Below are 55,998 nucleotides of genomic sequence, written 5' to 3' on the forward strand. Positions count from 1 at the left end.
CCGTGACCGAGCCGGGCGTGACGGAGACGGCGAGCGAATCGGTCGCCCCGACGGTCTGCGCGAACGAGGTCGTCCCGGTGCGTGCCTGCGTGCCGTCGTCGACGGACGCGGTGATCCGTGCGGCGTCCACCACGGCCGTGGTGGCGGTCATCGTCGCCGAGTACGTGCCGTCACCGTTGTCGGTGACCGCGCCGAACGTGTTGCCGGCGGAGCTGCTGAAGCGGACGGCCTCGCCGTCGGCGGTCGACGCGACGACGTTCGTCAGGTGGGCCGTGGCCACGAGCGTGCTCGTGCCGTCCGCGGTGAGGCTCGGGACGCTCGTGCTGACGGTGACACCGTTCAGGGCCGGTCGCAGGTACGTGATCCGGATGTAGGGCGCGGCGCCGAGCGCACCGGTCACCGTGCTCGTGTTCGACGCAGCAGCCGTGACGAAGTTCGAGCCACCGGCACCGCCGCCGAACGCATCGCCGCCGCCACCGCCGTAGAGCCCGCCACCGCCACCGCCACCGACGTTGTTGCCCTCGTCGCGGAGGCCGCCGTTGCCGCCGGTCCCGAGCGTGCCCGCGGTCCCCCCGTTGGCGCCGTAGCAGGAGCCCGCGCCACCACCGGCGGACGCGGTGCCCGGCTGGGCGCTCGATCCGCACTGCGAACTGGCGGCGGCCGATCCCGCGGCACCACCCACGGTGCCGGCCCACTGACTGCCACCGCCACCGCCCGCGGCGACCAGGACTCGCGAACCGAGGTCGCCCGCGGTCGTCCGGATGTCGGACGCACCGCCGCCGCCTGCACCCCTGGTGCCGTACGTGGGACTGACGGCGCCGTTCCCGCCGCCGTTCGCGCCACCGTTCCCGCTCCCCCCGTTGCCGCCGACGACCGCGGTGTAGGTCGTGCCGCTGGTGACGGGGAGGTCCGCCGTCACCAGTCCGCCGGCACCGCCCGCGATCTGGCCGTACATCGACGCGCCGCTGCCGCCGAGGGCCTCGACGTGCAGGGCGCTGACACCGGCCGGGACCGTGAAGCTGTTGGAGCCCGACGTGTAGGTGACCGTGGCGGTCGTCGCGGACGCGGGAGCCGCGAGGGCGACCGCCGCTGCGCCGACCACGAGGGTGCTGACTGCGGCCGTCGCGACGGCGCGGCGGAGGAACGGGAGACGGGGCACGGGTGAGCCTCTCGGACGACGCGGGCGAGCACGGGAGGAAGTCACGGGCCAGGCATCGAGTTGCCGGAATCGTACGGTTCCCTCAGGACGTTCCGGAGAAGAACCTCAGCGTTCACCCCCGAACTGGGTCACGGGCCGGCGTCCCGCACGACGACGCGAGCGCTTCTCGGACATCACCGGCGAGGGGCCGGTCCGCTCGGGTCTGGATCGTCGTGGTACCCACTCGCGGGGCTCGGAGCGGTGCTCGCGCTGACAGGGCTGTCGTTCCTCGTCCTCAGGATCGCAACCAGCGCGGAGTCCCGGCCGGTCAGATCCGTCCGGCGCGACTACTCTCAGGCCGACGCAGCGCTGCTGCGGGACGCAGGTGCCACTCGCTGGTCGTCCGATGAGGATTGGGATGCTGCCCTGAACTGGATCATCGCGAACTCCGGTCTCGTCTGGGGCCTCACCGTCACCCATGCGGGTCTCGCCGCGGTGCCCGTCGTTCTCGGCTTCGCCGTCGCTGTGCCGTCGGGATGGGCGGCGAACCGTTGGCAGCCCGTTCGATCGGTCATCGTCGGCGGCGGCAGTCTGCTCTACACGATCCCGTCCCTGCCGCTCTTCGTGATCCTGCCCTACCTGCTCGGTACCCGCATCACGGACCCCGTCAACATCGTCGTCGGGCTGTCCGTCTACGCGGTCGCGATCATGGTGCGGCTGGCAGCGGATGCGTTCGCCGCTGTTCCGGCGGACGTCATCGACTCGGCCACCTCCGTCGGGTTCTCTCCGTGGGCACGGTTCTGGGCGGTCGAGCTCCCGTTGGCTGGTCCCGTTCTCCTGGCAGGGATGCGGGTGGTCTCGGCGAGCACAGTCGCCCTCGTCTCGGTGGGTGCCCTCGTCGGTTCCGCCAACATCGGCTTCCTGTTCACGGACGGTCGACAGCGTCAGTTCCTCGAAGAGATCCTCGTCGGCGTGGCGGCGAGCCTCGTCATCGCACTGGTCTTCGACACCGTCTTGGTGGTGATCGGGCGGGTGCTGATGCCCTGGTCGCGTCGGATCGATCGGCGATCGCGGCGGCCGCAGCGGCGAGCCGTGCTCGCGACGATCGAACGGCAGGCCTGACCGTGCAGTTCTTCCTCAGCGCGGTCGCCTGGCTCCTCGACCCGGCGAACTACCGTCCCGGTCTCCAGACCCCGCTCCCGATCCAGGACCGGATCGGCGAGCACCTCCTGTACACGTTCATCTCGGTCGCCATCGCGGCCCTGATCGCGTTGCCACTGGGCTTGTACATCGGTCACACCGGGCGCGGGCGCGGCTTCGTCATCGCCTTCAGTGGCTCCATGCGCGCGCTGCCGACGCTGGGCCTGCTCGGCACCCTCTTCGTCGTCATCGGGATGACCGTGCCGTTCACGCAGACTGCGTTCATCGCGTCGATCATCGCGTTCGTCGTCCTGGCGATCCCCTCGATCCTCGCCGGCGCGTACTCGGGGGTGGAGTCCGTGGATCCGCAGACGGTGGACGCCGCTCGCTCGGTGGGGATGACCGAACTGCAGATCCTCCTCAAGGTCGAGGTCCCGCTGTCGCTGCCGCTCATCATCGGCGGGATCCGCGCGTCGGTCCTGCAGGTCATCGCGACGGTCGTGATCGCGTCGTACATCTCGCTCGGCGGCCTCGGCGCGATCATCTCGACCGGCATCAGCCTGAACGACAACGATCTGATCCTCGGTGGGGCGTTGCTCGTGACGGTCCTCGCGCTCGTGATCGACGGGCTCTTCGCCCTCGCGCAGCGCCTCACCCGCCGCGGTCCGGCAGTCCGGACCCGTCGCAGCCGCACACACGTCCGCGCGCTGCCACTCCGGCGCCGCGCGGTGACCGCACTCTCCGTCGACGAAAGGGACCACTGATGTCCACAGCAGGCACGAGAACACGCATCCTCGCGGGTGCGATCGCGATCGGCGCGATCGTGGCGCTCTCCGGTTGTTCCACCTCTGACCCCACGAAAGCGGCCCCCGGCGGAGACGGTGGGTCGGGCAGCACCCCGATCGTGGTCGGCTCGTTCAACTTCCCGGAGAGCGAGATCCTCGGCAACATGTACGCGCTGGTCCTCGAGGACGCCGGCTTCGACGTGACGACCAAGTTCAACCTCGGCCCCCGGCAGACCACGATCCCCGCGCTCAAGGACGGTTCGATCAACCTCATGCCGGAGTACAACGGCAACCTGCTGTTCTTCTACGACACCAAGGCCACCGCGAAGACGACCGCGGATGTCGACGCCGCGCTGAAGACCGAGATCCCGAAGGACTTCCAGGTGCTCGACCCGTCGCCGGCCCAGGACAAGGACGCCTACGTCGTGACCCAGGCCGAGGCGGAGGAGAACGGCCTCACCTCGATCGGTGACCTCTCCGAGATCGAGCCCTTCACGCTCGGAGCCAACCCGCAGTTCGGCACCCTCCCCTACGGCATCCCCGGACTCAAGGCGACGTACGGCGTGGACAAGGTCACGTTCAAGTCCATCGAGGACTACGGCGGACCCGACACGGTCAAGGCCCTCGTCGACGACACCGTGCAGGTGGCCGACATCTACACGACGTCGCCCGACCTCGTGACGAAGAAGCTGCTCGTGCTGAAGGACCCCGAGAACCTGATCGCGTCGCAGAACGTGCTGCCGTTCCTGAACAAGGACATCTCCAGCACGAAGCTCGATTCGGTGTTGAACAAGCTCTCGGCGAAGCTCACGACCGACGACCTCATCGCGCTGCGCAACCGTGTCGAGGGCAGCGAGAAGGCCCAGGCCCAGGCCGCCGCGAAGGACTGGCTGACCAAGGAGGGGCTGCTCGAGTAGCCCAGGAACGACGCCGGTGCGGCCGCCTGCGCTCCCGTAGCGCCGGCCGAGCCTCGACGGAGGAGTCCCCCGAACCACGACGGTTGCGGCAGGTGACTGCCACCGTCGCGGCCCTGGAACACGGAGCTGCTGCCGGGGAGTGCGGGTGTGAGCGTGCTGGCGGCCCGGGCCCGGGCTCGGCGCAGGCCGAACCGGCGGGCGTCCGTCGCGCTCTGGGAGTTCGAACCCTTCTGTGCCCTCCGGAACCTCGAGCAGTCGTGCAGCGAACGCAGGAAGCGTCACCGTACTCGTCCGGAGCACCGTGGTGGACACGGCGCGGCTCTGGCCACCGACTGCGTCATCCCCTGGGGCCGCTCACCGGTCCGAGAGGGCCGTCACGAGCGCCTCGGCAAGCCGCTCCTGCCCTTGCTGGCTGGGGTGGAGGTGGTCGCCGACGTCGTACACGGCCTGCATCCGCGACGGCTCCGTGTCGGAGCGGAGGGCTGCGTCGTAGTCGACGTACGTCGGCGCGGACGAGCGGATCCAGGCGTTGACCTCCTGGCGGACCGCTTCGCGCGCCGCGTCGTACGCCTCACCGGGCAGGAACGGGGTGATCGTGGCGATCATGGTGCGGAGACCGGCCTTGGTCGCTCGCCGGACGACCTCCCGGTAGCCGGCGACGAGGTCTTCCGCGGTCGGCAGTTCATCGAGCGGCGCCGTCGAGCCCGGGTGGCCGAGGTCGTTGGTTCCGAGTGCCAGGACCACGTCGGTCACGCCGGAGGTGCCGAGGACGTCGTCGTCGAACCGCGCCAGGCCCGCTCGTCCGAAGACCGTCATCGGGAAGGGGGCCCCGTGCCGGAGCCGGTTGCCGGCGATCCCCCGGTTCACGATGCCGGTCGTGGTCGCCCGGTCCGAGGACAGCCGTGCGGCGGCGAGCTGCGGCCAGCCCATCGCCGTGATCGAGTCGCCGAGGCACACGACCACGCGGGACGTCGGGGAGCCGGCGACGTCGACCGCGCTGAGGAAGGGCCCGGACGCCGGCAGGGTCATGCCCTGCAGGCCCCGCTGCTGTTCCTCGTCCAGGATCGAGGCCGGCGTGGCGTCCGGGAAGTCCGCCGCGCCGACGTGGTCCCCCGGCGACGACACGGTCCAGGCGAAGCCGTTCGCACTCGTGACGAGCGTCGGCCCGGCCATGTGGAGGTCGACGTGGACTGTCTCGCCCGCGTCGGTCGCCACGTCGACGGGGTCCGACCAGCGGGTCTGGCCCGGTGCGAGCGTGACGGAGCGCTCGCCGTCCCAACGAGCGTCACCGGATCCGGCGCGGGTCGCGACGCCGCTGTGGTCGATGGTCACGGAGTCGGTGCCGAAGCGGTTGCTGAGCTCGATCCGGAGGGCCTCGCCGCCGCTGCTCGCGGGTGCGTCGATCCGGACGGTCACGTCCTCGAGGGTGCGCTGTGCGACGACGTAGTCGCTGATCGCCTGTACCCAGGTGGCCTGCCAGGTGGCAGTGGTGCTCATGCGGTGTCCTTTCAGTGGGCCGGAGCTCACGGCGCGAGGCCGATCCGGTGCAGGTAGGCGGTGGTCATGGTCAGGGCGGCCTGGTTGCCGAGCGTGCCCGAGGCCGCTTGGTTGAAGGTGTGGTTGGCGAACGGGACGGGTTCGGTCGTGACGGGAGCGCCCGCTCGCTGCGCTGCGGCGACCCACGACTCGACGCCGGCCGTGGGGATCAGGCCGTCGTGCTGCGGCTCGATGACGAGTGTCGGGGGCGACTGCTCCGAGACGTACGTCGACGACGAGATCGCTCGCATCCGGTCCGGGTGCTCAGCGGGGGGACCGCCCAGGTAGTCGTCCGTGAAGGTCCGCGGTTCGAAGCCCGGGGCTGGGTAGCCCTCGTCGTAGGCGTTCTGCGGGTCCACCACCGGGTACTGGGCGACGACCGCCTCTGGGACGGGCACGGTGCCGCCGCAACTGCTCGTGGCCCGGCCGGTGGCGGCGCCGGCGGCCACGTTGACGGCGAGGTTCCCGCCGGCCGAATCACCCGAGACGACGAGGCGGTCGGGGTCGCCGCCGAACGACGCGGCGTGCTCCCGCGTCCACACGAGTGCACATCCGACGTCCTTCGGTGCCTCGTCCCAGGTGGCATGCGTCGCGGTCGCGAGCCGGTAGTCGACGCTCACGACGAGGTAGCCCCGGTCGGCGTACCAGCGCATGTCGTGACCGAACTGCGTGTCCGTGCCGGTGATCCAGCCGCCGCCGTGGACGGACACGATGACGGGTGCGTCGCCGCCGGAGGACGACGGCCGGTAGACGCTGGCGTGGAGGTCCTGCCCGTCGACGTGCTCGTAGACGGGCCTGCTGTCGCTCGCGGCGTCCATCGCCCCAGGCGACAGGGCCTGCAGGAGGTCCACGCTGCCGCCGGCGTTCGACACGGCGTGCACGACCGAGCCCGTGACGACGCCCGACCAGATGGTGCCGGCGAGCGCGATCACGGCGACGACGCCGCCCACCCGGCGGTGCCCGGCGAGGACGGCGGCCACCGCGAGCGCGAGGCCGAGGACGCCGAGGACGACCAAGTCGGGTGCGATCATCGTCCAGAGGTACGACGAGAAGAACGTGAACGAGTTGCGCTGGGCCGGGAAGAGGGTGCCGATGCCGAGGACGACGGTCACGAGACTCGGAACCCCGAGGGCCACGGCCAGCGTGACCAGGATTCGTCCGGGCCATCGGCGGCCGCTCGTGCGGGAGGTGCTCATGCGCTCAGGAACGCGGCGATCCGCCGGCCCCACGAACGGATGTCGTCGAGCGTCTCCGAGACGTGCAGCTCGGCCCCGGGGATCACCAGTGCCAGTTCCTCGGCCGTGGAGATCGGGTGCGCGCCGTCGCCCGGCCACCCGAGGATCAGCGTCGGCTGGGTGATCCGGGCGATGGCGTCACGGGGTGGCAAGTCGGTGTCAGCGGCCCCCCGGAGGACCGTGGGCAGCAGGTCGAACGACACGTCGGGCGGTGGCGGGAACCCCTCGAGCCCCGCGAAGACCACGGGTGGTGCAGCCTGCGCGAACCACTGACGCACCACGGCGGGGTCGCCACGCTCGACGATGTCGGCCAGCTGCCGGTACCCGTCCCCCTGCGCCGCACGGGTCTCCCAGGCGGTCGGCGACGAGGTGAGCACGAGGCGGTCGAACCGCGCCGGCTGCGACGTGACCGCGTGCAACAGGCTGCCCGTGCCCATCGATGCCCCGATCGCCGCGACCGGCGCCGCGGGTGACAGCACGTCGGCCAGCGCGAGCATGTCGTCCCCGAGCGCGTCCCACCCGTAGTCCGCGGGGTCGCGCGTCCCCCGTGTCTCACCGTGGCCGCGCGCGTCGTACGACACCAGGCGCAGCCCGGCGCGGGCGACCGGCGAGAAGTCGGCGACTCCGAGGTCTCGCCCGCTCCGCCGGCTGCCTGTGAGCCCGTGCGCGTCGAGCACGACGGGGCCGTCGCCCTCGTCGGTCAGGGCGAAGCGGATGCCTCGCGCTTCGATCGAGTTGATCGGTGTCATGTCGTCTCCTACCTCACGGACCGGATCTTGAAGATGCTGAACGCGCCGATCGTGACGATGACGAGCGAGGTGACGAACACGGGCGTGTAACCGGCGACGCCGACGATGGCGGCGGTGGCGAGCGGGGCGATGATCTGGGGCACGTTGTTCGCCGTGTTGAGCAGCCCGAGGTCCTTGCCGTGGGACTCCCCCGACGGCAGTACCTCGGTCATCAACGCCGCGTCGACCGAGAGGAACGACCCGAGCCCCAATCCCGCGATCGCACTGAAGACGACCATCGACTCGCCGCTGCGCCAGACGAGGGGGAACACGATGGCCACGGCGAACAGCAGCGACGCGACGAAGATCGGAGCCTTGCGTCGACCGAGCCGGTCGGAGACCGGCCCGGCGAACACCGTCCCCGCGACGATCGTGACAAGGCTGACGAGACCGCCGATCGCGATGAAGCCTGCTGCGTCCTCGGTCGACAGTCCGATGTAGTCGGTGAGCAGGTACAACCCGAAGTTCTGCACCATGTACAGCCCGAGCAGCAGTGCGAACCGGCCGACGAACGCCCAGTAGAAGTCGGGGGCGTTCGCGGGGAACTTGAAGGCCGCCAGGAGGCCGTGCGTGTCCAACCGATCCCGGGGGACGTCGACGTTCGACTCCTCCGGCGCGAGCAGGACGAAGAGCACGCCGCCGACGGCCATCAGCACCGCGGCACCGATGAGCAGCGGTCGCGGATCCGTCAGGAACCGGGAGGCGATGACGTTCGCGATCGCGCCGGAGAACACCTGCGCGCCACCGTAGACGGCCGACAGCGTGCCACGTCTCGAGCGCGGGACCCGGTCGGGGAACACCGCCAGGACCGCACCGGGCAGCGCGCTGAACAGGATCCCGTAGCCGATGAACGCGGCGAAGAGGGTGCCGATGCTGCCCGCGAGACCGATCAGGACGAGTCCGATCACCCCCGTGCCGGCGCCGAACGCGATCCAGGGGATCCTGCGACCGAACCGCGTGCGGGTCCGGTCGGAGATCGCGCCGAAGACGAAGAGCGAGACCGTCGTCGTGGCTCCGGCGATGGCCGTGGCAAGGCCGAACAGGAACACCTTGTGGTCGGCGTCGAGGATCTGGATCTTCGCGGCGAGCAGGGTGCCGGACGCCAGGGTGTTGCCGAAGATCCAGGCGATCCCGATGACCAGGAAAGCGAATCCGAGCCGACGGGTACTGATCGGCCGGCGAGGGGCTGCGAACGCGCCGGTGGGTTCTCGGAGCACACCAGGGTGCGCGTAGGGCTCGGGGAGCTCGTTGGACATCGTCGGCCAGCTTTCTCGGGTGCAGCCGTCAGGCCTGGGTCGGGCGGCCGTCAGGCCTGGGGAGCGCGAGTGCGCCGGATCGGACCGCGGCCGTGACGCCGCCGTCGACCAGCAGGTCGGTACCGGTGACGAACGTCGCGTTCGGCCCGAGGAGGAACTCCGCCGCGGCAGCGATGTCCGAGGCCGTGCCGATCCGGCCCGTGCCCGACGTCGCGATCATCGCCCGCATGACCTCCCCGTGCTGACCGCCGAGCTCTGCCTGTCCCATCGGGGTGGAGATGACGCCGGGGCTGATCGTGTTTATCCGCGCGCCGCGCCGACCCCAAGCGGCGCTGGCCGCGTACATGCGCACCTGGTTTGCCCGCTTGGCCACGCTGTACGCGGCACCGGGGTCGGGCAGCGCCGCCAGGAACGGCAGGTCGAGGAGCTGATCGGTCGGGGTGTCGGCGAGCGCCCGCTGCACGTCGGCCGGCAGGGCGTCGGCCGCCTGCTGGCCGGCGTTGCTGGCGATGACGACGCCGGCGCCCCCGGACGCGATGACCGTGCCGAACTCGTCGATGGTGTGGGAGACGCCGACCAGGTCGACGGCGAGCACGGCCTCGATCGGCGCCTGGACCGGCGAGAGCCCGGCGGTGTGGGCGATCTGGACGACGGCGCCGAGCGCCGCCGCCTGTTCGGCGAGGGACCGGACCGACTCGCGTGAGGCGACGTCGACGGGGCGGGTCTCGACCGCGAAGCCGTCGCCCCGGAGGGCCGACGCGGTCCGCTCGAGCAGCGCCGCGTCGAAGTCGGCGAGCAGGACGGTCTTGCCGGTGCCGATGCGACGGGCGATCGCTTCGCCCATCCCGCCGACTCCGATGACGACGAGGACGTCGGACATGGTGCTCCCTGCGGTCGTGGTCGTGGTCGTGGTCGTGGTGGACACGGGCGTCAGCTCGCGGTCCGCGTCAGCGAGCCGGCGTAGGGCAGGGCCACGAGCTGTGCGAGGTCCGAGTCGGCGGTCAGCCCACGGACGGTGATCGTCGTCGCCTCGCCGTCCCGCAGGTCGAAGTAGTTGTCCGAGAAGCGGACCCCGACGGCGGGCGAGTCGAGGTGGACGAAGAAGTTGTACCCCGCCGAGCGGATCTCGACCGTCGCGGTCGTGTCGTCGACGCGGGTGACCGTCGACTCGACGCCCCTGCTCTCGAACGCGATGTCCTTGACCTCTTCCGGCAGGAGTCGGTTGGCGGGGAACGTCTCGTCGTCGGAGTCGACCCAGAGGATCTCGTCGACCGCTGCCGCACCCTCCCAGAAGGCCCGCGAGTCACCCTGCCCGAGTTCGACCTCGACCGTCTCGGACGACCGTGTGCGGCCGTCGAACCCGACGCGTGCGATCCGAGCCGTCGTGCGGACAGCGGCGATGCCGCTGTTCGACACCCACAGCTCGGCGCCGGCCGCCGTCTCGCGGAAGCTCGCCAGGACGGGCGCGAACGCGCGGCGGGCGGCGTGGTAGCCGGCCTTCGGGACCAGGTCGTAGTCGATGACCGACCAGCTGAACCCGGGCCATGCGTCGTTGAGCTGCCAGATGAGCGCACCGGAGCAGTGCGGCTGGCGGCGCCGGTAGTGCTCGATGCCGAACTTCAGCCCCTCGGCCTGCGACACCATCGTGAACTGGGCGTACTCGTCGAGGGTCGTCGGCAGCCCGGTGACGATCTCGAGGATCGGGTCGTGCTTGTCCTTCGGGTTGTCCTTGTTGTGGGCGTCGAACGCCGCACTGTGCACCGCGAGGTCTTCGTCGCGCACCCAGCGTCGCAGGGTACCGAGCTCCGGCGAAGCGTGGATGCCGAACTCGCTGATGAACTTGCCGGTGTCGTCGGCGTACCGGCGGTAGAGACGGGAGTGCCCGATCGACTCGAACTGCTCCGGCGTCGACGTCATCGACATGCCGTGCCAGACTTCCCACGCGTGCCGGTCGCCGTCGCGGAAGCCGTTCGCGGCCATGAACCCGTCGTCCGGGTCCTCGCCGAACGGGCTGCCCGGCCAGTACGGCGTGAACCCGTCCTCGGCGTCGACCGCCGCGGGCAGGATGCGGTTGAAGAAGTCCCACCCCCAGTCCCCGGGCTCGAGGCCCTGGAACACCCCGCCGTGGATCATCTGCACCTCGTTGTTCCCACACCACAGCGCCAGGCTCGCCCGGTTCCGGAGTCGGCGCACCTGGTACGCGGCCTCGAGCTCGACCTCACGCTGCAGGTGCTCGTCGCGGCTCGGGTAGTCGGTGCACGCGAACATGAAGTCCTGCCAGACCAGGATCCCGAGCTCGTCGGTGATCTCGTAGAACGCGTCGTTCTCGTAGACACCCCCACCCCAGATCCGGACCGTGTTCATGTTGCCGTCGCGAGCGAGGGTCAGGAGGTCCCGGTACTTCTGGTCGGTCACCGAGCCGACGAGCATGCTGGCCGGCACCCAGGCCGCGCCGCGGGAGAACACCGGCACCCCGTTCAGCACGAACCGGAACAGGCGCCCTCCCTCCGGGTCCTCCTGACGGTCGAGCTCGATGGTGCGCAGGCCGATCCGGTCGGTGACCCGGGAGAGCACGGTCCGGTCCTGCACGACCTCGACCGTGACGTCGTACCGGTCCGGCGCGCCGAGGTCGTGGGTCCACCACAGTTCCGGGTCGACGACGGTGACGGTCGTCGACGCGGTGTCCCCGGCGGACCCGGCGGACCCGGACCCGGAGAACGGGAACTCGTGCTCGGCCGTCGCGCCCGACGGGGAGACCAGCTTCACTCGGGCGCGCAGTCCCGGCTTCCCGTGGTTCAGCTGCACGCGGAGGACGACGTCGGCGAACCCGCGCGGTCCGTCGGCCCCGGGCCGCAGTCCGCTGACCGCGACGTGGTGCCCGACGATCGCGACCGGGGGCTCCCGGACGAGCTCCACCGGCCGCCAGATGCCGATCGAGGCGACGCGGGGCCCGAAGTCCCAACCCCAGGAGAACGTCGCCTTGCGGAGGGTCGTCGCCAGGGACAGCGTCGCCGACAACGGGCCGGACTCGATCTCGAACGGCATCCCGCCGTCGCCGTCGCCCGCGGCCGCCCCCTCGGGCACGTAGAGCTTCGCGAGTGCCTCGTTCATCGCGCGCACACTCGGTGGGATCGACCGTCCGGCCAGCGGTGGCGTGAACCGGAGCAGGACCTCGTTGCCCGCCTGGAGCAGGTCGGTGACGTCGAACTCGGCCGGGCGGAACTGGTTCTCGTGGTGTCCGAGTTCCTCGCCGTTGAGCCAGATCGTGACCACGGTGTCGAGCCCGTGGAAGACCAGTCGGAGTCGTTCGCCGGGTTCGGCGTCCACGCCCGGGAACGTGGCGCGGTACCACCAGTCGCGCTCCTCGATCCACCGCACCGAGGCCTCGTTCGTGTCGGTGTACGGGTCCTGGATGACGCCGGCTGCGAGGAGCGACTCGTGAACCCCACCCGGGACGACGGCCGGGTACCAGGTCGGTGCCGTGGCGAGGAAGGACGTCGGGTCGAGGTCCCGGTCCGCCTGGGCGACCGAGAACGAGTTGAGCTGGATGGCGGTAGGGGCGGTGGAGACCATGACCTGACTTCCCTGTCGAGCGGTTGGTGACGAATGACACTGTATTGGTAGTCCACTTCCAAAAACAAGACCAGTGTCGTTTGGTAGATTGTCAGGATGGGACTGCGAGAGCTGAAGGCGGAGCGCACCCGTCGGGAGATCCTGGACGCGGCGCTCGCCCTGTACGAGACGAACGGCTACGACGCCACGACGATGGAGCAGATCGCCGAGGCCGCCTTCGTCAGCCCGTCGACGCTGTACCGGTACTTCCCGACCAAGGAACGAACGCTGCTCGGGCACCCGGCACTCGCCAGGGCCGGCCTCGGGAGCATGCTGCTCGCACGCCCGGCCGACGAGGACCTCGCCGAGGCGCTCGGGCACACGCTGCACGACTTCCTGACCGACCTCGACACCGACCGCGAGACCCTGTTGCGCGTCCGAGCCCAGATGGACCGGGTCCCCCTCATCCGGGCCCTGGTCTGGGACAGCTGGTACCGCGGCCATGCCGAGCTCGAGGCCGCGGTCGCGGAGCGCATCGGCGCCGAGCCCGACGACCTCCTGGTGCGGGTGTCTGCCGGGATCACGCTCATGGTCGCGCAGATGGCCCTCGACGAGTCCCGTTCCGGCTCGGGCCACCCGTCCGCCACCGAGTACGCCGACCGGGTCATGCAGCTCCTCGGCCGCGGCACGGCGCCGCTCGTCACCCTGCCGACGGTCTGACCGGCCGCCCGGCCGATCGTCATCCTTTGGGGGATCCGGCACCGGGCGGCGGATTCCTAGTGTCGGACACGAGCCGCACAGGGCGGCTCTCGACACGGAGGAACCCCCATGACACACACCACCGCCGCCCGTCCCGCACCGCGGCTGGCAGCCTTGCCGGTCCGCCCGACTCGCGCGCGGCGCTTCTTCAGCTTCCCAGCGACCTGGGCGGCGATCGGCATCGCCGCGATCGTGCTCGTCGACTCGGTCTTCATCGACATCGGGTCCGCGCTCGGTACCACGGGCACCATCGTCGGCGCACTCCTCGGCGGGGTCGTCGCCGTGCTGGTGCACCGGTTCGTGATGCACCGCCTCGCTCGGCGCGCGACTCCCGAGCTGGCCGCCCGGGGCGCGCTCCGTCAAGGTGTGCAGGGCATCGCCCTCGGCGCCGGGTTCATCCTCGCCTCGATCGGCATCGTCACCCTGCTCGGCGGCTTCTCCCTCAGCTGGCACCCCGTCGACGCCGTCGGGACCGTCGCCCTGGCCATCGGCGTCAACCTCGGCACGGCCGCGGTTGAGGAGATCGTGTTCCGCGGCATCGCCTTCCAGGCCATCGAGCGGCTGTTCGGCTCCAGCCGCGGCACCTGGATCGCCCTTGCCGTCACGGCACTCTTCTTCGGTGGCGCGCACATGCTCAATCCCGGTGCCACGCTCTGGAGCGGCCTGGCGATGTCGATCGAAGCCGGCGTCCTCACCGGTGCTGCCTTCATGTGGCGCCGCAACCTCTGGTTCGTGATGGGTATCCACTTCGCATGGAACGCTCTCGAGGGTCTCTTCGGCATCGCCGTCTCCGGCCACCGCGACCCGAGCCTCCTGCTCACCGTCACGACCGGCCCGAGCGCGATCAGCGGCGGTGCGTTCGGGGTCGAGGCGTCCGTCGTGCCGGTCCTCATCAGCATCGCGATCTCGGTGCCGATGATCGTCGCCGCGCGTCGCCGACAGAGCGTCACCCGATGACCGACCCATCGAGCCGCGCCGCGGATCGCGCTAGCGTTCGGACCATGTGGTCTCGTCCGCCGGCTCGCGATCCGCGGCAGCGGCGCGTCCGGGTGCCGTGGGACGGCCTGCCCGTGTGGGTCCGCGACGCCGCGGGCGGGATCCTGCTCCTCGTCCTGTCGCTGCTCCCACTCGGCGTCGCCGGGGTCGAGCTCGGCGAACTCCACCACGACGTCGCCGACTGGGTCCCGCCTGTCCTGATCGCCGGGCAGTCCCTCGCCCTCGCCGCCCGTCGCGTCGCACCCGGGACCACCCTCGCCGTGGTCGGGGTGTCCTTCGCCGCAGCGCAGCTCGCCGGTGTCGGTACCGGGGTGGCCGGGCTCGGCTTGTTCGTCGCGATCTACTCGTTCGCCGCGCACCAACAGCGGCAACGGCGGACGATCGCCGCCGCCGTGGCGGTCGGGTACGTGCTGCTCGCGTTCGCCCTGCACGCCGAGGGGTCGCCCGAACGCCTCATCGACTGGGCGACCTTCTTCCTGGTGCTCACCACCCCGTGGTTCGTCGGGCTGCTCGTCCGGCGGCGGGTCGCCGAGCAGGCCGCGCGCGAGCGGAAGGCTGCAGACGACGCCGTCCGCGAAGCCCGCAACCTGCTGGCGCGCGACCTGCACGACATCGTCACCCACCACGTGACGGCGATGGTCGTGCAGGCCGACTCCACGGCCTACCTCGACGAGTCCGAGACCGCCGAACGCGTCGGCACCCTCGAGACGATCGGGGCGACCGGCCGTCGCGCCCTCCAGGAGCTCCGGTCGTTGCTCGGCGCGCTCGAGCAGACCACCGGAACGTCCAGCAGCGGGCCGGTACCCCGGGAGGCCGTCGCCCACACCGTCGCGGACCTCGTCGCCGAGGCCCAGCAGCGCGGCTACCCCGTCGTGCTCGCCGAGCCGACACCCCGGCCCGTCCTCTCCGACGAGGTCACCGTCACCCTGTACCGCATCGCCCAGGAAGCGCTGACGAATGCCATGAAGCACTCCCCCGGAGCCCACGTCGAGATGATCCTGTCCGAGGCCGACGGCCGTGTCGAGCTGCGCGTCGTGAACGAGGTGCACGGCCAGGGACCCGGTGTCCCCGGCCGTGGTCGCCGGGGCATGGCGGACCGCGCAGCGCTCCTCGGTGGACGGCTCGACACCGGCGTGGTCGACGGTCACTTCGAGGTCGTCGCCTCGTTCGCCTCGGACGCCCGCGCCACACCGGAGCCCCGCCGGTGAACGCGGCCGTCGGAGCACCCCCGACGCGACCCGAAGCGGGCGGCCGCCTGCGCGTCGCGCTCGTCGACGACCAGACGATGGTGCGCGACGGCTTCGCCCGGGTGGTCCGCGCACAGCCCGACATGGACCTCGTCGGCCTCGGCTCGAACGGCCGCGATGCCGTCGACATCGCCCGCGACGAGACGCCCGACGTGATGGTCGTCGACATCCGGATGCCCGTGCTCGACGGCATCTCGGCCACCCGGGACATCCTCGCCGCCCGTCGTGACGACGGTGCGGCATCGCCGCGGATCCTCGTCGTCACGACCTTCAACCTGGACGAGTACGTCTTCGACGCCCTCCGTGCAGGAGCGAGCGGCTTCCTGCTCAAGGACGCCTCGCCACCGCAACTGCTCGACGCCATCCGCACGATCGCCCGCGGTGAGGCGCTCGTCGACCCCGCCGTGACACGCACCCTGATCGGCAGCTTCGCCGGTCGGATCCGGCCGCCGGTCATCCCGGCCGGAGAATCCACGCAGCTCACGCCCCGCGAGCTCGAGGTGCTCCGCCTCCTCGCTCGGGGCATGTCGAACGTCGAGATCGCCGAGGCGATGTTCGTCACCCGTGAGACCGCGAAGACCTACGTGTCACGGATCCTGCTCAAGCTCGGGGTCCGCGACCGCGTCCAGGCCGTCGTCTACGCGTACCGCACGGGCATCGCCGACGACTGACGGTGCGCTCGACGGGACTGTCCACCTTTGGGGGACCCGGCGGATCGCGCCGTTTCCTACGGTCGTCATGGCAGCAGATGCTGCTCCACGACGAAGGAGACAGACCATGGCAACGACCACCGCCGGGAAGCCGAGCGTGATGCGCCGGATCCTGACCTTCCCCCTCACCTGGATGATCATCGGCACGGTGTTCGTGTTCCTCACGAACGCGATCCTCGTCGGCGTCGGCTCGGAGATGGACTCCACCGGCGTCATCGTCACCGCGCTGGTCGGGGCCGCCGCCGGGCTCGTGTTCTACAAGCTCACGATGTGGCTCGTCGCCCGCCGCCGGACCCCCGAGCTGACGGTGCGCGGTATCGGCCTGGAGACCGCCTTCGGTCTCGCGATCGGCGTCCTCTTCGTCGCCGTGTCGTACCTGATCGTGGTCGCCACCGGCGCCTACAGCGTCACGTGGGCACCCCGTGACGTCACCACGACGGTCGCGCTGGCCCTCGCCGTGAACGCCGGTGCCGCCATCGTCGAGGAGCTCACGTTCCGCGGCCTGCTGTTCCAGGGCGTCGAGGCGCTCTGCGGTCCCCGCGTGGGCCGGTGGGTCGCCCTCGCCGTCACCGCGGCCTTCTTCGGCGGAGCACACCTCCTGAACCCGGGCGCCACCCTGTGGTCGTCCCTCGCCATCGCGATCGAAGCCGGTGTGCTCCTCGGCGCCGCGTTCTTGTGGCGCCGCAACATGTGGTTCGTCATCGGCATCCACTTCGCCTGGAACGTCATCGAGGGCCTGCTCGGCATCCCGGTCTCCGGGCACCGCGACCCGGGTCTGTTCGTCACCACCGTGCACGGTGACGGCCTGCTCTCAGGCGGATCGTTCGGTCTCGAGGCGTCCTTCGTGCCCGTGCTGGTCAGCCTCGCCGTCGCGATCCCGATGCTCGTCGCGGCCCGCCGTCGGCGCGTCACGCCGGCCCGGTCCGCAGCGGTGCGTGTCCGCCTGGGCTCCGCCGGCCGGTGATCGGTCACCATCCGACCGACTGGAGGCTCGCGCCAGACGCCGACGACTCGGATCGCCACTCGGTCGGCTCCGCCTCCAGGATTCGAACCCGGACCTAACGGCACCAAAGGCCGTCGTGCTGCCATTACACCAAGGCGGAACGCACCCGGAGGTGCTCGTCCATCCTCCCATGACCGACGAGGCTGGCCGTGCGCTCCGGGTTCGGCCAAGATGGAGGGATGCCGCAGGAGGACGAGGTCGATCGCATCGTCGCGGCGTGGGGTCGTGAGCGTGCCGACCTCGACTTCGGCCCGCTCGAGGTCCTGTCCCGCGTGGACCGGCTCGCCCGGCACCTGGACCGCGCGCGGCGTGCAGCGTTCGACGCGGGCGACATGGAGCCGTGGGAGTTCGACGTCCTGTCGGCCCTGCGGCGGGCGGGCGAGCCGTACGAGCTGAGCCCGAAGACCCTGTTGCAGCAGACCCTGGTGTCGAGCGGCACGATGACGAACCGTGTGGACCGGCTGGCAGCCCGGGGACTGGTGGGTCGGCGGACGGACCCGAAGGACGGCCGCGGGATCCTGGTGTCGCTGACGGGCAAGGGCCGCGTCGCGGTCGACGCGGCGATCGCCGACCTGCTGAGGGCCGAGCGGGACATCTTGTCGGGCGTCTCCGACGACGAGCAGGACCAGCTGGCCGGGTTGCTCCGGCGGCTCATCCTCGGCCTCGGCGACTGACCGGCCCTCGGCGACCGAGCGGACCGACGAGCCCGCTTCACCCACGAGACCGAAGTCGACGACGACGCTTCGGTCGCCTGGTCGATGTGCGTCGGCCCGGGCACACGCCACGATGAACCCGTGCCCAGGATCCGTGCCCTCATCCGTCGTCGCCGACACACCCTCGTCCTCGCGATCGTGGTCGTGTTGCTGGGCGTCGGGATCACGGCGACGACCGCGGCCGTCGGTGCGCAGCGTCAGGCGCAGGTGGCGGACGAACTGTGCACGGCGGACAGTCTGGCTGCTCACTGGCACGCCGGTTCGCTGTTCCTGGACGCGCGATCGGCCCGGACGGGGAAGACGATCCTGACGCACCGCGGCGACGAACCGACGCAGACGGGCAGCACGATGAAGGTCGTGACGGCCGCAGCCGCGGTCTCCGCCCTCGGACCCGATCACCGGTTCACCACCTCGGTGGTCGACGGCGGCGAACCCGGGACCGTGGTGCTGGTCGGCGGCGGGGACCCGACGTTGAGCCGCCTGCCGTCCGGTCAGGACAGCGTCTACCCGCACGCACCGCACCTGGACGACCTCGCGGAGCAGGTCCTCGCGGCGCGCGGCGGACAGCCCGTGACCGCGGTGCAGGTCGACACGCATCTGTTCGACGGGCCCGCCTGGCACCCGAGCTGGCCGGAGAGCGCCCGTACGAGCGGCAGCGTCTCGAACATCACGGCGCTCATGGTCGACGGCGACCGCGACGACCCGACGGAGTCGTACTCGATGCGGAGCGACGGAGCGGTGGCCCGCGCGGCGACGGCGTTCGCGGCGCTCCACGGGCCGGACGTCCGGGTGGACACGACCTCGGTGGCGGTGGCATCCGGCGCGAAGGTGCTCGGATCGGTGCGGTCCGCGACGGTGTCGGAGCTCGTCGGGATGCTGCTCACCGACTCCGATGACACCCTCGCCGAGGTGCTCGCCCGCCACGTCGCCATCGCCGAGGGAGCCGGTCGGTCCTTCGACGCGGTGCAGGCAGGCAGCACGAAGGCGCTGGTCCGCTACGGCGTGCCGACCGCGGCCGTGCGACTCGTCGACGGCTCCGGTCTCAGCCCGGACAACCGGGTGCCCGCCTCCGCGCTCACCACACTGATGCGCACCGTCGCGGCGAAGCAGGACGGCCTCGCCCCCGTCGATGCCGGACTCGCCGTGGCCGGGCGCACGGGCACGCTCGGTGAGCACGGCCGCTTCACCGGTGCAGCAGCGGACGCCCGCGGGCACGTCCGGGGCAAGACCGGAACGCTCGACGACATGTACGGCTTGACGGGGGTCACCGACGAGGTCGCCGGGGACCGCGTCGTGTTCACGGTCTTCGCCGAGGGAACGAGTGATCCGGACGCACGGCAGGAGATCGACGCCCTGGCAGCGGCGTTGTGGCGCTGCGGCGGACACGCCTCCGCCGCTCGGGGGTAGCCTCCGGCGCATGCACGCGATCACCCTGGCCGTCGCCGACGTCGGACGATCGGCGGACTTCTACCGCGCGCTGCTCGGCATCGAGGGCAGCGGCGTCATCGGCACCGAGTACCCACCGACCGAGACGGCAGCGGGCGGCACGACGGCGATGTTCACCCTCGACGACGGACTCATCGTCAGCGTGTACGGGCGCGACGACATGGCGAAGGACTCCGGCGTGGAACTCGCAGACGGTCCGGCAGCGACGATCGGGCACTTCGTCGACAGTCAGGCGGACGCGGAAGCGTTCCTCGACCGGGCCCGGATCGCCGGTGCCACGATGCTCGCGGCGCCGTACACACGGCCGTGGGGCATGTGGTCCGGCTTCTTCCAGGACCCCGACGGGCACCTGTGGGAGGTCGTCGCGAACCCCGGCGGCGGGGCCCCAGAGGACGCGAAGCCCGCCGAGCAGACCCGCTAGACCCCGAGCAACTCCGCGACCTCGAGCCAGCGCTCCTCGAGCTGCTCGATCTCGGCCTCGTGCGCCGCGAGCTTCGCCTGCAACTCGCCGAGACCGGCGTAGTCCGACTGGTCGTGCGTCGCGAAGTCGTCGAGCAGCTTCTTCCGGTCCGCGCCGACCTTCGCGATCTTGCGGTCGAGCGCCGACATCTCCTTCTCGGCGGTCCGACGCTCCGCGCCCGACAAACCCGAGGCGGCCGCGGCCGACGCGCCGGAACCGGCCGAGGCACCGGACCCGGCCACGGCACCGGCCGAGCCGGTCCCGCCAGCGGTGTCGGGCCTCCCGGCAGACGCGGCGGCAGCCGCAGAAGCGGTCCCGCCACCGGTGCCGGCCGCACGGAGCCGCATGTACTCGTCGACGCCGCCGGGCAGGTGCCGGAGGTGCCCGCCGAGCACCGCGTACTGCTGGTCGGTGACACGCTCGAGCAGGTACCGGTCGTGGGAGACGACCAGCAGGGTGCCCGGCCAGGTGTCGAGCAGGTCCTCCATGGCGGCGAGCATGTCGGTGTCGAGGTCGTTGGTGGGCTCGTCGAGGATCAGCACGTTCGGCTCGTCGAGCAGGATGAGCATGAGCTGCAGACGGCGCTTCTGCCCACCGGACAGGTCCTTCACCGGCGTCGAGAGCTGCTCCGCCGTGAAGCCGAGACGCTCGAGCAGCTGCGACGGCGTCATCTCCTTGCCGTCCGCGACGTAGCTCGTCTTCTTGCGGGCGACCACCTCGCGCACCCGGTCGTCGGCGAACTGCGCCAGGTCGGCGAGCTGCTGGTCGAGGATCGCGACCTGCACGGTCTTGCCGGTCTTCACCCGGCCGCTCGTCGGCGCGAGCGTGCCGGAGACGAGGTTGAGCAGCGTCGACTTGCCGGCACCGTTCGGGCCGAGGATGCCGGTCCGCTCCCCCGGTGCGATGCGCCACTCGATGCGGTCGAGGATCTGGGTGCCGTCGAACGAGACACTGACGTCGAGCAGGTCGACCACGTCCTTGCCGAGGCGGGCGGTCGCCGTCTTCGCCAGCGCGACCGTGTCGCGGATCGGCGGGACGTCGTCGATCAGGGCGTTCGCCGCGTCGATGCGGAACTTCGGCTTGCTCGTCCGGGCCGGTGCGCCGCGGCGCAGCCACGCGAGCTCCTTGCGGGCGAGGTTCTGGCGGCGCTGCTCGCTCGCCGCGGCCTGCCGGTCGCGCTCGACGCGCTGCAGGATGTACGCCGCGTAGCCGCCCTCGAACGGGTCGACGACGCCGTCGTGGACCTCCCACGTGTCGGTCGACACCGCGTCGAGAAACCACCGGTCGTGGGTGACGACCACCATGCCGCCCTGGTTCGACGACCAGCGGCGGTTGATGTGCTCGGCGAGCCACTGGATGCCCTCGACGTCGAGGTGGTTGGTGGGCTCGTCGAGGAACAGGACGTCCCAGTCGCCGACGAGCAGACGGGCGAGCGCGACCCGTCGGCGCTGGCCGCCGGACAGGTCGTCGACGTTCGCCTCCCACGGGATGTCCGACACCAGTCCGCCGATGACGTCACGGATCTTCGGGTCACCAGCCCACTCGTGCTCCTCCAGGTCACCGACGACGGTGCTGCCGACGGTCGCGCCCTCGGGCAGGATGTCGCGCTGGTCGAGGTAGCCGACGGTCAGGCCACGGCGGTGCGTGACGCGACCGTCGTCGGGTTCGAGGCGCTGGGACAGCAGCGCGAGCAGGGTCGACTTGCCGTCGCCGTTGCGTCCGACCACGCCGATCCGGTCCCCCTCGTCGATGCCGAGGGTGACGTTGTCGAAGACGACCTTGGTGGGGAACTCGAGATGCAGGTTCTCGGCGCCGAGGAGATGAGCCACGCGTCAAGGGTAGGCGGAGCGGCGGGGTGCGGGGTGCGTCCGTCCGTCCGTCCGGTTCGCAGTGTGCGAGGTACCGCACTGTGTGCGGGGCACGTCGGCTCGCACAGTGCGCGAGACCTCGCACCGTGCGACGGGGTGGGCACGAAACCTCGCACCGTGGGGCGGGGCACGCGCGGGACCCCGCACCGTGCGACCCGGGCCCGTCAGGTTCGCAGTGTGCGAGGTTCCGCACGGCGTGCGGGGCAGTTCGGCTCGCACAGTGCGCGAAACCTCGCACCGTGCGACCGGCTCGGCGCGAGACCTCGCACCGTGCGACCCGGCAGGCGCGAGACCTCGCACCGTGCGACGCGAGCACGCGAGGCCTGCAGTGTGCGAGGTTCCGCACGGCGTGCGAGGCACTTCGGCTCGCACAGTGCGCGAAACCTCGCACCGTGCGGCGGGGCAGGCGCGCGACCTCGCACCGTGCGACGGGGCACGCGCAAGAACGCCGGCCCGGAGGCGCCGGTCAGCTCGCGGGGGACGGGTCGCCCTCGCCGGCGGCCTCCTTGGCGCGCTTCAGGCGAGCCTGCGCCTCCCAGTACTCGATCTCGCGCTCGAGCTCGGCGAGTTCCTGCTCCGTGCCGGTCACGCGCTTGTCGCCGTGGGCGTTCCGGGCGTCGCCGAGGGTGGCGTATCGGTCCTCGTGTCGAGCGGGTTCGAGGTACCGGCCGTGGTTCCGGTCACCCGGGGCCCAGTCGTGGCCGATGGCGAACCAGACGATGCTGCCGACGACCGGCACCAGGATCACGAGGATCACCCAGGCGATCTTCGGCAGACCACGGATCTGGTCGTCGGTCTTGGTCAGGATGTCGATCAGGGCGAACACCAGCAGGACGATGGTGAACCCGGACAACAAGACGCTCATGTTCGCGAGTCTATGGAGAACCTGAGGGATCTCGCCATTCCCCGAACGCGTGACGTGGTTGCGGTTCGGCCACGGTCCGGTCGGGCGTCAGAGGGCGGCGACCCACTCGTCGGAACCGTCGGTGAACCGCTGGTGCTTCCAGATCGGCACCCGTTCCTTCACCAGGTCGATCAGGTCGGCGCAGGCGGTGAATGCCTCGGCCCGGTGCGGCGACGACACCGCTGCGGCGAGCGCGACGTCCCCGATGCCGAGCGCCCCCACCCGGTGCAGCACGGCGATGCGGACGTCGGGGTGCGCACCGGCGATGGTCCCGGCGACCTCGGCGATGACGTCCCCGGCACTCGGGTGGCGTTCGTAGTCGAGGGCGGTGACGCCCTTCCCGCCGTCGTGGTCGCGGACGACCCCGGCGAAGGTGACGACGGCACCGTCCTGGTCGGTGGCGACGATCCCGGAGACCTCGTCCACGGTGATCGCGCGGTCGACCACGTCGGCGAGCACGACGCGAGCGGCTGCGCCGGTGTCGGTGTCCGGCATCAGGAGGCACTCCGCGGGGCGTGCCCGTCGCCGTGCACCTGTGCGAGCACGTGTTCGAACAGCCCGTCGAGCACCGCCAACCCGTCGGCGACGCCACCGCGCGACCCCGGCAGGGTGACGACGAGCGCACCACTGGCGGCGATCCCGGCGACGCCCCGGGTGAGCAGCGCGGTCGGTCCAGCGCCGGCGAGCCCGCGTCGTCGGATCTCCTCGGTGATCCCCGGCAGTTCGAGGTCGATGAGCGGCGCGACGGCCTCGGGCGTCCGGTCGGTCGGCGTGACGCCGGTGCCACCCGTGGTGACGACGAACCGGGCGCCGGCGAGCAGTTCGGCGGTCACGGTCTCGGTGATCGCGCCGCCGTCGGGCACGATGACCGGCTCGGCGACGGTGAAGGCGCGTTCCCGCAGCCAGCCCGCGATGGTCGGTCCGGTGCGGTCGAGCGACGGGTCGGCGGCGGCCTGCGTGGACACCACCACGACGGCGGCTCGGCCCCTGGTCGGCTCGGAGGTCATCGGTTGCTCCAGTCTCCGGAACGCCCGCCGTGCTTCTCGAGCACCCGGACGTCCGTGATCGCGGCCGCGCGGTCGACGGCCTTCACCATGTCGTACACGGTCAGGGCGGCGACGCTCGCGCCGGTCAGGGCTTCCATCTCGACGCCGGTGCGCGAGGTCGTGCGCACCGACACCTCGATCACCACGCGGTCGTCGGCGCCGGTGATGTCGACCTGCACGCCCGCGATCGGCAACGGGTGGCAGAGCGGGATGAGGTCGGAGGTCTTCTTCACGGCCATGATCGCGGCGATGCGGGCGGTGCCGATGACCTCGCCCTTCGGCAGGGAGCCGTCGAGGATGCGGGCGACGACGTCGGGCCGGGTGACGAGTGTCGCGGTCGCGGTGGCGGAGCGGTCGGTGACGTCCTTCGCGGAGACGTCAACCATGTGCGCGGACCCGTCGGCCCGCACGTGCGACAAGGCGGGAGCGTCGGACCGGTCGGGGTCGGACGGTTCGGTCATCGGAGGCTCCAGACGGTCAGGGCGTCGCCGGGTTCGACGGTGTCGACGCCGACGGGGACGTGGACGAGGTGGGTGGCAGCGGCGTAGTGCGCGAGCAGGTGGGAACTCGGTCCGCCGACGAAGTGCACGCGCCCGTCGACGACCTGACCACGGCGCACCTGGTGCTTGCCGGGCGGGGACGACGCGGCGGCCGCGGCGGGCAGCACCTGCACGGGCCGGTCGGCCGGCAGCCCGACGAGGGGCGCGAGCAGCGGACGGAGGAAGACCTCGAACGAGACGAGCGCGGACACCGGGTTGCCCGGGAACGACAGCACCGGCACCGCGCGTCCACCGAGCACGACGGTGCCGAGCGCCTGCGGTCCGCCGGGCTGCATCGCGACGGAGGTCACCACGAGTCCTCGGGGTTCGAGCGCCTGCCGCACGACCTCGTACGCCCCTGCACTGATGCCCCCGGTCGTGAGCACGAGGTCGGCCCACTCCCCGACAGCACCGTCGAGCGCCGCGACGAACGCGTCGACGTCGTCCGGCACCCGGACCGTGCGCGACGCGACCCCGACCTCGGCGAGCGCCGCCCGCAGCGCGATGCCGTTCGCGTCACCGATCGTCGCCGCGTCGGCGTCGGCGCCCTGCAGCTCGGAGCCGGTCGACACGACGAGGACCCGCGGTGGTCGACGGACCTGCACGGTGGACACCCCGGCGGACGCGAGCGCGCCGAGCAGGGCTGGGGTGATCGGCGCACCGGTCGGAGCGATGGACGCACCGAGGGGCAGGTCGCTGCCGGTCGCTCGCACGAAGGTGCCGGGCACGAGGTCAGCGGGCACCGTGACGTGCGCCAGGTCGAGCGCAGCCGGGAAGGCCCCGGGCGCCGTGGCCTCCACCGGGAAGACGGCATCGGCGCCGTCGGGGATCCGCGCGCCGGTCATGATCGGTGCGGCCGTGCCGGCGGAGAGCGGTGCGGGGACGACCCCGGCGGGGATGGGCGCGACGACCCGGAGGTCCTGCCCGGTCTCGGCCACCCGGACCGCGAAGCCGTCCATCTGGCTGTTGTCGAACGGCGGGAGCGGTACGGGTGACGTGACGGCCGCGGCGAGGAGCCGGTGTCCGTGCCCGGCACCGCCGTCGACGGCGAGCTCGTCGGTGGCGCGCGGCTCTGCTCCGAGGCCCGCCAGGACGGGCGCGACCAGCGCTGCCACGTCGTCGCGGTGCTGACCGATCGTTCGCACAGGTGCCTCCGAACAGGGATGGTGTCGCCGCTCCCGGTTCGTCCGGGGCCGGCGTCAGTAGCGTATCCAGCGCGCAGACCGCGCCGACGACCTTCCGGAGGACCTGTGGAGAACGACGAAGCCGTGACGATCGGTGTCATCGGGGGCTCCGGCCTCTACCAGCTGTTCGAGGACGGCACCGCGGACGAGATCGACGTCCCGACGCCGTTCGGCGCGACCTCGAGCCCGATCAGCATCGGCACCATGTCCGGCCGACGTGTGGCGTTCCTCACCCGGCACGGTCGTGAGCACTCCGTGGCCCCGCACCGCATCAACCACCGCGCGAACCTGTGGGCCCTGCGTTCGCTCGGTGTGCGGGCGATCGTGTCGTCGAGCGCCGTCGGTGGTCTGCACCCGGACTACGCCCCCGGCACCTTCGTCGTGACCGACCAGCTGATCGACCGTACCTGGGGCCGCGCGGACACCTTCTTCGAGGACGACGTCCAGCACCTGTCGTTCGCCGACCCCTTCGACCCGACGCTCCGCCGCGCGGCCGTCGACGCCATCGCCGCGCTCGACGTGCCGTTCCGGCCGACGGGCACCTGCGTCGTCATCCAGGGGCCGCGGTTCTCGACGCGCGCGGAGTCGATCTGGCTGCGCGAAGCCGGCGGGCACACCATCAACATGACGATGACGCCCGAGGTCCCGCTGGCCGCCGAGCTCGGCATCGCCACGGTGAACCTGTCGTTCGTCACCGACGCCGACGCCGGCCTGGCCCCGACCGAGGACGAAGCCGCAGCCGCAGCCGTGGCCGCAGCCACACCGGCAGCAGCCGCAGCCACAGCCGCAGCCACGCCGGCAGCAGCCGCAGCCGCACCGGCAGCGGCCGCAGCACCCGCAGCCGAGGCCCCCGTCACCCACGCCCTCGTGATGGAGCGCCTCGCCCGCGCCAACGAGGTGATCGTCCGCGCCATCGGCGAGATCGTCGGAGCGATCCCCGCCGACTTCCAGCCCCGCGAACTCGTCCCCGCCGCGGCGAGCGCCAGCATCATGCAGACGAACGTCGGCACGAACGTCGGCACGGACGCGAGCGCCACCGCATGACCCGCCTCCTCGTCACCGGCGGCGCGGGCTTCATCGGCTCAGCGATCGTCCGCCGCGCCCTGGCGGGGGGCCACGAGGTCCGCGTCCTCGACTCCCTCCGCGACGACGTGCACGGCGACCCCGGCGAGGTCGTGCGAGCGCACCAGCAGCAGGGCATCGAGTTCGTGCACGGCGACGTCCGCGACCGGGTCTCCCTCGACGCAGCCCTCGACGGCATCGACGTCGTCTGCCACCAGGCGGCGAAGGTCGGCCTCGGCGTCGACTTCCAGGACGCCCCCGACTACGTCTCCTCGAACGACGCCGGCACCGCGTACGTGCTGGCCGGCATGGACCGCCACGACATCGGTCGACTCGTCGTCGCGAGCTCGATGGTCGTCTACGGCGAGGGTGCCTACACGACGGCGTCCGGTGCGCCGATCCGTCCGCCGGCCCGCCGCCGCGAGGACCTCGACGCCGGCCGCTTCGACCCGATCGGTCCCGACGGGCAGCCGCTCGTGCCCGGCCTGATCGACGAGTCCGCCACCCTCGACCCCCGCAACGTCTACGCGCAGACGAAGGTCGCGCAGGAGCACCTCGCCTCGAGCTGGGCGCGCGCGACGGGCGGCCGGGCGATCGCCCTCCGCTACCACAACGTGTACGGACCCGGGATGCCGGCGAACACCCCCTACGCCGGTGTCGCTTCCCTGTTCCGCTCGGCACTGGCGCGCGGCGAGGCTCCGCGCGTGTTCGAGGACGGCGCACAGCGGCGCGACTTCGTGCACGTCGACGACGTCGCCGGGGCGAACGCCGCATCGATCGCGGCGACCTCGGACCTGCCCGCCGACTCGTTCCGTGCGTACAACGTCGGTTCCGGCGTGGTGCACACCATCGGCGACATGGCTGCGGCGATCGCCGGACCGGACGGCCCGCAGCCTGTCGTCACCGGCGAGTACCGCCTCGGCGACGTCCGCCACGTCACCGCGAGCTCGGAGCGCATCGCCGCCGAGCTCGGCTGGCGCGCCGAGGTCGACTTCGAATCCGGCATGCGCGACTTCGCCACGGCCCCGCTCCGCAGCGCCGTCCAGTGACACCGCGCTCGGATGGTGAGCAGGAACGGTCGGGTCGGCCGACGCGACCCGACCATTCCTGCTCACGAAACGCAGTGACCGCGACCACAGGGCGGACCGGAGGCCCGTGGCGGCCCCGCCACGGGCCTCCCGTCCGCCTGTCCCCCGTTCCGGGGACGTGACGCGTCCCGACTGCGCACAACGACCAGGACTCGCCGCGTTCCTGTACCCCGCGGCGCGTCGTCGTGTTACGTCGAGTGCATGGGACAACAGACCCGTCGATCCGACGGACCGCACCGAATGACCGACATGAGCGTCGACGTCATCCTCCCTTGTCTCGACGAGGCCGATGCCCTCCCGAAGGTCATCGCACGCCTCCCCGAGGGGTACCGCGCGATCGTGGTGGACAACGGCTCGACCGACGGGTCCGCCGACGTCGCACGCGCGCACGGCGCCCTCGTGGTGACCGAACCCCGCAAGGGCTTCGGCTCCGCGTGCGCCGCCGGCGTGCTCGCCGCCACTGCCGACTTCGTCGCGTTCTGCGATGCCGACGCCTCGATGGACCCCGCCGAACTCCCGCCGCTCGTCGACCGCGTCGCCAGCGGCCGCGTCGACCTGGCCCTCGGCCGCCGTGTCCCGACCGGCAAGGGCGCGTGGGCACCGCACGCACGATTCGCGAACCGCGTGCTCGCCGTCCTCATGCACCGCGCGACCGGCTACCGGCTGCGCGACCTCGGCCCGATGCGCGTGATGCGCCGCGAGGACCTCGTCTCCCTCGACCTGCAGGACCGCCGGAGCGGCTACCCGCTCGAGATGGTCCTGGCCGCCCACGCAGCCGGCTGGCGCGTCGACGAGTCCGACATCGGCTACGCGCAGCGCATCGGCGACAGCAAGGTGACGGGCACGCTCCGCGGCACGATCAACGCGGTCCGCGACATGACCCGCCTGCTTCGCGCTTACCGCCGGGAGGCCCGGGTCCGGGTCGTCGCACCGGCTCCGGTCCGCCACCTGGCCGGCTCCACCCCCGTGGCAGAGGAGGCACGCTCGTGACCGCCGCGGTGACCGTCGCCGTCGTGGCGAAGGAGTGCCTGCCCGGCAAGGTGAAGACCCGGCTGACGCCGGCGCTCTCGCCAGAGGGCGCTGCCCGCGTCGCCTCGGCGAGCCTCGCGGACACCCTCGCCACGGTGCGCGCACTGCCGGCTGCCCGCCGGGTCCTGTTCTTCGACGGCTACGTGGTGCCGGACGCCGCCGCCGGTTTCGACGTCCTCCACCAGCCCGGCGGCGGGCTCGACGAGCGCCTCGGGTTCCTGTTCGACGCGGTCGACGGCCCGTTGCTGCTGGTCGGGATGGACACCCCGCAGGTGTCGACCGACGACCTCGCGCCGGTGTTCGACGCCCCGGAGCGCGATGCGTGGTTCGGTCCCGCCGAGGACGGCGGCTTCTGGTCCCTGTACCTGCACGACCCGTCCGGCGACCTGCTGCGCGGCGTCCCGATGTCCCAGGACGACACCGGCGCCGTCCAGCTCGCCCGACTGACCGACGCGGGGCTCGACGTGGGGATCCTCGGCGAGCTGCTCGACGTGGACACCGTGCCGGACGCCGAGCGGGTCGCCGAGATCGCGCCGGACTCCGGCTTCACCCAGGCACTCCGTGCCGAGACCGTGGGGAGTCACCGATGACCATGCACGCACCCGTCTCGTTCGGCGCCGGCGGCGGCGAGCCGTACGCCCGCGCCCTGCGTTCCGACGGCCGGCTCCGGCTGACCGACCCGGAGCGTCCGGACGCCGTCACCACGATGGACGTCGGCCGGTGGAGCGCCGCCGCCGACCGGGTGGACCGTTCCCTGCTCGACGACGTCGACGGCCCCGTCATCGACATCGGCTGCGGTCCGGGGCGGATGCTCGTCGCGGCCCGCACGCTCGGGATCCCGGCGCTCGGCGTGGACGTCTCCGCCGAGGCCGTCGCGATCGCGCAGCGGTCCGGTGGCACCGCGATCCAGGGGTCGGTGTTCGACGCGGTCCCCGACGAGGGGCACTGGGACACCGCCCTGGTGATCGACGGCAACATCGGCATCGGTGGCGATCCCGTTGGCCTGCTCGAACGCTGCCGCGACATCGTCCGGAGCGGCGGTCGGGTCATCGTCGAGACGAACCCCGACCCACGCGCCGACCGTGTGTACACCGCCCGCGTGGTGGACGCCGACGGTCACGAGAGCGCCGGGTTCCCCTGGGCCGAGGTCGGCCTCGAGGCGCTGCACCGCCACGCGGCGGACGCCGGTCTGGTCGCACGCCAGAGCTGGACGGCCGCCGGACGGAGCTTCTGCGAGCTGCTGGCCTGATCACGCACTCGCACGTCCGCTCTTTTGCATGATGCAAGACAGTGACGTACGGTGGAGTCTCCAGCCGACGGCGTCAGGGTCGTCGGACCGGCGATCCTCGATGCCGCCACCACATCGAGGAGACCACCATGACGAACAGCACCTTCCCGTTCGGCGGCACCTTCGTGTCCGGACTCGGCGGGCGTGACGAGCGCGGGACCTTCACCGGCGCCCGCTCCACGGACTCGATCGGCACCTACACGGGTGCGCCGATCACGGGGCGTCTCGGGCGCTTCACGGACACCGAGCGTTCGCGTCCGGCCACCTGGACGGCGTCGACCCGCACCGCAACCGGCTCGACCCGCACCGCCACCGGCTCGTTCCGCACCGCGACGGGCTCGTTCCGCACCGCCTGACCTGCGCACCGCGGCCGGGCTGTGTGCCGGCCGGGCGCTCGCGGGTCCGCGATGCCAGGATGGACCCATGAACGACCGCGCCGGCACCCCAGCGACCGCAGACGACCTCGTCGACCTCGACCAGCTCGTCGCCGCCTACTACGACCGCGTGCCGGACGTCTCGATCGCGGAGCAGAAGGTCGTCTTCGGCACCTCCGGGCACCGCGGTTCGTCCCTCGACTCCGCGTTCAACGACACCCACATCGCCGCCATCACCCAGGCGATCGTCGAGTACCGGCAGTCCCAGGGCACCGACGGCCCCCTCTTCATCGGCCGCGACACCCACGCCCTCTCCGGCCCCGCCGAGCGCACCGCGCTCGAGGTCCTGGCCGCGAACGGCGTGCACGTCCTCGCCGACAGCGACAACGGCTACGTGCCGACCCCCGCGCTCAGCCACGCGATCATCCGCTACAACCGCGCCGGCAACACCGACACGGCGGACGGCATCGTCATCACGCCGAGCCACAACCCGCCCCGCGACGGCGGCTTCAAGTACAACCCGCCGCACGGCGGACCGGCCGACAGCGACGCCACGAGCTGGATCGCCAACCGTGCGAACGCGATCATCGAGGGCGGCAACGCCGAGGTGCAGCGCACCGAGCACGCCACCCCGGACCGCTACGACTTCCTGCACACGTACGTCGCCGACCTCGAGAACATCATCGACATCGCCGCGATCAAGCGTGCCGGGGTGAAGATCGGCGCCGACCCGCTCGGCGGTGCGTCGCTGCCGTACTGGAACCTCATCCGCGACCACTACGGCCTCGACCTCACCGTCGTGAACCCGGACGTCGACCCGACCTGGTCGTTCATGACGCTCGACTGGGACGGCAAGATCCGGATGGACCCGTCGAGCCCCTCGGCGATGGCCTCCGTCCTGGCGCACAAGGACGACTACGACGTCCTGACCGGCAACGACGCCGACTCGGACCGCCACGGCATCGTCACGCCCGACGGCGGCCTGATGAACCCGAACCACTACCTCGCCGTGGCGATCGAGTACCTGTACGCGCACCGCCCGGCCTGGCGCGAGGACGCCGCGATCGGCAAGACCCTGGTGTCGTCGAGCATCATCGACCGGGTCGCCGAGTCCCTCGGTCGCCGCCTGTGGGAGGTCCCGGTCGGCTTCAAGTGGTTCGTGCCCGGCCTGATCGACGGCTCCGTCGCGTTCGGCGGCGAAGAGTCCGCGGGCGCATCGTTCCTCCGTACCGACGGCACGGCGTGGACCACCGACAAGGACGGCATCATCCTGGCGCTCCTGGCGTCGGAGATCGTCGCCGTCACCGGCAAGACCCCGTCGCAGCTGTACGTCGAGCTGACCGAGCGGTTCGGCGACCCGGTCTACCAGCGCGTCGACGCCGCGGCTTCGAAGGAGCAGAAGGCCCGCCTGTCGAAGCTCGACGGCGACGCCATCACCGCCGAGACCCTGGCCGGCGACCCGATCACCGCGAAGCTGTCGAAGGCCCCGGGCAACGACGCGGCCGTCGGTGGCGTGAAGGTCGTCACGGACAAGGCGTGGTTCGCCGCACGACCGTCCGGCACCGAGGACGTCTACAAGATCTACGCCGAGAGCTTCGTCGGGCAGGAGCACCTCGAGCAGGTGCAGCGCGAGGCCAAGGAGATCGTGGACGCCGCCCTCGGCGCCTAGTCGATCACCAGCAGGACCCGCACTGGCGGCGGTCGAGGATCAGTCCTCGGCCGCCGCCAGCGCCAGTTCGCAGAACATCGCGTCCGCCCACGAGAACCACGGGCGCGAGAACTGCGTCGGGTCCTCGACGTCGAACGACTCGTGCATGTCCCCGGTGCCGCCGTCGGTCGCCACGAGCACGTCCAGGAGCTCCCGGCGACGGGACGGCGAGCCGGAGACGAGCCCCTCGACCGCCAACGCGATCGGCCACACCCGGCGCGGCAGGGTGTGCGGGCTGCCGACCCCGGCGGCCACGGCACCGCTGGACCAGTACGGGTTCGCCGGTGACAGCACGACGTCGCGCGTCGCGGTCCAGACCGTCTCGTCGAGCACCGACGGCGCCGACAGCGGCAGGGACAGCAGCGACGGGGTGTTCGCGTCGTCCATGACCAGCCCGGCGCCGAGCCCGTCGACCTCGTAGGCGTAGACCGGGTCACCTGCGGGACCGGGGACGATGCCGTGGCGACGGACGCCGTCCTCGATCGCGGCCCGGAGCACGTCCGCGTCGTCGGCCAGCCCGGCGTCCGACCAGACCTCGCGGGCGATCGCGGCGACCGCGAGCAGCGCCTCGGCCGCGAACAGGTTCGCCGGGACGTTGTAGCCGTACGTGCACGCGTCGTCCGAGGGGCGGAACCCGCACCACGTCATCCCGGTGACCGCGACGGGCGTGCCACGGCCGTCCCGCGCCAAGGTCTCGGTGGGGATCGCGCCCTCGCGCACGAACCGGTACGCGGAGCGGTCGTGGTCCTGCTCGGCACGCCACTGCGCCACGATGGTCCGGAACACGCGGTGCGCCCGCTCGTCGAGCACCGCGGTGGAGCCGGTGGCCCGCCACAGCGCGTACGCGAAGGTCACCGGGTACGCCAGGCTGTCGACCTCGTACTTCTGCTCCCACACCAGCGGGTCGGCGTTCAGGTCGTCCGGGTCGTAGTGCGCGCCGTTCGGCTCGCGGTTGAACGAGTTCGCGTAGGGGTCGTGCTCGATGAGCCGGAACTGTCGCCGGACGACCGCCCAGAGCAGCTCCGCGAGTGCCGGGTCGTCGGCGACGAACCGCAGGTACGGCGTCATCTGGGTGGTCGAGTCGCGGAGCCACATCGCCGGGATGTCCCCGGTGATGACGAAGGCCCCGTCGTCGTCGAGCGAGATCGTGTCGCGCAGGGTCCGGACGAGCGCACGCTCGACCCGGTCGCCGACCTCGGTGCCGACCGCGGCGCGGACCCGGTCGGCCGCCGCCACGAGCGTCGGCGTGATCTCCTCGAGCTGCGTCTCCGTCACGACACCCATCGCACTGACTCCTGTCCGTCGGTGACGCGGACGGTCCGCGTCGACCCTGGTGGATCGAGCACGTCGTCCGTCCAGCAGTCCAGTTCGAGCGGCCGTGCACCGAGCCGGAGACCAGCGTCCCACGTGCCGAGCGCATCGAGCCCGAGGTCGTACGCGGTGTCGACGGTCGCGCCGGCTGGCACGTCGACCGTCACGAGCGCGACGAGTCGTCGGCGCCGCGGCCGGACGCCCGGCTCCCGTCGCCGCCCCCACAGGGGCACCGACACCCGGCGGGGTGCGTCCGACGTGTTGCGCACGGTCACCGGGACGCGCACCACTCCCCCGGCCCGGAGGCGCACCACGGTGACCGCGTCCGCCCCCGCCGCCAGGTCCACGTGCACCCCCGCGCCCGGCCCGGGCAGGCCCGTCACGATCGAGGTCGCCGCGACGTCGACGTAGCCGCGCGCCGTCTCGAGCCGCTCGTCGTGGGCGACGGGCAGCACACCGTCGGCGCCGGGCCAGGTCGCGGGCAGTCGCCCCTCGGCCGGTGCACCGAACAGCACGTCCACGATCGCCCGGCCGCCGGACGGCCCGGGGAACGGCACCACGAGCACCGCCTCGGCGAGCGCGAGGACCTCGGTCAGGACCCGCGGTCGGCCGTCCACGACGACGGCCACGACGGGCAGACCGCTGTCCTGCGCGGCGCGGAGCACTTCGAGCTGCGCCTCGGGCACCGCCACCGAGGCCAGGTCGACCCCCTCGCCGTTCGTGGTGTCCGGTGCGGGGCCGCTCACCGCGCCGTTGTCCTCGAAGCCGTCGTCGTACGCCCGACGGCTGGAACCGCCGAGCACCACGACCGCGACGTCGGCGTCGGCGAGCGCGGAGCGGACCGCGACGAGCCCGTCGGGGTCCGGCAGGGGGTGTCGGAGCCCGCTGCCCCGTGCGGTGCGGATCCGGTCGGAACCGAGCCGTGCCTCCAGGGCGGAGCGGACCGTTGCCGCGCCCGGGTCGACCGGCGGGCGTGGTGGCGAGTAGTCGCCGAGCAGGGCGTCGACGTCGTCGGCGTTCGGACCGACCACGGCGACGACGGCGTCGGGGGCGATCCGGGGCAGTGCACCACCCAGCGCGACGACGGCGCGACGTGCGGCACGGTCGGCGAGCGCGATGGTCGCGCGCTCCGGTGGCGTGGCGTTCTCGGCCGCGCCGGGTGCTGGTGCTGGTGCTGGTGTTGGTGTCGGGGTCGCGAGCAGTCCGACGCGGCGTTTCAGGTCGAGCACCCGGTCCACGGCCCGGTCGAGGTCGTCGGTGTCGACGAGCCCGCGGTCGAGGGCGTCGTCGAGGTGGGTGTACGCGTCGTCCCAGAGGCTCAGGTCGACCCCGGCGCGGAGTGCGAGCGCTGCCGCCGATGCCGGGTCCGGGGTGACGTCACGCAACCGGTCGATCGCGGTGCCGTCGGCCATCACCAGGCCGTCCCAGCCCCAGGTGTCACGGATCGTGGTGGTGAGCAGGTCGCGGTTGCCGCAGCAGGGCACGCCGTCGACGTCGTTGTACGCGGCCATGAAGCCGGCGACGTGCTCGCGTGCCGCGGCGAGCGCCGGGGGCAGGTGCACCTCGGCGAGTTCGCGGCGGCCGATGGGCGCGCCGGACCCGTTGCGGCCACCGATGCCGGCGCCCTGCCCCGCGAGGTGCTTCGCGACGACGGCCACGTGCCGGCCGTCGATCGGCCCGGGGCCGCTGCCCTGCATACCGCGGACGGTGGCGGCGACCATGATCGCGGCGAGGGCGGCGTCCTCGGACCAGCACTCCTCGCTCCGGCCCCAGCGGGGGTCGCGCAGGACGTCGAGCCCGGAGACGAGGGCGACGTGGGTGCCCCGGGCGCGGACCTCGGCGGCGACTGCGGCGGCGAGGTCCTCGACGAGCTGCTCGTCCATCGCGGCCCCGAGGGCGAGGTTCACCGGGACCGTCGTGCCGCCGAGGGCCTGCAGTCCGTGCGGGACCTCTTCCACGAAGAGCGTCGGGACGCCGCCGTCGCTGTGCGCGACGACGTGGTCCTGCACGGCGGCGTAGGCCTCCGCCGAGCGTTCGGGTGGGATGCCGTTGCCCCAGTGCACGCCCGACCACGGGTCGGCGCGGAGGACACCGTAGACGGCGCCGATCCCACCCCACCGGTCGACCTCGGCCCGCAGGACGTCGGTGATCCGCGGGCGGCCGTCGACCCAGCGGACGGCCTCCCAGCCCTTCAGACGCTGGTTGAGCTGACCGATGCGGGCGCGGACGTCGAGGCTGGTCGCGGTCGGGCGGTCGGTCGGGCGGTCGGTCGGGCGGTCGGTCATCCCTTGATCGCCCCGGACACCAGCGCGCGCTGCATCTGGCGCTGCAGGATCGTGTAGACGAGGTACACCGGCAGCAGCGTGACGAGTGTGCCGGCCATGAGCATGCCGTAGTCGGTGCCGGCGTCGACCTTGAGCGTCGGGAGCGCCACCTGGATCGTCCGTTGGGCGGTGTCCGGTCCGATGAGCACGAGGGCGTAGAGGTACTCGTTCCAGAACGACAGGAAGTTGAGCAGCAGCACCGTCGCGATGCCCGGGATGCAGATCGGCAGGTACACCTGTCGCATCACCTGCCACGCCGAGGCCCCGTCCATCGACGCGGCCTCTTCCAGTTCCCGCGGGATCGTCCGCATGAACTGCGTCAGGATCACGATCGCCAGGGGCATCGCGGTGGCCGGCAGGAGCAGCACCAGGAACGTCCGGGTGTGGAACAGCCCCATGCCCGCGGCGAGCAGGAACGTCGGGAACAGCGCCGCGAACGACGGGATGAGGAACCCGAGCGAGAACAGCCCCTCGACGATGCGGCCGGCGCGACCGGTGGCCCGGGCCAGGGCGAACGAGGCCGGCAGTGCCAGCACGAGCGTCAGGACCAGGGCGGCGACCGTGGTGATCGCCGAGTTCGCGATCGCCGGCCCGAGCGAGGCCTGCTGGATCGCGCCGGTGAAGTTCGACAGGTCCCACGAGCCGGGCAGGGCGAGCGGTGACTCGAAGATGCCGTCGTTGTCCTTGAACGACGACACCACGAAGTAGTAGAAGGGCAGGATCAGCAGGGCGGCGTAGATCCACGCCACGGTGCCGCTGGTGATGGAGCCGATCCGGTCTCGCAGCCGGATGCCGGCGGTGGGCTTCGCCAAGGTGGTCTCCCGGGTTCTGTCGGTGGGCTGGTCAGTGGGTCTTGCGGAGGACGCGGCGGATGACGAACATGCCGGCGAGCCCGAGGACGAACAGCACGACGCCGACCGCCTGGCTGTAGCCGAGGTCGGTGTCCACGAACGCCTTCTGGTACACGAGGTACGACAGGGTCGTGGTCGCCGTGCCCGGTCCGCCCTGGGTCAGGAGCAGCACGTTCTGCGCCGAGCTGAACAGCATCGACAGGAACTGCAGCATCGCGACGACGCCGATGAAGTCCCGCGCGATCGGCCAGTACACGCCCCACGCCAGACGCCACGAACCGGCACCGTCCATCCGCGCGGCCTGCACGACCTCAGTGTCGACGCCGTCGAGTCGGCTGGCGATGAGCACGGCCGAGTACCCGATGCCCGCCCACAGGTCGACGACGATGAGCGCCCCGAGCGCCGTCGCGGGATCGGCGAGCCAGGCCTTGCCGCCGATGCCGAGCGTCTCGAGCACCCCGTTGACCAGGCCGTCGGGGTTGAGCATGGCGTAGAACATCATCGCCGTGGCCGGGGCCGAGATCAGTGCCGGGATGAACAGCAGGTAGCGCAGGACCCTGTGCCCGCGGGGCTTCTGCACGACGTGGAACGCGAGCAGGAACGCCAGCACGATCATGATGGGCAGCCCGACCACGATCTGGATCGTGCTGTTCCGGACGGCGGCCCAGAAGGTCTCGTCGGAGAACAGCACCCGGAAGTTGTCGAGCCCGGCGAACGTCGGCGACACGAGCATCCCCGGCCAGCTCAGGAACGCGATCACGATCATCGCCGCGACCGGCCCGATCATGAACAGGCCGTACCAGACGAGCGCGGGGATCGCGAAGGTCGGGAAGCTGCCGCGGGCGGTGCCGACGGCTCGGGAACGACGGACCGGACCGGGCGGGGTGGCCGCGGTGCGGACGGGTGGTTCCTCGACGAGCACTGCCATGGGGAGCTCCTTCTCGGGGGGTGGGGTGTCAGGCGGCCGTGTAGGCGCGCTCGAAGAGGTCGATGATGCGGTCGGCCGAGGTGCCGGAGCCGAACGCGAGCGAGGTCGCGCGGATCATCGGCTCGTACGCGGAGTCGGGCACGAGCAGGTCGGGCAGCATCACCGGGGTGACCTGGTCGTCGGTGAGCTTCGCGGCCTGGGCGACGAGCGGGAAGTCCCGGCTGACGGTGTCGGTGATCCGGCTCATGTCGCGGCCGGAGTCCAGGACGAACTCGCTCGTGACGGCCGACGAGTACAGGTACTGCACGAACGGCTTGATGAGGTCGAGCTTCGCCCGGCCGTTCTCGCTGATCCAGATGCCGTGGCCGTTGTAGCTCTTGATGACGCTCGGGTGCGCGATGGCGGCGTCCTTCGAGGGAACCGGCCAGCCGCCCACCGTGACCTCCTTCGCGCGTTCCTTCGACACCAGGGCGAGCGCCGACGACATCGCGGGCACGATCGCGGCCTTGCGGGTGTTGAACTGCGTGAGCTCGGAGTCCGACGTGAAGCCCTGCACCGAGTCCACGAAGACACCGGCGTCGCGGAGCTCGACGAAGTGCTCGACACCGCGGACGGCGCCCGGGCTGTCCGAGATCTTGCCGGTCGAGAACACCGTCGCGGCTTCGTCCTGCGAGACGAAGCCCTGGATGACCTGCATCAGCAGCTTCTGTCCGCTCCAGTCCGAACCGCCCACGGTGACCGGCCCGATGCCGGCGGCGCGCAGTCGATCCGCCGCCGCGATGAGCTGGTCCGAGGTGGTCGGGATCTCGCTGACACCGGCCTGCTCGAGCAGCGCGGTGTTGAACGACACCGGCCAGTTCGTCCGGGTGAAGGGGAACGCGCGGACGCGGCCCTGCTCGTCGGTCCACTCAGCGATCGCCTCGGGGATGATCTTGTCCCGCAGGTCCCACTCGTCGAGGTACCGGCTGACGTCGATGGTGGCGTCCTCGCCCGTCCAGGAAAGCGTGCGCCCGACCATGTTCACGATGGCGACGTCGGCTTCCTTCCCCGCGAGCGAGCTCGTCTCGAAGACGATCGGCAGGTCGGACCCGTTCGACAGCAGTGCCACCTTGCGGGAGGTCCGTCGGCGGTAGGCGGCGACCACGTCCGTGAACGTCTGCGCGCCCGCGACGGCGCCGCTGAGCTGCGTGTGCACGCTCAGGGTCCCCGGTCCGCTCGAGGCCGGTGTGAGCGCGCTGCACCCGGCGAGGATCGGTGCGAGTAGCCCGGCTCCGAGCCCGGCTCCGAGGAGGGTGCGCCTGCTGATGCCGTCCGTCACGGTGCCTCCTTGGCAGTGGAAGGTGGAGCGGTTCTCGATGCATTGGGTACAGCGGTGTACTTCAGGTGACGAGCAACGTATACCGCTTTACACGACAGGGTCAAGCCTCTACGCTCGACCGCATGAGCGACACCACCGCGGGAGCCGTCGACCGGCGTCGAGTCACGATCGCGCAGGTCGCGAAGCGCGCCGGCGTCTCGACCTCGGCGGTCTCGCACGTCTTCAACGGCCGGCCGAACGTCTCGGCCGCCACCGCCGCACGCATCCGCAAGGCCGCCGACGACCTGAACTGGCGACCGAACCTGGCGAGCCGCAAGCTCTCGGGGTCGGCCGGCCGCAGTCTCGGGCTGGTGCTCGCCCGGTCGCGGGACACGTTCCAGCGCGACCCGTTCACGATGCGTCTGATCGCGGGGCTCACCGAACCCCTCGCCGCGATCGGCTGGTCGCTCTCCGTCACCCTGGTGCAGGCCGACGACGAAGCAGCCGTCTACCGCCAGTGGTGGACCGAGCAGCGCGTCGACGGGTTCCTGCTGGTCGACGTCCGCACCGACGACCCGCGCGTCTCGATGCTGCAGCACCTCTCCGCCCCGGCCGTGATGCTCGGCGCACCGATCCCGGGCAGCACCGTCCCCGCGGTGACGGTGAGCGACGCCGACGCGACCGAAGCGCTGCTCGACCACCTCGGGCAACTCGGGCACCGCCGGATCGCCCGTGTCGGCGACGGCCCGGCACTCGCCCACACCGGCGCCCGCGACGCTCGCTTCACCGCCGCCGCCGGCCGACGCGGTGTGGACGCGCTCGTCCTCGGTTGGCGCGCCGACGCCGAGGACCCCGTCGCCGACCTCCTCGGCCGCCTCGACGGCGCCACGGCGATCGTCCTCGACGGTGAGGCGATCGCGGCCGAGGTGGTGGCGCACGCCCCCGAGCTCGGCGTCCGCGTGCCGGAGGACCTGTCCGTCGTCGCGTGGGAGGACTCGTGGGTGTCCTCGATCGTCCGGCCGTCGCTCACCGCGCTCGACGCCCCGGTCGAGGAATCGGCCCGCACCGCCGTGGCGCTGGTCGAGCGGCTCGCGCGTGGTGACGAGGTCGCCGACGCCGAGGTCGGCGGACGCGCACTGCACGTCCGCGGCTCGACCGGACCGGCACCGAGCACCGACGCCGCGACCGCCAGCACTGGCGCCGCCGCGACCGGCGCCGCCGCCGCGCCCGCCACCGAAGGAGGAGACCGATGACCATCGCCACGCGCTTCGGCGTGAACTACGTGCCGTCGACCGACTGGATGTTCCAGTGGCAGTCCGTCGACGAGAGCGCGATCCGCCGCGACCTCGAGGCGATCGCGACCCTCGGCCTCGACCACGTCCGGCTCTTCCCCCTGTGGCCCACGCTGCAGCCGAACCGCACGCTCATCCGCCGCAAGGCGCTGGAGGACGTCGCCCTCGTGGTCGACGTCGCCGCCGAGTTCGAGCTGGACGCCAGCGTCGACGTCGTGCAGGGGCACATGTCCGGGTTCGACTTCGTGCCCGCGTGGCTCGTGAACTGGCACGACGGCAACATGTTCACCGACCAGCCGGCGATCGACGCGCAGGCCGCCCTGGTCGCCGCCGTGTACGAGGCCGTCCGGGACCGCCCGAACTTCACCGGCCTGACCCTGGGCAACGAGCTCAACCAGTTCCAGCCGCCGAACCCCGCCGCGATGCCGGCCGACACGGCGCAGGTGACGCACTGGCTCGAGTCCCTGCTCGGCGCGCCACGTGACAAGGACCGGCGGCACGTCGTCACGCACTCCGAGAACGACCACCTCTGGTACCGCGACGGCCACCCGTTCGTGCCGGCCCACGCCAGCCGCCTGGGCGACGTGACGACCGTGCACTCCTGGGTCTTCAACGGCGTCGCGGACCGGTACGGGGCCCTGTCCGACGAGTCCGTCCGGCACGCGGAGTGGATGATCGAGCTCGCCCGCGCGTTCGCCACCGACCTCGACCGGCCCGTCTGGCTGCAGGAGGTCGGTGCGCCCGACCGGCACCTGGCCGAGTCCGAGATGCCCGAGTTCCTCGAGCGCACGGTCGCCGCAGCCCTCACCACCGAACGCCTGCACGCGGTCACCTGGTGGTGCTCGCACGACGTCTCCCGCGACCTCGGCGACTTCAAGGACCTGGAGTACTCCCTCGGCCTGCTCGACGTGGACAACCGGGTGAAGCCGCTCGGCCGCCGCTACGCCGAGGTCGTCGCCGACGCCCGTCGCTCGACTCCGACACCGTCACCCCGCGCGAGCGCCGTGGTGGTCGACGTCGACGACGCCGACCTGCCCCTCCGTCGTGCGGACCTGGCTCCGGGTGGTGCGGTCTTCGACCGCTGGCACCGGCTGCGCGCCGCCGGCGAGGCGGTCGCGGTGGTCACCAGCCGGACCGCCGCGGACCCTGCGGCACTCGCGGCGCGGGGTGTGACCCGGGTGGTCGAGTCCGCAGCGGTCTGACGGGCGCGCGTCGCGCCTCCCGTCCGAGGACCGACAGGCGGACTGGAGGCGCGGATCGCGTCAGTCGGTCAGCACGCGCTGGTACCGCAGCCAGTTCTCGCAGAGCCGCGTCCACTGGGACGTGTGCGGCTCACGCACGGCGGTGCCGAGCCCGTGGCGTCCGTGCGGGAAGACGTGCACCTCGACGTCCACCTCGTTCCGGACCAGGGCATCGGCGTACGACAGCGTGTTCGACGCGCGGACGATCCGGTCGTCGGCCGTCGTCCACACGAAGGTCGGCGGGGTCCGGGCGTCGACGCGTGTCTCCATCGACAGCTCGCGCCGCTGCCGCCAGGTCGGGGCGTCGCCGAGCAGTCCGACGACCGGACGTGGCCGGGTGGGGTGCTCCATCGTGACGACGGGGTAGCTGAGCACGCAGAACGCGGGGCGCTCGAGCGCGGGGTCGTCGATGCCGTTCGCCAGCGACGCCGCGAGGTGCCCGCCCGCGCTCGAGCCGGCGACGCCGATGCGCTCGGTGTCGATCGCGAGCCCGGTGTCCGCCGCGGCCCGGCCCGAGCGCAGCCAGCTGAAGACCCGGCGGGTGGCGTCGATCGGCTCCGGGTGGAGCGGGCCGACCGTGCCCTGCGACCGGAGCGGGTACCGGAACAGGAACGCGTGCAGCCCGACCGCGGCGAACCAGTCGGCGACCGGTTCGGAGCTCGCACGGCCGTGCTCCTCGTAGCCGCCACCAGGCAGGACGATCACGGCCGGACGGGAACCGCCGCGGGAGCTCGGGCGTACCGTGATGCCGTCGGGCGTGTGCATGGCGCCGACCCTACTGTTCCGGCGCGGATCGCTGCCGATCCACACAGGAAGCCCATCGGGTGCGGACGAGCACCTTGCGGCAGTTGTAACTTTGCAGGCAGCGCAAAATTCTTCGTTCCGCCAGCGCATCGGTACCGGGAGACCCTGCTCATGACCCAGACGGCGACCGCACCCGCGGCCCCCACCACGGCGTCCAACGTCGTGATGAACCACCGACAGATCCTGTTGGTGATCTACGGCCTGATGGCCGGGATGTTCCTCGGCGCCCTCGACCAGACGATCGTCGGCACCGCGATCCGGACCATCGGCGACGATCTGCACGGCCTCGACCAGCAGGCCTGGGTCACCACCGGGTACCTGATCGCCTCGACGGTCACGACGCCGATCTACGGCAAGCTCTCCGACATCTTCGGCCGCCGCCCGCTGTTCATCACCGCGATCGGCATCTTCATCGTCGGCTCGTTCGCCGCGTCGTTCTCCACGTCGATGCTCATGCTCGCCGGGTTCCGCGCGCTGCAGGGCCTCGGCGCCGGTGGCCTGATGTCGCTCCCCCTGGCGATCATGGGCGACATGCTCGCCCCCCGCGAGCGGGCGAAGTACCAGGGCTACTTCCTCGCCGTGTTCGGCATCTCCTCGGTCATCGGACCGCTCGTCGGCGGTGTCTTCGCCGGTGCGAGCGAACTGCTCTTCATCTCCGGCTGGCGCTGGGTGTTCCTGATCAACGTGCCGATCGGCGTCATCGCGCTGTTCATGGTGCTGACGTTCCTGCACCTGCCGAAGTTCGGCGACCGCGGCAAGCCCCGCATCGACTGGTGGGGCGCGACGCTCGTCATCGTCACCCTCGTGCCGCTTCTCCTGATCGCCGAGCAGGGCCGCGAATGGGGTTGGAGCTCCCCCGGCGCCTTCGCCTGCTACGGCATCGGCGCGGCCGGGTTGATCGCGTTCATCATCGTCGAACGGGCGATGGGCAGCGACGCGATCCTGCCGATGAAGCTCTTCGGCTCGCGGGTGTTCTCGATGGCCGCGATCCTGTCGGTGCTCGTCGGCTTCGGGATGTTCGGCGCGATGCTGACGATCCCGCTGTACCTGCAGATCGTGAAGGGCGTCACGCCCACCGAGTCCGGGTTCGCGATGCTCCCGATGGTGCTCGGCCTGATGATCTCCTCGATCGCCTCCGGCCAGATCATCTCGCGGACCGGCAACTACCAGGTCTTCCCGATCACCGGCACCGCCTTCACCGCGATCGGCTTCACGGTCCTGACGTTCCTGACGGCGGACCGGCCGCTCTGGTTCCTGATGCTCGGCATGTTCGGCATCGGACTCGGGCTCGGGCAGCTCATGCAGACGCTGACCCTGGCGGCGCAGAACTCGGTGTCCCCGCGGGACATCGGTGTCGCGACCAGTGCGGCGACGTTCTTCCGGCAGATCGGCGGCACCATGGGCACCGCGGTGCTCCTGTCCGTGCTGTTCACGCTGATGCCGACGAACATCACGGCCGCGATGCAGAACGAGACCGACCTGAAGAGCGCCCTCAACGCCGCCCTGACGCCCTCCGTCGCGAACGCGTCCGAGAACAAGGGCGTGATGGACCAGATCTGGAACAAGATCGTCGACCCCGTGCAGAAGAACGTGCAGGACTCTCTGAACAAGGGTGCGGTGCAGGCGAAGGAAGCGGCCGACGCAGCCGTGACGAAGCAGGTCACCGCGGCCGTGCAGCAGCAGGTCGCCGCCGGCGAGCTCCCCTCCGCGGCCGCCGACACCGTCATCACCCAGCAGGTCGACGACGCGAAGCCCGCCGCCGAGCAGCAGGCGCTCGAGACCGCGGCGTCGAAGGCCAACGCCGAGGTCGTCGACGGGACGCTGCAGGTCGACTACTCCGACAAGGCGCAGCGCGAGAACGTCGTCGACGAGGTCGCTCCGACGATCATCAAGCAGCTGAAGAGCGGCGACTCGAGCGCGAGCTCGTCGGGGTCCGCCGCGACGAGTGACACCTCGTTCCTGAACGGGGCGGACAAGCGGCTCACCCGCCCGTTCCTCGTCGGGTTCAGCGACTCGGCCGTCCGCGTGTACTACGTCGGCCTCGCGGTGATCCTGCTCGCGTTCGTCCTGACGTGGTTCTTCCGGGTGCCGCCGCTCCGCAAGACCTCGGCGCTGCAGGAGCAGGCCGACGCCCAGCGGACCGCCAAGGCAGACGCCGACGCCGACGCCGATCGGCTGACCGTCGACGCACAGGGTGCCGCGGCCGGCTCCGGGGCGCTCGTGTCGCCGGACACCGGCCCGATGCGGGCCGTGCCGACGTCGCCCGACGTCCCCGCGCAGCCGCGATCGGCCCGGGCAGCGGGCTCGTCCGACGTGTCGGTGCTGCCGAACGACGCGCTACCGAACGACGCCTTGCCGAACGACGCCCTGCCGAACGACGCGCTGCCTGCCGCGGGCTCGTCGGACGACACCCGTGCTCCGCTGCCGAACGCCACGACCCACGGCGCGCACTCGGCGGCCGCGCCGGTCGACGAGCCGCCGACCACCACCGGTGCCATCCGGACCCGCGCGGCCCACGCTGCCCCGGCCGTCGACCCGGCCACCCCCGCGGCGGGAGCCGACCCGGCGGAGGCGAGCCGTGCCTCCAGGCCGGACGAGGGCGACCACCCGCACGGCCGCCACTCGGCCGAGTAGCCAGCCGCAGGCACGCGCCTTCCGACAGAACACGAGACGATCGAATCGTGTTTCGTCGGAAGGCGCGTGTTCCGTTCGGCGCCACTCAGACGGCCGCCGACGCGACCTCGAACGACGCCCCCGGCAACCGCTTCCGCATCACGTCGATCGCCGCCGGGTTGTCGTCCACCAGCACGTACCGCCGCCCGAGCGCCTGCGCCACCGCACCCGTCGTGCCGCTGCCCGCGAAGAAGTCGAGGACCCAGTCGCCCTCGCGCGAGGACGCCTGCACGATCCGGCGCAGCACCCCCTCGGGCTTCTGCGTCGGGTAGCCGGTCTTCTCACGGCCGGTCGGCGAGACGATCGTGTGCCACCAGACGTCCGTCGGGAGCTTGCCGCGCTCACGCTTCTCGGCCGTCACGAGCCCCGGCGCCATGTACGGCTCCCGGTCCACCGCCGTCGAGTCGAACCAGTACCGCGACGGGTCCTTCACGTAGACCAGGATCGTGTCGTGCTTCGTCGGCCAGCGGGTCTTGGACTTCGCGCCGTAGTCGTAGGCCCAGACGATCTCGTTCAGGAAGGACTCCCGGCCGAAGAGCGCGTCGAGCAGCACCTTGGCGTAGTGCGACTCGCGGTAGTCGAGGTGCAGGTACAGCGTGCCGTCCGCCGCGAGGAGCCGCCATGCCTCGATCAGGCGGGGCTCCAGGAAGGACCAGTAGTCGTCGAACCGGTCGTCGAAGCGCATCAGGTCGCCGCGCACCCGTTCGTAGGTGCGGCCGTGGAACCCCATCACCGGGCCGTCGGCCTTCGGCACCGCCGAGGTCGCGTGCCGCCGCTGGTACCGGCCGGTGTTGAACGGCGGGTCGAGGTAGACGAGCGTGAACGAGCCGTCCGGGTACGCGGGGACCACGTCGAGCGCGTCGCCGAGGACGACGCGGTCCGGGCCTCGGTCGTCTCCCCTGTGCACGGACCCATTGTCGCGCACGTCGCGCGACCGAGCGGCGCGGTCGCAGCGGCGCGGTCCCAGCGGCGCGGTCCCAGCGGCGCGGTCCCAGCGGCGCGGTCCCAGCGGCGCGGTCCCAGCGGCGCGGTCGCAGCGGCGCGGTCCCAGCGGCGCCCCAGCCTCCGGCGTAGCGTCGAGGCATGGCAGCACCCGAGGTCCGCAACGACACCGACAAGCAGCAGTACTCCCTCGTCGAGGACGGCGAGGTGATCGGCTTCGCGGCGTACGAGGTCGACGGCGACGAGATCCGCTTCGTCCACACCGAGGTCGACCCGGCGCACCGCGGTGGTGGGCACGCGTCGATCCTCGTGCAGAACGCCCTCGACGACGTCCGCTCGGGCTCGTCGCTGCGGGTCGTCCCGCAGTGCAGCTACGTGCACGCCTGGATCGAGCGGCACCCGGACTACCAGGAGCTCACGACGCGCTGACGCCACACGTGGGACGCCGCGGACTCGACGTGCTCGACGTGCTCGACGTGCTCAGTACGAACGGTCGTGCGTCCCGGCGCGCGTCTCGTGCCGCCCGGCGCTGCGCACCGCCGGCACCCGGATGAGCACGGTCCCGCTGAGCAGGTCGTGGTCGTCGTCCGCCGGTGCGGGGGCTTCCCTCGGCAGGCGCGACTGCCGTTCGTACTCGGCCTGCGTCTCGTGACGGGTCGGCGCGAAGACCTCGTCCATCATGCCGACGACACCACCGGACCCGCCGCTCCGCGTGGACTTGTTCGACAGGTCGATCCACCCCACGCGGTCGGCGATCCACATCACGACGGCCGCAGCGGCCACCGCCCCCAGGAAGATCAACCAGTTCACGCGATCGACGCTACGTGGGCCCCGGAGCGAGCGGATCAGCCGCGCGGGTGATTCTCATGATCCACATGTGTGGTTCACCGACTCGCTCGTCAGACTCGTCATGCGGTGGCCGGAGCGTTCCCCCCTCTGCTCCGGCCGCCGACCAGCTCACGGCACCCGCTCGAGCCACTCCTTCGTCGCGAACTTCGTCCGCACGAGCTCCTGCGCCTTCTCGCGCTCCGCATCGGTGACCGCTCCGGGGGTGGCCCCGTAGAGCTTCGTGAACGTGCCGATGAGCCGCTCGATGATCTCGGCGCGGGACAGTCCGGTCTGCGAGCGCAGCGGGTCGACCCGTTTCGCGGCCGAGGTCGTCCCCTTGTCGCTCATCTTCTCGCGCCCGATCCGCAGGACCTGCACCATCTTCTCGCCGTCCATGTCGTAGCTCATGGTGGCGTGGTGGAGCAGCGCCCCGGTGCCGAGCCGCTTCTGCGCCGCCCCGCCGATCTTGCCCTTGGCCGAGGTGATGTCGTTGAGCGGCTGGTAGTACGCGTCGATGCCGAGGGACTTCAGCGCCTCGATCACCCACTCGTCCAGGTAGGCGTACGAGTCGGCGAACGTCATGCCCTGCACGAGGTCCGACGGCACGTACAGCGAGTACGAGATGATCGCGCCGGCGTCCATGAACATCGCTCCGCCGCCCGAGATCCGGCGGACGACCTCGACGCCGTACTTCGCCGCACCCTCGGGGTCGACCTCGTTCTTCAGCGACTGGAACGACCCGATGACGACGGCGGGCTGGTCCCACTCCCAGATCCGCAGGGTCGGTCCGCGGCGGCCGGCTCCGACCTCCTCGGTCAGGACCTGGTCGAGTGCGAGGTGCTCGTTCGGGCTGATCGGGCCCTCGTGGACGATCTGCCAGTCGTAGTCCTGCCACGACGACGCGCGGGACAGTGCTCGGCGGACGGCGACGCCGACGGACTCGGGCGTGAAGCCGAGCAGCACGGCGTCGGCGGGCAGCGCGGCACGGACGGCGGTGGCGATGCCGGCGGCGTCGGTGGCGGCGGCGAGGCCGTTCACCGCGGCGTCGATGAGCGGGAGCGCGTCGTCCGGTTCGAGGAAGAAGTCCCCCGCCAGACGGAACTCCTGGATCAGGCCGTCGACCACCTCGAGGTCGACGACGACCAGTTTTCCGCCTGGGACCTTGTACTCACCGTGCACGGGACGAGCCTACGCCCGCGAGTCCGCCGTCACCCGGTCCAACCACGCGACCAGGTCGGCGATCACCTCGGCCCGGTTCGTCTCGTTGTAGATCTCGTGCCGTGCCCCCTCGTACACCCGCACGGTGACGTCGGAGAGCCCCCCGCGACGCCGGTACGCCCGAGCCAACCGCTCGACGGACCGCGGCCCGCCGAGCGGGTCGTCCGACCCGACCTGCAGCAGCATCGGCAGGTCGTGCGGGATCCCCCGCCGCGGGACCCCGAGCAGCCGGAGCGTGTCGGCGAGGCCGAACAACCCGATGACGTCGGCCTCGACCGCGAGCGGGTCCACCGCGACGGCCTCGATGATCGCCCGGTCGCGGGTGAGCCACTCGAACTTCGTCGGCCCGGAGCCCGCGTGCCGTGCGTTCAGGTCGCCGCTGTTCATCCACCCGGGCAGCCGGTACGCGCTGGCGGACAGCACGACCCCGTCGTAGGACTCCGACGCGGTGTTCACGATGCGCTGCGCCATGAGCGAGCCCCACGAGTGGCCGATGAGCACGAGCGGGACCCCGGGGCTGTCCGCTCGGGCGACGGCGCTCATCTGCTCGACGGCGGCGATCGCGGCGCGGAGGCCACCGGGACCGAGCCGCCCGAGCTTCGTGTGGTCGCCCTCCCACTGCGCGAGTCCGGTGCGGCCGTGCCCGCGGTGGTCGTTGACGTGCACGGTGTAGCCGGCGCGCACGAGGTCCTGTGCCAGGGGCTCGTAGCGGAGGCCGTGTTCGCCGACGCCGTGGGCGATCTGCACGATGCCCTTCGGCCGGGCCGCACGCCAGGTCGAGTAGACGATCTCGACGCCGTACTCGTCGACGAAGGACGAGTCGCCTCGGGCTGCGGAGAAGGTGGGCACGCGGCCATCCTCCCAGAGGCACACCCCCACGGACCTGTTCATCCGGCGTTCACGCAGCCGGTGCACCGCGGGCCTACCGTCCCGGGCATGGACGTCCTCGTCATCGTCGTGCTGGTGATCGTGGTGGCCCTCGTGTTCGACTTCACGAACGGGTTCCACGACACCGCCAACGCCATGGCCACGTCGGTCGCCACCGGGGCGCTCAAGCCCCGGACCGCCGTGCTCATCTCCGCCGTCCTCAACGTGGTCGGCGCGTTCCTCTCCACGGAGGTCGCCAAGACCGTCTCGCAGGGCATCATCCGCGAGGGCCAGGACGGCGTCCACATCTCCCCCACGATGATCTTCGCGGGCCTGGTCGGCGCGGTGCTCTGGAACCTCGCCACCTGGTACCTCGGGCTGCCGTCGTCGTCCACCCACGCGCTGTTCGGCGGGCTGATCGGCGCCTCGATCATCGGCGCCGGGCTGGACTCGGTGAGCTGGTCGACGGTGGTCTCGAAGGTGGTGCTGCCGGCGCTCCTCTCCCCGGTGATCGCGGGCGTGATCGCCCTCGTCGCGACCTACCTGGCCTACGTCCTCACGAAGAACGCCACGACCCACGGCGCGGCGACGGGCTTCCGACACGGCCAGACCGTCTCGGCGTCGCTGGTGTCCCTGGCGCACGGCACGAACGACGCGCAGAAGACGATGGGCGTCATCACGCTCACCCTCATCGCGGCGAACTACCAGGACGCGGGCACCGGCCCGGCGCTCTGGGTGATCCTGGCCTGCGGACTCGCGATCGGCCTCGGGACGTACACCGGCGGCTGGCGCATCATGCAGACGGTCGGCAAGAAGATCTCCGACGTGCAGTCGCCGCAGGGCTTCGCGGCCGAGACCAGTTCCGCGGCGACGATCCTCGTCTCGTCGCACCTCGGTTTCGCCCTGTCGACGACCCACGTCACGAGCGGCTCGGTGATCGGTTCGGGCCTCGGCAAGAAGCTCGCGGACGTGCGCTGGTCCGTCGTCGGCCGGATCGTCGTCGCGTGGGTGATCACGTTGCCCGCGGCCGCGGTGGTCGGCGGGTTGGCGACCTGGCTCGCCTCGACCTCGGCGGTCGGCCTCGTGCTGGTGGCGGTGCTCGCCCTGGCCGGCGGGCTGACCTTCTACGTCCTCGCCAAGCGCAAGCCGATCTCGCACGACGACGTCGCCGCCGGGTCGACCGAACCCACCGACCAGGCCGAGCCGCAGCCGGCCGGCGCACCGACCTGAGGAGGACCACGATGGAGATCGACTTCGGAGCGATCGGCACGGTCGCGGGCGTCGGGTTCGTGGCGGCGGTGGGCGTGGTGCTCGTCTACACGCTCGGCCTGCGGCTCCTCGGCACCGGCCAGCCCACGGACGCGGGCGGGGAGCGGACGCAGTACGGCGAGGAGACACCGCGCTCGGGGCACACGCCGCCGGTCGCCCTGGCGGGCGCCGTCGTGTGCTTCGCGGTGTGCGTCGCGGCGGTGCTGACGGGCATCTGGCTGACGATCCCGCAGTTCCACTGACGACGAGACGGGAGGCCCGGATCACGTGAGCAGACCTGCTCACGTGATCCGGGCCTCCCGTTCAGATCCCGTGATCAGTGGGCGCTGTAGCCACCGTCGACCAGGTGGTAGCTGCCGCTGATGAACGACGCCTTGTCGCTCAGCAGGAACAGCACCAGCGCGGCGACCTCGGCGTCGGTGCCGAGTCGGCCGGCAGCGTGCTCGGCCTCGAGCGCGGTCAGCGCCTCGGCGGAGAGCGACGAGCGCACCAGCGGGGTGTCGATGAAGCCGGGGCCGACGGCGTTCGTGCGGACGCCCTGCGCCGTGTACTCGAGCGCCGCGACCTTCGTCAGGCCGACGAGTGCGTGCTTGGAGGCGACGTACGCGGCGTTCTGCGCGATGCCGACCGAGCCGAGCACCGATGACATGTTCACGATCGCGCCACCACCGGAGGCGAGGATCGCGGGGATCTCGTACCGGAGGCCGTAGAACACGCCGTCGAGGTCCACCGCGCGGACACGGTCCCAGGCGGCGATGTCGTACTCGCCGATCGGCTGCGGCGCGGCGCCGATGCCGGCGTTGTTGACGGCGAGGTGGAGTCCGCCGTAGGTGTCGACCGCGAACTGGACGGCGCGCTCGTTGTCGGCGGCGACCGCCGAGTTGGCCTCGAACGCGGCCGCGGTGCCGCCGGCCTGCTCGATCTCGCCGACGACGCGCTGCGCGGCGTCCTGCTTGATGTCGGTGACGACGACCTTCGCGCCCGCCGCGGCGAGCTCCTTCGCGATGGACTCACCGATGCCGCTGCCACCGCCGGTGACGACGGCGACCTTGCCCTCGAACTCAGACATGTTCTCCTTCTCTCTCGGCAACACGTGTTGTCTATACCGCACAGTACACCCGGAAACCAGTTCGTTCACTGAACTAATGAGTTAGGCTAACGACCTGTGACCGACGCTACCGACCTCCGCATCGCCGTGAACCGGCTCTCCCGCACGCTGCGCGGGCAGAAGGCCGACACGACCGTCAGCGACGCGCAGTTCTCGGCGCTGGCACGCCTGCACCGGGACGGCGCGATGACCCTGGCCGACCTCAGCCGGCAGGACGGCGTCACCCCGCCCTCGATGACGAAGACCGTCGCGGTCCTCGTCGAACGCGGCCTCGTGACGAAGGGCGGCCACGGCGACGACCGCCGCAAGGTGCTGCTCGGCGCGACCCCGGCCGGGGCCGCGTTCGTCGAGGAGACCCGGCGTCGCCGCGACGGCTGGCTCACCCCGAGGCTCGCCGCACTCACCCCCGCCGAGCGCCGCGTGCTCGCCGAGGCCACCGACATCATGAGGAGGCTGGCCCAGCAGTGACCGCCATGTTCCGATCCCTCTCAGGACGCAACTACCGCATCTGGTTCGCCGGTGCCCTGGTGTCGAACGTCGGCACCTGGATGCAGCGCACGGCCCAGGACTGGATCGTCCTGACGCAGCTCTCCGACAACGACGCCGTCGCGGTCGGCATCACGATGGCCCTGCAGTTCGGACCGCAGCTGCTCCTCCTCCCCCTGACCGGGCTCGCCGCGGACCGCTTCGACCGGCGGAAGATGCTCATGCTGACGCAGGGGCTGATGGGGATGCTCGGGCTCGGCCTCGGGATCATGGTGCTCACGCACACGGCCACCCTGCTGGCGCTCTACGGCTTCGCGCTCGCGCTCGGCATCGTCGCCGCGTTCGACACCCCGATCCGCCAGGCCTTCGTCTCCGACGTGGTGCACGGCGAGCACGTCGCCAACGCCGTGGCGCTCAACTCCGCGTCCTTCAACGCAGCACGGCTGATCGGGCCCGCGGTCGCCGGGGTGCTCATCGCTGCGATCGGCTCCGGCTGGGTCTTCGTGATCAACGCCGGGTCGTTCCTCGCGGTCCTCATCGCCCTGCGGTTCGTCGACCCCGCGCAGCTCGCCGAGCGGATCCGGGCGAAGCGCGGCAAGGGGCAGATCCTCGCCGGCTTCCAGTACGTCCGGACCCGACCGGACATCATCGTGGTGCTCTGCATGATCTTCGTGGTCGGCACGTTCGGCGTGAACTTCCCGATCTTCACCTCGACGATGGCGCGGGTCGAGTTCCACAAGGGCGCTGGCGAGTTCGGCCTGCTCAACTCGGTGATGGCGATCGGCTCGGTGCTCGGTGCGCTGCTGTCAGCGCGGCGGGACAAACCCCGGATGCGCACCCTGGTGCTCGCCGCCGGCGGGTTCGGTCTGGCGTGCACGGCAGCGGCACTGGCACCGACCTACTGGAGCTTCGCGATCGTCCTGATGTTCGTCGGCCTCGCGTCCCTGACCTTCATGACCACGGCCAACGCCCTGGTGCAGACGACGACGAAGCCCGCGATGCGTGGTCGGGTGATGGCGCTCTACATGGCGATCTTCGCCGGCGGGACCCCCATCGGCGCCCCGATCGTCGGTGCGATCGCAGACGCGGCCGGACCACGGTGGGCGATCGCGGTCGGCGCGGCCTCCGGGTTCGTGGCGCTCGCGATCGCGATCGTGTGGCTCGTCCGGTTCCAGCGGCTCCGGCTGCGGTACGACGCCGACACCCGCCTGCACCTCGCCGTGACCCACGCGATCCCGGTCGTCGGCACGCGCGCGTCCCGTGCGGCACTCCGCCAGGAGTTCGAACGCGACGAGGCCGTCGCGGACCGGTCCAGCGCCGTCTGAGCCGGCTCCACACCGGACGGGAGGCGCGGGTCGGGCCCGCCACGCGCCTCCAGTCCGGTGGTTCCGCGTCCAGAGCGCGCAGCCAGTGCGCGGGTCGGTGCGCCGATCAGTGCGCGGGTTCGGCCACCGCGAAGACCCGCTCGTCGAGCGCTGCCGCCACCCGGTCCGCTGCGGCGGCGAGCCGGTCGCCGGCCTCCCCGACGGCACCGAGCACGGAGTCCTCGGAGAGCGACTCGAGCTGGTCGCACGCCTCGACGAACACCGCGACCTCGTCGGCGACGCACGACGGCGCGACGTCCGCCAGGCACTCGGCGGCACGGCGCACCGTGAACCGCAGCGACCGTGGGCTGTGCTCGTCGAGCAGCAGGAAGGCCGCGGCGTCGTCGGGCACCGGCGGGTGGTCGCGTCCGCGCAGGAAGGCCTCCCCCGCCCCGCACGCCCGGAGCGCCGCGGTCCACGACGTCACCGAGTCGGGTTCGAGCAGCGCCGACGCCAGCAGCCGCGCGGTCGAGGAGCATCGGGTCAGCGACCGGCCGAGCGTGAAGAACTCCCACACCTCGTCGCGGCTCGCGTCCCCCTCGACGACCCCGATCGCCAGGGCGCTGCGCTCGCGCGCCCAGCCGAGGAACTCGTGCGCCCGGTCCGGGGCGATCTTCCGCGGCATCCGCGACCGCGTCACGTCGAGGCAGTCCCAGAGCTCGCTCGACACGACCTCGCGGGCACGGCGGGCGTGGTCCCGGGCGACGGCCACCGCGGCCGCGATCGACGCCGGTTCGTGCCGGTCCAGCGCGAGGGCGTCGATCGTCGCCGAGCGGTCCGGGTCGTTCGCGGGGCCGGCCGCTCCCACCACCGCCCGGAGTTCGGCGGCGACGAGCCGGTCGTCGTCGACGGTCCCCGGTTCTCGTCGGGCGACGTACACGTCGAGCAGGCGCGCGACGACGTCCGTGCGCTCGACCGCACTCCCGACGTGGAAGACGTTCCCCGCGAGACGGCTCAGCACGGCTGCTCCTGCATGTCGAGAACCTAACGAGCCGGGATTGCGGGAGTGTTTCGGAGCCGCGTCACGGGTGTTGCGAGTGCGCGAACCGGCTCCCACTCGACAAACTACCTAGAGCGTCTAGCATTACGACATGACGACCGAGGTGATGACCGGCACCGCGGGGTTCTGGTACGAGGACTCCGGAGTCTCAGCAGTCGACGTCCTCAACGCCCTCCGCCGGTACCGCACGGCCGAGAGCGCCGCCCAGCGCCGCGCCCGCGAAGCCCTCGGCATCGGCGAGAACGCCCTGCTCGCGCTCCGGGTCCTGATCGACGCGGAGCACGCCGGCCGGACCGTCAACGCGAAGGAGCTCGCCGAGCGCCTCGAGATCACCGCCGCCTCCACCTCGGCCCTCGTCGACCGGCTCGTCCGCAGTGGCCACGTCGAGCGTCACGCCGACCCGAACGACCGCCGTGGCGTGATCCTCACCGCGACCGGCACCGCGATGCGCCAGGCGCTCCGCGTGATCGAGGACCTCGACGCCCGCGCCATGCACGTCACCGAGCACCTGCCCGCCGACGAGATGGCGGTGGTGGTCGACTTCCTCGACGAGATGGTCCGCGTGGTGGACGACGTCGACTCCGGCGCCGACGAGTTCCGCCGTCGCGCGTAGCCTGGTGCGCATGGACCCGCGCGTCACCCACGACCCGGAGGACGACATGCCGTTCGCCGAGCTCGACTCGCGGGCCCGGGCGAACGCCGCACTCCGGCGGATCCAGGGTGGAGCGGACCCGACGCGAGAGGCGTTCGACCTGGCGAACACGATGAACGACGAGGCCGTCGGCCGACTCGCGAAGCGGCTCCGCCGGTTGTTCCGCCGCGACTGAGACCGACCGGCGCTCAGTGCTCCGTCCGGAACGCCGTGCCGACCGCGGCGATGTCGTCACCGCCGTGCCCGGCCGCACTGGCGTCGGCGTAGACCCGACCGAGCGCGTCCAGCAGGGTCGTGGACACCCCGTTCGCCCGCGCCGCGTCGGCGATCAGGCCGATGTCCTTCCGCAGCCCGTCGAGCGCGAACTGCGCCGGGAACGCGCCGTCGATGATCGCCTTGCCCTTCGTGTGGGCGTACGCCGAGTCGCTGGCACTGCCGTCGATCGCCTCGAGGAACAGCGCCGGGTCGAGACCGAGCGCGGACGCGAGCGCGAGCGACTGCCCGGTCGCCGCGGTGATCGAGGCGATCCAGGCGTTCGCCGCGAGCTTCAGGGCGGTGCCCTCGCCGACGTGCTCGCCGGCCCGGACGGTCTTCGCGCCGATCGCGTCGAGCACCGGGTCGATGCGGTCGAGCTGGTCCGTCGGCCCCGCTGCCAGCATGGTGAGCTTCCCCTGCTCCGCCGGAGCCTTGGTGCCGAGCATCATCGCCTCGACCAGGGTGATGCCGTACTTCGCGGCGATCTGCACCACGGTGTCGGTGCCGTCGACGCCGATGGTGGAGGCCTGCACCCACACCGCATCGGTCGGGGCCTCGCCGGCCGCCTGCTCGAGCACGTCCACGACGGCATCGGTGTCGAACAGCGTCAGGAGGACGACCTCGGCGCGTTCGACGGCACTGCCGGGATCGGTCACGACCGTCGCTCCCTGGTCGCCGAGGGGCGCGGCCTTGTCGGCGCTCCGGTTCCACACCGTCACCTCGTGGCCCTCGCGGAGCAGTGACCCCGCGACTCCGGCACCCATCGTTCCCGTACCCAACACCGTCACCCGCACGTGCGTCTCCGTTCCGCCGCGGCACCGTGCCACGTCGAGCCCGACGCTACGCCCGACGACCAGGCCGGCGATCAGAGCAGGCCGCGGACCCGGAGCCAGACGAGCGGATCGGTGGGGACGCCGCCGACGATGACCTCGAAGTGCAGGTGCGCTCCGGTCGAGACGCCGGTGTTGCCGACCGCGCCGATGGCTTGCCCCGCATCCACCACCTGTCCGGGCAGGACGTCGATCCGGGACAGGTGGCCGTAGCGCGTCTCGGAGCCGTCGGCGTGGACGAGGAGGACCTGGTTGCCGTAGCCGCCGAGCACCGCGGCGGTGACGACCCGGCCGGGCATCGCGGCGACGACGGTCGTGCCGATGGGTGCTGCGAAGTCGACTCCCTGGTGGTTCGTCGAGCACGCCGCGCACCCGGTGACCCAGCGCGAACCGAACCCACCCGCCGCCGGGATCGCCCCTTGCGTCGGCAGCGCTGCGGCGATGCGGGAGACGGGCCCGGTCGGAGCCGTCGACGTCCCAGCGACGCCGGTGCGGCCGACGGAGAACCCGTCACGCTCGACGACGAGGCCCGTCGTGCTGCCGGCGGCGTACTGCTGGACTCCGACGGCGGGCGCGGTCTGCTCGGTGGTGGCGGCGACCGCGGTGTGCGGCGAGGCCACGGAGACGAACAGGCAGGCGACGGCCGCGGTGGCGGTGAACGGCAGGGTGCGGCGCGGCACTGCGCGA

At 71.7% G+C, this 55,998-nt stretch carries 55 protein-coding genes and 1 tRNA gene (1 of these 56 only partly in view); 28 read left to right on the forward strand and 28 right to left on the reverse strand.

Annotated features, from left to right (window positions below; translation table 11 throughout):
- Window positions 1–1,159: the 5' portion of an invasin domain 3-containing protein gene (locus tag EDF19_RS03440; protein WP_123679495.1), read on the reverse strand. Its footprint begins 1,712 nt before the window's first position; the window shows 1,159 of its 2,871 coding nt (coding positions 1–1,159); it begins with the start codon at window positions 1,157–1,159; its stop codon lies off the left edge, out of view.
- A 240-nt stretch (window positions 1,160–1,399) separates the two neighbouring features.
- On the opposite strand from EDF19_RS03440, the gene EDF19_RS03445 reads away from it, so the two are divergent.
- From EDF19_RS03445 to EDF19_RS03455, 3 genes are read left to right on the forward strand one after another with little or no spacing between them, the layout of a single operon-like run.
- Window positions 1,400–2,260, forward strand: a complete 861-nt coding sequence (locus tag EDF19_RS03445) for an ABC transporter permease (RefSeq protein WP_311317092.1) — start codon at window positions 1,400–1,402, stop codon at window positions 2,258–2,260.
- 2 nt (window positions 2,261–2,262) lie between these two features.
- Window positions 2,263–3,042 (forward strand): ABC transporter permease, encoded by a 780-nt coding sequence (locus EDF19_RS03450; RefSeq protein ID WP_123679496.1) that lies wholly within the window; start codon window positions 2,263–2,265, stop codon window positions 3,040–3,042.
- Window positions 3,042–3,980, forward strand: a complete 939-nt coding sequence (locus EDF19_RS03455) for an ABC transporter substrate-binding protein (RefSeq protein WP_123679497.1) — start codon at window positions 3,042–3,044, stop codon at window positions 3,978–3,980. The genes EDF19_RS03450 and EDF19_RS03455 overlap by 1 nt, the downstream gene beginning before the upstream one ends.
- Before the next feature lie 354 nt (window positions 3,981–4,334).
- Here the strand turns inward: EDF19_RS03455 and EDF19_RS03460 are convergent, their stop codons facing one another.
- Genes EDF19_RS03460 through EDF19_RS03485 form a run of 6 tightly spaced genes read right to left on the reverse strand, consistent with a single transcriptional unit; the run spans window position 4,335 to window position 12,368 of the window.
- Window positions 4,335–5,477, reverse strand: a complete 1,143-nt coding sequence (locus EDF19_RS03460; RefSeq protein ID WP_123679498.1) for a GDSL-type esterase/lipase family protein — start codon at window positions 5,475–5,477, stop codon at window positions 4,335–4,337.
- Window positions 5,478–5,503: 26 nt separating this feature from the next.
- Entirely contained in the window at window positions 5,504–6,712 is a 1,209-nt protein-coding gene (locus EDF19_RS03465) for an alpha/beta hydrolase (RefSeq protein WP_123679499.1), read from the reverse strand.
- The gene (locus EDF19_RS03470) at window positions 6,709–7,500 is read right to left on the reverse strand and encodes an alpha/beta fold hydrolase (protein WP_221180611.1); all 792 of its coding nucleotides are present in this window, start codon (window positions 7,498–7,500) and stop codon (window positions 6,709–6,711) included. Before EDF19_RS03470 ends, EDF19_RS03465 begins: the two co-directional genes overlap by 4 nt.
- 8 nt (window positions 7,501–7,508) lie before the next feature.
- Entirely contained in the window at window positions 7,509–8,795 is a 1,287-nt protein-coding gene (locus EDF19_RS03475; protein WP_123679500.1) for an MFS transporter, read from the reverse strand.
- A 28-nt stretch (window positions 8,796–8,823) separates the two neighbouring features.
- Entirely contained in the window at window positions 8,824–9,720 is an 897-nt protein-coding gene (locus EDF19_RS03480) for an SDR family oxidoreductase (RefSeq protein WP_260216891.1), read from the reverse strand.
- 5 nt (window positions 9,721–9,725) lie between these two features.
- Entirely contained in the window at window positions 9,726–12,368 is a 2,643-nt protein-coding gene (locus tag EDF19_RS03485; protein WP_123679501.1) for a glycoside hydrolase family 2 protein, read from the reverse strand.
- Window positions 12,369–12,464: 96 nt separating this feature from the next.
- Between EDF19_RS03485 and EDF19_RS03490 the strand changes: the two genes are divergently transcribed.
- The 5 genes from EDF19_RS03490 (at window position 12,465) to EDF19_RS03510 (ending at window position 17,023) form a co-directional block, all read left to right on the forward strand.
- Window positions 12,465–13,067 (forward strand): TetR/AcrR family transcriptional regulator, encoded by a 603-nt coding sequence (locus tag EDF19_RS03490; protein WP_123679502.1) that lies wholly within the window; start codon window positions 12,465–12,467, stop codon window positions 13,065–13,067.
- A 108-nt stretch (window positions 13,068–13,175) separates the two neighbouring features.
- Window positions 13,176–14,063, forward strand: a complete 888-nt coding sequence (locus EDF19_RS03495; RefSeq protein WP_123679503.1) for a CPBP family intramembrane glutamic endopeptidase — start codon at window positions 13,176–13,178, stop codon at window positions 14,061–14,063.
- Between the two features lie 44 nt (window positions 14,064–14,107).
- Window positions 14,108–15,310, forward strand: coding sequence for a sensor histidine kinase (locus tag EDF19_RS03500; RefSeq protein ID WP_185022648.1), 1,203 nt, complete (start codon window positions 14,108–14,110; stop codon window positions 15,308–15,310).
- Window positions 15,307–16,020 (forward strand): response regulator transcription factor, encoded by a 714-nt coding sequence (locus tag EDF19_RS03505; protein ID WP_260216893.1) that lies wholly within the window; start codon window positions 15,307–15,309, stop codon window positions 16,018–16,020. Before EDF19_RS03500 ends, EDF19_RS03505 begins: the two co-directional genes overlap by 4 nt.
- Window positions 16,021–16,126: 106 nt before the next feature.
- Window positions 16,127–17,023 (forward strand): CPBP family intramembrane glutamic endopeptidase, encoded by an 897-nt coding sequence (locus tag EDF19_RS03510; RefSeq protein ID WP_123679505.1) that lies wholly within the window; start codon window positions 16,127–16,129, stop codon window positions 17,021–17,023.
- A gap of 67 nt (window positions 17,024–17,090) precedes the next feature.
- Here the strand turns inward: EDF19_RS03510 and EDF19_RS03515 are convergent.
- Window positions 17,091–17,162, reverse strand: a tRNA-Gln gene (locus EDF19_RS03515).
- 79 nt (window positions 17,163–17,241) lie between these two features.
- On the opposite strand from EDF19_RS03515, the gene EDF19_RS03520 reads away from it, so the two are divergent.
- The 3 genes from EDF19_RS03520 to EDF19_RS03530 all read left to right on the forward strand — a co-directional run bounded on the left by EDF19_RS03520 (window position 17,242) and on the right by EDF19_RS03530 (window position 19,642).
- Complete coding sequence (locus EDF19_RS03520) at window positions 17,242–17,736, forward strand: MarR family winged helix-turn-helix transcriptional regulator (RefSeq protein ID WP_123679506.1); 495 nt, start codon at window positions 17,242–17,244, stop codon at window positions 17,734–17,736.
- Between the two features lie 120 nt (window positions 17,737–17,856).
- Window positions 17,857–19,182 carry a D-alanyl-D-alanine carboxypeptidase/D-alanyl-D-alanine-endopeptidase gene (gene dacB, locus EDF19_RS03525; protein WP_260216896.1) on the forward strand — a complete coding sequence of 442 codons (1,326 nt, stop codon included), beginning with the start codon at window positions 17,857–17,859 and terminating at the stop codon, window positions 19,180–19,182.
- Window positions 19,183–19,192: 10 nt separating this feature from the next.
- Window positions 19,193–19,642, forward strand: a complete 450-nt coding sequence (locus EDF19_RS03530) for a VOC family protein (RefSeq protein ID WP_123679508.1) — start codon at window positions 19,193–19,195, stop codon at window positions 19,640–19,642.
- Here the strand turns inward: EDF19_RS03530 and EDF19_RS03535 are convergent.
- The 6 genes from EDF19_RS03535 to glp all read right to left on the reverse strand — a co-directional run bounded on the left by EDF19_RS03535 (window position 19,639) and on the right by glp (window position 25,183).
- Complete coding sequence (locus tag EDF19_RS03535) at window positions 19,639–21,510, reverse strand: ABC-F family ATP-binding cassette domain-containing protein (RefSeq protein WP_123679509.1); 1,872 nt, start codon at window positions 21,508–21,510, stop codon at window positions 19,639–19,641. The genes EDF19_RS03530 and EDF19_RS03535 overlap by 4 nt on opposite strands.
- A 505-nt stretch (window positions 21,511–22,015) precedes the next feature.
- On the reverse strand, window positions 22,016–22,414 hold the full coding sequence (locus EDF19_RS03540; RefSeq protein ID WP_123679510.1) for a PLDc N-terminal domain-containing protein: 399 nt from the start codon (window positions 22,412–22,414) through the stop codon (window positions 22,016–22,018).
- 87 nt (window positions 22,415–22,501) lie between these two features.
- On the reverse strand, window positions 22,502–22,948 hold the full coding sequence (locus EDF19_RS18980; RefSeq protein ID WP_185022649.1) for a molybdenum cofactor biosynthesis protein MoaE: 447 nt from the start codon (window positions 22,946–22,948) through the stop codon (window positions 22,502–22,504).
- Complete coding sequence (locus EDF19_RS18985; protein WP_185022650.1) at window positions 22,948–23,460, reverse strand: molybdenum cofactor biosynthesis protein B; 513 nt, start codon at window positions 23,458–23,460, stop codon at window positions 22,948–22,950. Before EDF19_RS18985 ends, EDF19_RS18980 begins: the two co-directional genes overlap by 1 nt.
- A complete protein-coding gene (gene moaC / locus EDF19_RS03550; protein ID WP_123679511.1) occupies window positions 23,457–23,960 on the reverse strand; it encodes a cyclic pyranopterin monophosphate synthase MoaC in 504 nt (167 codons plus the stop codon). The genes EDF19_RS18985 and moaC overlap by 4 nt, the downstream gene beginning before the upstream one ends.
- Window positions 23,957–25,183: a gephyrin-like molybdotransferase Glp gene (gene glp, locus EDF19_RS03555; protein WP_123679512.1), complete on the reverse strand. Its 1,227-nt coding sequence runs from the start codon at window positions 25,181–25,183 to the stop codon at window positions 23,957–23,959. Before glp ends, moaC begins: the two co-directional genes overlap by 4 nt.
- A 105-nt stretch (window positions 25,184–25,288) precedes the next feature.
- On the opposite strand from glp, the gene EDF19_RS03560 reads away from it, so the two are divergent.
- The 7 genes from EDF19_RS03560 to pgm all read left to right on the forward strand — a co-directional run bounded on the left by EDF19_RS03560 (window position 25,289) and on the right by pgm (window position 31,732).
- On the forward strand, window positions 25,289–26,266 hold the full coding sequence (locus EDF19_RS03560) for an MTAP family purine nucleoside phosphorylase (RefSeq protein WP_123679513.1): 978 nt from the start codon (window positions 25,289–25,291) through the stop codon (window positions 26,264–26,266).
- Window positions 26,263–27,333, forward strand: coding sequence for an NAD(P)-dependent oxidoreductase (locus EDF19_RS03565; RefSeq protein WP_123679514.1), 1,071 nt, complete (start codon window positions 26,263–26,265; stop codon window positions 27,331–27,333). The genes EDF19_RS03560 and EDF19_RS03565 overlap by 4 nt, the downstream gene beginning before the upstream one ends.
- 279 nt (window positions 27,334–27,612) lie before the next feature.
- A complete protein-coding gene (locus tag EDF19_RS03570; protein ID WP_123679515.1) occupies window positions 27,613–28,362 on the forward strand; it encodes a glycosyltransferase family 2 protein in 750 nt (249 codons plus the stop codon).
- Window positions 28,359–28,991: a DUF2064 domain-containing protein gene (locus EDF19_RS03575; protein ID WP_123679516.1), complete on the forward strand. Its 633-nt coding sequence runs from the start codon at window positions 28,359–28,361 to the stop codon at window positions 28,989–28,991. The genes EDF19_RS03570 and EDF19_RS03575 overlap by 4 nt, the downstream gene beginning before the upstream one ends.
- Window positions 28,988–29,650, forward strand: a complete 663-nt coding sequence (locus EDF19_RS03580) for a bifunctional 2-polyprenyl-6-hydroxyphenol methylase/3-demethylubiquinol 3-O-methyltransferase UbiG (RefSeq protein WP_123679517.1) — start codon at window positions 28,988–28,990, stop codon at window positions 29,648–29,650. Before EDF19_RS03575 ends, EDF19_RS03580 begins: the two co-directional genes overlap by 4 nt.
- 128 nt (window positions 29,651–29,778) lie before the next feature.
- Window positions 29,779–30,045, forward strand: a complete 267-nt coding sequence (locus EDF19_RS03585) for a hypothetical protein (RefSeq protein WP_123679518.1) — start codon at window positions 29,779–29,781, stop codon at window positions 30,043–30,045.
- A 67-nt stretch (window positions 30,046–30,112) separates the two neighbouring features.
- Window positions 30,113–31,732: a phosphoglucomutase (alpha-D-glucose-1,6-bisphosphate-dependent) gene (gene pgm / locus EDF19_RS03590; RefSeq protein WP_123679519.1), complete on the forward strand. Its 1,620-nt coding sequence runs from the start codon at window positions 30,113–30,115 to the stop codon at window positions 31,730–31,732.
- Window positions 31,733–31,771: 39 nt separating this feature from the next.
- Here pgm and EDF19_RS03595 read toward each other — a convergent pair whose 3' ends face one another.
- Genes EDF19_RS03595 through EDF19_RS03615 form a run of 5 tightly spaced genes read right to left on the reverse strand, consistent with a single transcriptional unit; the run spans window position 31,772 to window position 38,503 of the window.
- Window positions 31,772–33,055 (reverse strand): glycoside hydrolase family 125 protein, encoded by a 1,284-nt coding sequence (locus EDF19_RS03595; protein WP_123679520.1) that lies wholly within the window; start codon window positions 33,053–33,055, stop codon window positions 31,772–31,774.
- Window positions 33,043–35,367: a glycoside hydrolase family 3 N-terminal domain-containing protein gene (locus EDF19_RS03600; RefSeq protein ID WP_123679521.1), complete on the reverse strand. Its 2,325-nt coding sequence runs from the start codon at window positions 35,365–35,367 to the stop codon at window positions 33,043–33,045. Before EDF19_RS03600 ends, EDF19_RS03595 begins: the two co-directional genes overlap by 13 nt.
- Window positions 35,364–36,218, reverse strand: coding sequence for a carbohydrate ABC transporter permease (locus EDF19_RS03605; RefSeq protein WP_123679522.1), 855 nt, complete (start codon window positions 36,216–36,218; stop codon window positions 35,364–35,366). Before EDF19_RS03605 ends, EDF19_RS03600 begins: the two co-directional genes overlap by 4 nt.
- 31 nt (window positions 36,219–36,249) lie before the next feature.
- Complete coding sequence (locus EDF19_RS03610) at window positions 36,250–37,185, reverse strand: carbohydrate ABC transporter permease (protein WP_123679523.1); 936 nt, start codon at window positions 37,183–37,185, stop codon at window positions 36,250–36,252.
- 28 nt (window positions 37,186–37,213) lie between these two features.
- Window positions 37,214–38,503, reverse strand: coding sequence for an ABC transporter substrate-binding protein (locus EDF19_RS03615; protein ID WP_123679524.1), 1,290 nt, complete (start codon window positions 38,501–38,503; stop codon window positions 37,214–37,216).
- A gap of 122 nt (window positions 38,504–38,625) precedes the next feature.
- Between EDF19_RS03615 and EDF19_RS03620 the strand changes: the two genes are divergently transcribed.
- Entirely contained in the window at window positions 38,626–39,735 is a 1,110-nt protein-coding gene (locus EDF19_RS03620) for a LacI family DNA-binding transcriptional regulator (protein ID WP_123679525.1), read from the forward strand.
- Complete coding sequence (locus EDF19_RS03625; RefSeq protein WP_123679526.1) at window positions 39,732–40,976, forward strand: glycosyl hydrolase; 1,245 nt, start codon at window positions 39,732–39,734, stop codon at window positions 40,974–40,976. The genes EDF19_RS03620 and EDF19_RS03625 overlap by 4 nt, the downstream gene beginning before the upstream one ends.
- Before the next feature lie 60 nt (window positions 40,977–41,036).
- Here the strand turns inward: EDF19_RS03625 and EDF19_RS03630 are convergent, their stop codons facing one another.
- Window positions 41,037–41,780 carry an alpha/beta hydrolase gene (locus tag EDF19_RS03630; RefSeq protein WP_185022651.1) on the reverse strand — a complete coding sequence of 248 codons (744 nt, stop codon included), beginning with the start codon at window positions 41,778–41,780 and terminating at the stop codon, window positions 41,037–41,039.
- A gap of 150 nt (window positions 41,781–41,930) precedes the next feature.
- On the opposite strand from EDF19_RS03630, the gene EDF19_RS03635 reads away from it, so the two are divergent.
- Window positions 41,931–44,453 (forward strand): MDR family MFS transporter, encoded by a 2,523-nt coding sequence (locus EDF19_RS03635; protein WP_123679528.1) that lies wholly within the window; start codon window positions 41,931–41,933, stop codon window positions 44,451–44,453.
- 85 nt (window positions 44,454–44,538) lie between these two features.
- On the opposite strand, the gene EDF19_RS03640 is transcribed toward EDF19_RS03635, so the two are convergent.
- On the reverse strand, window positions 44,539–45,399 hold the full coding sequence (locus EDF19_RS03640; RefSeq protein WP_123679529.1) for a site-specific DNA-methyltransferase: 861 nt from the start codon (window positions 45,397–45,399) through the stop codon (window positions 44,539–44,541).
- A 176-nt stretch (window positions 45,400–45,575) separates the two neighbouring features.
- On the opposite strand from EDF19_RS03640, the gene EDF19_RS03645 reads away from it, so the two are divergent.
- The gene (locus EDF19_RS03645; protein WP_123679530.1) at window positions 45,576–45,863 is read left to right on the forward strand and encodes a GNAT family N-acetyltransferase; all 288 of its coding nucleotides are present in this window, start codon (window positions 45,576–45,578) and stop codon (window positions 45,861–45,863) included.
- Window positions 45,864–45,914: 51 nt separating this feature from the next.
- Here EDF19_RS03645 and EDF19_RS03650 read toward each other — a convergent pair whose 3' ends face one another.
- From EDF19_RS03650 to EDF19_RS03660, 3 genes are all read right to left on the reverse strand, one after another.
- On the reverse strand, window positions 45,915–46,244 hold the full coding sequence (locus EDF19_RS03650; protein WP_123679531.1) for a hypothetical protein: 330 nt from the start codon (window positions 46,242–46,244) through the stop codon (window positions 45,915–45,917).
- 147 nt (window positions 46,245–46,391) lie between these two features.
- On the reverse strand, window positions 46,392–47,441 hold the full coding sequence (locus tag EDF19_RS03655; RefSeq protein ID WP_123679532.1) for a biotin/lipoate A/B protein ligase family protein: 1,050 nt from the start codon (window positions 47,439–47,441) through the stop codon (window positions 46,392–46,394).
- 9 nt (window positions 47,442–47,450) lie between these two features.
- Complete coding sequence (locus EDF19_RS03660) at window positions 47,451–48,329, reverse strand: alpha/beta hydrolase (protein ID WP_123679533.1); 879 nt, start codon at window positions 48,327–48,329, stop codon at window positions 47,451–47,453.
- An 87-nt stretch (window positions 48,330–48,416) separates the two neighbouring features.
- Between EDF19_RS03660 and EDF19_RS03665 the strand changes: the two genes are divergently transcribed.
- Window positions 48,417–49,577 (forward strand): inorganic phosphate transporter, encoded by a 1,161-nt coding sequence (locus EDF19_RS03665; protein ID WP_123679534.1) that lies wholly within the window; start codon window positions 48,417–48,419, stop codon window positions 49,575–49,577.
- A gap of 11 nt (window positions 49,578–49,588) precedes the next feature.
- Window positions 49,589–49,858 carry a hypothetical protein gene (locus tag EDF19_RS03670; RefSeq protein WP_123679535.1) on the forward strand — a complete coding sequence of 90 codons (270 nt, stop codon included), beginning with the start codon at window positions 49,589–49,591 and terminating at the stop codon, window positions 49,856–49,858.
- Between the two features lie 74 nt (window positions 49,859–49,932).
- Here the strand turns inward: EDF19_RS03670 and EDF19_RS03675 are convergent, their stop codons facing one another.
- Window positions 49,933–50,685, reverse strand: coding sequence for an SDR family NAD(P)-dependent oxidoreductase (locus EDF19_RS03675; protein WP_123679536.1), 753 nt, complete (start codon window positions 50,683–50,685; stop codon window positions 49,933–49,935).
- Window positions 50,686–50,781: 96 nt separating this feature from the next.
- Between EDF19_RS03675 and EDF19_RS03680 the strand changes: the two genes are divergently transcribed.
- Window positions 50,782–51,192, forward strand: a complete 411-nt coding sequence (locus EDF19_RS03680) for a MarR family winged helix-turn-helix transcriptional regulator (protein WP_123679537.1) — start codon at window positions 50,782–50,784, stop codon at window positions 51,190–51,192.
- Window positions 51,189–52,535 carry an MFS transporter gene (locus tag EDF19_RS03685; RefSeq protein WP_123679538.1) on the forward strand — a complete coding sequence of 449 codons (1,347 nt, stop codon included), beginning with the start codon at window positions 51,189–51,191 and terminating at the stop codon, window positions 52,533–52,535. Before EDF19_RS03680 ends, EDF19_RS03685 begins: the two co-directional genes overlap by 4 nt.
- Window positions 52,536–52,641: 106 nt before the next feature.
- On the opposite strand, the gene EDF19_RS03690 is transcribed toward EDF19_RS03685, so the two are convergent.
- The gene (locus EDF19_RS03690) at window positions 52,642–53,535 is read right to left on the reverse strand and encodes an alpha-E domain-containing protein (protein ID WP_185022652.1); all 894 of its coding nucleotides are present in this window, start codon (window positions 53,533–53,535) and stop codon (window positions 52,642–52,644) included.
- 130 nt (window positions 53,536–53,665) lie between these two features.
- On the opposite strand from EDF19_RS03690, the gene EDF19_RS03695 reads away from it, so the two are divergent.
- Window positions 53,666–54,187, forward strand: coding sequence for a MarR family winged helix-turn-helix transcriptional regulator (locus EDF19_RS03695; RefSeq protein ID WP_123679540.1), 522 nt, complete (start codon window positions 53,666–53,668; stop codon window positions 54,185–54,187).
- A 10-nt stretch (window positions 54,188–54,197) separates the two neighbouring features.
- Entirely contained in the window at window positions 54,198–54,401 is a 204-nt protein-coding gene (locus EDF19_RS03700) for a hypothetical protein (protein WP_123679541.1), read from the forward strand.
- A 13-nt stretch (window positions 54,402–54,414) separates the two neighbouring features.
- Here the strand turns inward: EDF19_RS03700 and EDF19_RS03705 are convergent, their stop codons facing one another.
- Both EDF19_RS03705 and EDF19_RS18990 read right to left on the reverse strand, forming a co-directional pair.
- Complete coding sequence (locus EDF19_RS03705) at window positions 54,415–55,308, reverse strand: NAD(P)-dependent oxidoreductase (protein WP_311317093.1); 894 nt, start codon at window positions 55,306–55,308, stop codon at window positions 54,415–54,417.
- Between the two features lie 38 nt (window positions 55,309–55,346).
- On the reverse strand, window positions 55,347–55,991 hold the full coding sequence (locus EDF19_RS18990; protein WP_221180613.1) for a M23 family metallopeptidase: 645 nt from the start codon (window positions 55,989–55,991) through the stop codon (window positions 55,347–55,349).
- Window positions 55,992–55,998: the final 7 nt, after the last annotated feature.

This window comes from Curtobacterium sp. PhB115 (genome assembly GCF_003752025.1).
Lineage (GTDB): Bacteria > Actinomycetota > Actinomycetes > Actinomycetales > Microbacteriaceae > Curtobacterium.

Bases quoted from the DNA above. Each gene is read 5' to 3' on its own strand.
- EDF19_RS03455 (WP_123679497.1), top strand. From the start codon at position 3,042: ATGTCCACAGCAGGCACGAGAACACGCATCCTCGCGGGTGCGATCGCG.
- EDF19_RS03460 (WP_123679498.1), bottom strand. From the start codon at position 5,477: ATGAGCACCACTGCCACCTGGCAGGCCACCTGGGTACAGGCGATCAGC.
- EDF19_RS03465 (WP_123679499.1), bottom strand. From the start codon at position 6,712: ATGAGCACCTCCCGCACGAGCGGCCGCCGATGGCCCGGACGAATCCTG.
- EDF19_RS03470 (WP_221180611.1), bottom strand. From the start codon at position 7,500: ATGACACCGATCAACTCGATCGAAGCGCGAGGCATCCGCTTCGCCCTG.
- EDF19_RS03475 (WP_123679500.1), bottom strand. From the start codon at position 8,795: ATGTCCAACGAGCTCCCCGAGCCCTACGCGCACCCTGGTGTGCTCCGA.
- EDF19_RS03485 (WP_123679501.1), bottom strand. From the start codon at position 12,368: ATGGTCTCCACCGCCCCTACCGCCATCCAGCTCAACTCGTTCTCGGTC.
- EDF19_RS03490 (WP_123679502.1), top strand. From the start codon at position 12,465: ATGGGACTGCGAGAGCTGAAGGCGGAGCGCACCCGTCGGGAGATCCTG.
- EDF19_RS03495 (WP_123679503.1), top strand. From the start codon at position 13,176: ATGACACACACCACCGCCGCCCGTCCCGCACCGCGGCTGGCAGCCTTG.
- EDF19_RS03500 (WP_185022648.1), top strand. From the start codon at position 14,108: ATGTGGTCTCGTCCGCCGGCTCGCGATCCGCGGCAGCGGCGCGTCCGG.
- EDF19_RS03510 (WP_123679505.1), top strand. From the start codon at position 16,127: ATGGCAACGACCACCGCCGGGAAGCCGAGCGTGATGCGCCGGATCCTG.
- EDF19_RS03520 (WP_123679506.1), top strand. From the start codon at position 17,242: ATGCCGCAGGAGGACGAGGTCGATCGCATCGTCGCGGCGTGGGGTCGT.
- EDF19_RS03530 (WP_123679508.1), top strand. From the start codon at position 19,193: ATGCACGCGATCACCCTGGCCGTCGCCGACGTCGGACGATCGGCGGAC.
- EDF19_RS03540 (WP_123679510.1), bottom strand. From the start codon at position 22,414: ATGAGCGTCTTGTTGTCCGGGTTCACCATCGTCCTGCTGGTGTTCGCC.
- EDF19_RS18980 (WP_185022649.1), bottom strand. From the start codon at position 22,948: ATGCCGGACACCGACACCGGCGCAGCCGCTCGCGTCGTGCTCGCCGAC.
- EDF19_RS18985 (WP_185022650.1), bottom strand. From the start codon at position 23,460: ATGACCTCCGAGCCGACCAGGGGCCGAGCCGCCGTCGTGGTGGTGTCC.
- moaC (WP_123679511.1), bottom strand. From the start codon at position 23,960: ATGACCGAACCGTCCGACCCCGACCGGTCCGACGCTCCCGCCTTGTCG.
- EDF19_RS03565 (WP_123679514.1), top strand. From the start codon at position 26,263: ATGACCCGCCTCCTCGTCACCGGCGGCGCGGGCTTCATCGGCTCAGCG.
- EDF19_RS03570 (WP_123679515.1), top strand. From the start codon at position 27,613: ATGACCGACATGAGCGTCGACGTCATCCTCCCTTGTCTCGACGAGGCC.
- EDF19_RS03580 (WP_123679517.1), top strand. From the start codon at position 28,988: ATGACCATGCACGCACCCGTCTCGTTCGGCGCCGGCGGCGGCGAGCCG.
- EDF19_RS03585 (WP_123679518.1), top strand. From the start codon at position 29,779: ATGACGAACAGCACCTTCCCGTTCGGCGGCACCTTCGTGTCCGGACTC.
- pgm (WP_123679519.1), top strand. From the start codon at position 30,113: ATGAACGACCGCGCCGGCACCCCAGCGACCGCAGACGACCTCGTCGAC.
- EDF19_RS03595 (WP_123679520.1), bottom strand. From the start codon at position 33,055: ATGGGTGTCGTGACGGAGACGCAGCTCGAGGAGATCACGCCGACGCTC.
- EDF19_RS03600 (WP_123679521.1), bottom strand. From the start codon at position 35,367: ATGACCGACCGCCCGACCGACCGCCCGACCGACCGCCCGACCGCGACC.
- EDF19_RS03610 (WP_123679523.1), bottom strand. From the start codon at position 37,185: ATGGCAGTGCTCGTCGAGGAACCACCCGTCCGCACCGCGGCCACCCCG.
- EDF19_RS03620 (WP_123679525.1), top strand. From the start codon at position 38,626: ATGAGCGACACCACCGCGGGAGCCGTCGACCGGCGTCGAGTCACGATC.
- EDF19_RS03625 (WP_123679526.1), top strand. From the start codon at position 39,732: ATGACCATCGCCACGCGCTTCGGCGTGAACTACGTGCCGTCGACCGAC.
- EDF19_RS03630 (WP_185022651.1), bottom strand. From the start codon at position 41,780: ATGCACACGCCCGACGGCATCACGGTACGCCCGAGCTCCCGCGGCGGT.
- EDF19_RS03635 (WP_123679528.1), top strand. From the start codon at position 41,931: ATGACCCAGACGGCGACCGCACCCGCGGCCCCCACCACGGCGTCCAAC.
- EDF19_RS03645 (WP_123679530.1), top strand. From the start codon at position 45,576: ATGGCAGCACCCGAGGTCCGCAACGACACCGACAAGCAGCAGTACTCC.
- EDF19_RS03665 (WP_123679534.1), top strand. From the start codon at position 48,417: ATGGACGTCCTCGTCATCGTCGTGCTGGTGATCGTGGTGGCCCTCGTG.
- EDF19_RS03670 (WP_123679535.1), top strand. From the start codon at position 49,589: ATGGAGATCGACTTCGGAGCGATCGGCACGGTCGCGGGCGTCGGGTTC.
- EDF19_RS03675 (WP_123679536.1), bottom strand. From the start codon at position 50,685: ATGTCTGAGTTCGAGGGCAAGGTCGCCGTCGTCACCGGCGGTGGCAGC.
- EDF19_RS03695 (WP_123679540.1), top strand. From the start codon at position 53,666: ATGACGACCGAGGTGATGACCGGCACCGCGGGGTTCTGGTACGAGGAC.
- EDF19_RS03700 (WP_123679541.1), top strand. From the start codon at position 54,198: ATGGACCCGCGCGTCACCCACGACCCGGAGGACGACATGCCGTTCGCC.